Annotated in this window: 43 protein-coding genes and 1 rRNA gene; 16 read left to right on the forward strand and 28 right to left on the reverse strand. The window is 26.9% G+C overall.

Going from position 1 to position 47,339, the window contains the following annotated elements; genetic code table 11:
- The 4 genes from Q1J76_RS00280 to Q1J76_RS00295 form a co-directional block, all read right to left on the reverse strand.
- Nucleotides 1-1,348 (reverse strand): glycosyltransferase family 4 protein (locus Q1J76_RS00280; protein ID WP_300365125.1); only part of this gene is annotated, 1,348 nt, incomplete at its 3' end.
- The gene (locus Q1J76_RS00285) at nt 1,332-1,586 is read right to left on the reverse strand and encodes a hypothetical protein (protein WP_300365128.1); all 255 of its coding nucleotides are present in this window, start codon (nt 1,584-1,586) and stop codon (nt 1,332-1,334) included. The genes Q1J76_RS00285 and Q1J76_RS00280, both read right to left, overlap by 17 nt.
- 63 nt (nt 1,587-1,649) lie before the next feature.
- Complete coding sequence (locus tag Q1J76_RS00290; RefSeq protein ID WP_300365131.1) at nt 1,650-1,790, reverse strand: GDP-mannose 4,6-dehydratase; 141 nt, start codon at nt 1,788-1,790, stop codon at nt 1,650-1,652.
- Between the two features lie 62 nt (nt 1,791-1,852).
- Nucleotides 1,853-3,259 (reverse strand): glycosyltransferase family 4 protein, encoded by a 1,407-nt coding sequence (locus Q1J76_RS00295; protein WP_300365134.1) that lies wholly within the window; start codon nt 3,257-3,259, stop codon nt 1,853-1,855.
- A gap of 460 nt (nt 3,260-3,719) precedes the next feature.
- Here Q1J76_RS00295 and Q1J76_RS00300 point away from each other — a divergent pair, with 460 nt between their 5' ends.
- Complete coding sequence (locus tag Q1J76_RS00300; protein ID WP_300365137.1) at nt 3,720-7,451, forward strand: glycosyltransferase family 117 protein; 3,732 nt, start codon at nt 3,720-3,722, stop codon at nt 7,449-7,451.
- Between the two features lie 63 nt (nt 7,452-7,514).
- Here Q1J76_RS00300 and Q1J76_RS00305 read toward each other — a convergent pair whose 3' ends face one another.
- From Q1J76_RS00305 to Q1J76_RS00320, 4 genes are all read right to left on the reverse strand, one after another.
- Nucleotides 7,515-8,078 (reverse strand): class I SAM-dependent methyltransferase, encoded by a 564-nt coding sequence (locus Q1J76_RS00305; RefSeq protein ID WP_300365140.1) that lies wholly within the window; start codon nt 8,076-8,078, stop codon nt 7,515-7,517.
- A 254-nt stretch (nt 8,079-8,332) separates the two neighbouring features.
- Nucleotides 8,333-9,007, reverse strand: a complete 675-nt coding sequence (locus Q1J76_RS00310) for an SAM-dependent methyltransferase (RefSeq protein WP_300365143.1) — start codon at nt 9,005-9,007, stop codon at nt 8,333-8,335.
- Between the two features lie 9 nt (nt 9,008-9,016).
- Nucleotides 9,017-10,048: an N-acetylmuramoyl-L-alanine amidase gene (locus Q1J76_RS00315; RefSeq protein WP_300365146.1), complete on the reverse strand. Its 1,032-nt coding sequence runs from the start codon at nt 10,046-10,048 to the stop codon at nt 9,017-9,019.
- Nucleotides 10,041-11,366 (reverse strand): CHAT domain-containing protein, encoded by a 1,326-nt coding sequence (locus Q1J76_RS00320; protein WP_300365247.1) that lies wholly within the window; start codon nt 11,364-11,366, stop codon nt 10,041-10,043. The genes Q1J76_RS00315 and Q1J76_RS00320 overlap by 8 nt, the downstream gene beginning before the upstream one ends.
- A 913-nt stretch (nt 11,367-12,279) precedes the next feature.
- Here Q1J76_RS00320 and rseP point away from each other — a divergent pair.
- A complete protein-coding gene (gene rseP / locus Q1J76_RS00325; protein WP_300365149.1) occupies nt 12,280-13,644 on the forward strand; it encodes an RIP metalloprotease RseP in 1,365 nt (454 codons plus the stop codon).
- A 66-nt stretch (nt 13,645-13,710) separates the two neighbouring features.
- On the opposite strand, the gene Q1J76_RS00330 is transcribed toward rseP, so the two are convergent.
- The 7 genes from Q1J76_RS00330 to Q1J76_RS00360 form a co-directional block, all read right to left on the reverse strand.
- On the reverse strand, nt 13,711-14,724 hold the full coding sequence (locus Q1J76_RS00330) for an SIS domain-containing protein (protein WP_300365152.1): 1,014 nt from the start codon (nt 14,722-14,724) through the stop codon (nt 13,711-13,713).
- Between the two features lie 15 nt (nt 14,725-14,739).
- Nucleotides 14,740-15,804 (reverse strand): SIS domain-containing protein, encoded by a 1,065-nt coding sequence (locus tag Q1J76_RS00335; RefSeq protein WP_300365155.1) that lies wholly within the window; start codon nt 15,802-15,804, stop codon nt 14,740-14,742.
- A gap of 16 nt (nt 15,805-15,820) precedes the next feature.
- Nucleotides 15,821-16,633: a PTS system mannose/fructose/sorbose family transporter subunit IID gene (locus Q1J76_RS00340; protein ID WP_300365158.1), complete on the reverse strand. Its 813-nt coding sequence runs from the start codon at nt 16,631-16,633 to the stop codon at nt 15,821-15,823.
- Between the two features lie 10 nt (nt 16,634-16,643).
- Complete coding sequence (locus Q1J76_RS00345) at nt 16,644-17,429, reverse strand: PTS mannose/fructose/sorbose/N-acetylgalactosamine transporter subunit IIC (protein ID WP_300365161.1); 786 nt, start codon at nt 17,427-17,429, stop codon at nt 16,644-16,646.
- A gap of 13 nt (nt 17,430-17,442) precedes the next feature.
- On the reverse strand, nt 17,443-17,916 hold the full coding sequence (locus Q1J76_RS00350; protein ID WP_300365164.1) for a PTS sugar transporter subunit IIB: 474 nt from the start codon (nt 17,914-17,916) through the stop codon (nt 17,443-17,445).
- Nucleotides 17,917-17,928: 12 nt separating this feature from the next.
- On the reverse strand, nt 17,929-18,354 hold the full coding sequence (locus Q1J76_RS00355; protein ID WP_300365168.1) for a PTS sugar transporter subunit IIA: 426 nt from the start codon (nt 18,352-18,354) through the stop codon (nt 17,929-17,931).
- A 132-nt stretch (nt 18,355-18,486) separates the two neighbouring features.
- On the reverse strand, nt 18,487-19,221 hold the full coding sequence (locus Q1J76_RS00360) for a GntR family transcriptional regulator (RefSeq protein ID WP_300365171.1): 735 nt from the start codon (nt 19,219-19,221) through the stop codon (nt 18,487-18,489).
- Nucleotides 19,222-19,416: 195 nt separating this feature from the next.
- Here Q1J76_RS00360 and Q1J76_RS00365 point away from each other — a divergent pair, with 195 nt between their 5' ends.
- From Q1J76_RS00365 to Q1J76_RS00380, 4 genes are all read left to right on the forward strand, one after another.
- The gene (locus Q1J76_RS00365) at nt 19,417-21,828 is read left to right on the forward strand and encodes a TIGR03936 family radical SAM-associated protein (RefSeq protein WP_300365174.1); all 2,412 of its coding nucleotides are present in this window, start codon (nt 19,417-19,419) and stop codon (nt 21,826-21,828) included.
- A 417-nt stretch (nt 21,829-22,245) separates the two neighbouring features.
- Entirely contained in the window at nt 22,246-22,662 is a 417-nt protein-coding gene (locus Q1J76_RS00370) for a secondary thiamine-phosphate synthase enzyme YjbQ (RefSeq protein WP_300365177.1), read from the forward strand.
- A 9-nt stretch (nt 22,663-22,671) separates the two neighbouring features.
- Entirely contained in the window at nt 22,672-23,628 is a 957-nt protein-coding gene (locus Q1J76_RS00375) for a S66 peptidase family protein (protein ID WP_300365180.1), read from the forward strand.
- A 31-nt stretch (nt 23,629-23,659) separates the two neighbouring features.
- Nucleotides 23,660-24,421, forward strand: coding sequence for an HAD family hydrolase (locus Q1J76_RS00380; protein WP_300365183.1), 762 nt, complete (start codon nt 23,660-23,662; stop codon nt 24,419-24,421).
- Nucleotides 24,422-25,291: 870 nt separating this feature from the next.
- Here Q1J76_RS00380 and Q1J76_RS00385 read toward each other — a convergent pair.
- The 4 genes from Q1J76_RS00385 to Q1J76_RS00400 form a co-directional block, all read right to left on the reverse strand.
- A complete protein-coding gene (locus Q1J76_RS00385) occupies nt 25,292-25,702 on the reverse strand; it encodes an ATPase (RefSeq protein WP_300365186.1) in 411 nt (136 codons plus the stop codon).
- Between the two features lie 22 nt (nt 25,703-25,724).
- Nucleotides 25,725-26,597 (reverse strand): peptide chain release factor N(5)-glutamine methyltransferase, encoded by an 873-nt coding sequence (gene prmC, locus Q1J76_RS00390; RefSeq protein WP_300365189.1) that lies wholly within the window; start codon nt 26,595-26,597, stop codon nt 25,725-25,727.
- A 15-nt stretch (nt 26,598-26,612) separates the two neighbouring features.
- On the reverse strand, nt 26,613-26,942 hold the full coding sequence (locus tag Q1J76_RS00395; protein ID WP_300365192.1) for a cupin domain-containing protein: 330 nt from the start codon (nt 26,940-26,942) through the stop codon (nt 26,613-26,615).
- A 177-nt stretch (nt 26,943-27,119) separates the two neighbouring features.
- A 16S ribosomal RNA gene (locus Q1J76_RS00400) occupies nt 27,120-28,633 on the reverse strand.
- A gap of 588 nt (nt 28,634-29,221) precedes the next feature.
- Between Q1J76_RS00400 and Q1J76_RS00405 the strand changes: the two genes are divergently transcribed.
- From Q1J76_RS00405 to Q1J76_RS00420, 4 genes are all read left to right on the forward strand, one after another.
- Nucleotides 29,222-29,962, forward strand: coding sequence for a hypothetical protein (locus tag Q1J76_RS00405; RefSeq protein ID WP_300365195.1), 741 nt, complete (start codon nt 29,222-29,224; stop codon nt 29,960-29,962).
- Between the two features lie 4 nt (nt 29,963-29,966).
- Complete coding sequence (locus Q1J76_RS00410) at nt 29,967-32,501, forward strand: hypothetical protein (protein WP_300365198.1); 2,535 nt, start codon at nt 29,967-29,969, stop codon at nt 32,499-32,501.
- 6 nt (nt 32,502-32,507) lie between these two features.
- Nucleotides 32,508-32,882: a YkgJ family cysteine cluster protein gene (locus Q1J76_RS00415; RefSeq protein ID WP_300365201.1), complete on the forward strand. Its 375-nt coding sequence runs from the start codon at nt 32,508-32,510 to the stop codon at nt 32,880-32,882.
- 72 nt (nt 32,883-32,954) lie between these two features.
- Entirely contained in the window at nt 32,955-34,406 is a 1,452-nt protein-coding gene (locus Q1J76_RS00420; RefSeq protein WP_300365204.1) for an HD-GYP domain-containing protein, read from the forward strand.
- 4 nt (nt 34,407-34,410) lie between these two features.
- Here Q1J76_RS00420 and Q1J76_RS00425 read toward each other — a convergent pair whose 3' ends face one another.
- Complete coding sequence (locus tag Q1J76_RS00425) at nt 34,411-35,028, reverse strand: hypothetical protein (protein ID WP_300365207.1); 618 nt, start codon at nt 35,026-35,028, stop codon at nt 34,411-34,413.
- 174 nt (nt 35,029-35,202) lie between these two features.
- Between Q1J76_RS00425 and Q1J76_RS00430 the strand changes: the two genes are divergently transcribed.
- Nucleotides 35,203-35,571, forward strand: coding sequence for a heavy-metal-associated domain-containing protein (locus Q1J76_RS00430; protein ID WP_300365210.1), 369 nt, complete (start codon nt 35,203-35,205; stop codon nt 35,569-35,571).
- A gap of 210 nt (nt 35,572-35,781) precedes the next feature.
- Here Q1J76_RS00430 and Q1J76_RS00435 read toward each other — a convergent pair whose 3' ends face one another.
- Entirely contained in the window at nt 35,782-38,049 is a 2,268-nt protein-coding gene (locus Q1J76_RS00435; protein ID WP_300365213.1) for a hypothetical protein, read from the reverse strand.
- Between the two features lie 30 nt (nt 38,050-38,079).
- Nucleotides 38,080-39,012 (reverse strand): site-specific tyrosine recombinase XerD, encoded by a 933-nt coding sequence (gene xerD / locus Q1J76_RS00440; protein ID WP_300365216.1) that lies wholly within the window; start codon nt 39,010-39,012, stop codon nt 38,080-38,082.
- A gap of 216 nt (nt 39,013-39,228) precedes the next feature.
- On the opposite strand from xerD, the gene Q1J76_RS00445 reads away from it, so the two are divergent.
- The 5 genes from Q1J76_RS00445 (at nt 39,229) to Q1J76_RS00465 (ending at nt 43,256) form a co-directional block, all read left to right on the forward strand.
- Entirely contained in the window at nt 39,229-40,212 is a 984-nt protein-coding gene (locus Q1J76_RS00445; RefSeq protein ID WP_300365219.1) for an aminotransferase class I/II-fold pyridoxal phosphate-dependent enzyme, read from the forward strand.
- 466 nt (nt 40,213-40,678) lie between these two features.
- On the forward strand, nt 40,679-41,191 hold the full coding sequence (locus Q1J76_RS00450) for an adenine phosphoribosyltransferase (RefSeq protein ID WP_300365222.1): 513 nt from the start codon (nt 40,679-40,681) through the stop codon (nt 41,189-41,191).
- Nucleotides 41,192-41,287: 96 nt separating this feature from the next.
- Nucleotides 41,288-41,554 (forward strand): co-chaperone GroES, encoded by a 267-nt coding sequence (locus Q1J76_RS00455; RefSeq protein ID WP_300365224.1) that lies wholly within the window; start codon nt 41,288-41,290, stop codon nt 41,552-41,554.
- A 242-nt stretch (nt 41,555-41,796) separates the two neighbouring features.
- Nucleotides 41,797-42,972, forward strand: a complete 1,176-nt coding sequence (locus tag Q1J76_RS00460; protein WP_300365226.1) for a hypothetical protein — start codon at nt 41,797-41,799, stop codon at nt 42,970-42,972.
- A gap of 2 nt (nt 42,973-42,974) precedes the next feature.
- Nucleotides 42,975-43,256, forward strand: coding sequence for a hypothetical protein (locus Q1J76_RS00465; RefSeq protein ID WP_300365229.1), 282 nt, complete (start codon nt 42,975-42,977; stop codon nt 43,254-43,256).
- A 2-nt stretch (nt 43,257-43,258) separates the two neighbouring features.
- Here Q1J76_RS00465 and smpB read toward each other — a convergent pair whose 3' ends face one another.
- The 6 genes from smpB to Q1J76_RS00495 form a co-directional block, all read right to left on the reverse strand.
- Complete coding sequence (smpB, locus tag Q1J76_RS00470; protein WP_300365232.1) at nt 43,259-43,744, reverse strand: SsrA-binding protein SmpB; 486 nt, start codon at nt 43,742-43,744, stop codon at nt 43,259-43,261.
- A gap of 116 nt (nt 43,745-43,860) precedes the next feature.
- Nucleotides 43,861-44,529, reverse strand: coding sequence for a DUF305 domain-containing protein (locus Q1J76_RS00475; RefSeq protein WP_300365235.1), 669 nt, complete (start codon nt 44,527-44,529; stop codon nt 43,861-43,863).
- 86 nt (nt 44,530-44,615) lie between these two features.
- The gene (gene rimM / locus Q1J76_RS00480) at nt 44,616-45,122 is read right to left on the reverse strand and encodes a ribosome maturation factor RimM (protein ID WP_300365238.1); all 507 of its coding nucleotides are present in this window, start codon (nt 45,120-45,122) and stop codon (nt 44,616-44,618) included.
- Nucleotides 45,119-45,361 carry a KH domain-containing protein gene (locus Q1J76_RS00485; protein ID WP_008726607.1) on the reverse strand — a complete coding sequence of 81 codons (243 nt, stop codon included), beginning with the start codon at nt 45,359-45,361 and terminating at the stop codon, nt 45,119-45,121. The genes rimM and Q1J76_RS00485 overlap by 4 nt, the downstream gene beginning before the upstream one ends.
- Nucleotides 45,362-45,392: 31 nt before the next feature.
- Nucleotides 45,393-45,752 (reverse strand): 30S ribosomal protein S16, encoded by a 360-nt coding sequence (gene rpsP, locus Q1J76_RS00490; protein ID WP_498034115.1) that lies wholly within the window; start codon nt 45,750-45,752, stop codon nt 45,393-45,395.
- 22 nt (nt 45,753-45,774) lie between these two features.
- Nucleotides 45,775-47,130, reverse strand: coding sequence for a signal recognition particle protein (locus Q1J76_RS00495; RefSeq protein WP_300365244.1), 1,356 nt, complete (start codon nt 47,128-47,130; stop codon nt 45,775-45,777).
- Nucleotides 47,131-47,339 lie beyond the last annotated feature (209 nt).

Below are 47,339 nucleotides of genomic sequence, written 5' to 3' on the forward strand. Positions count from 1 at the left end.
ACACTTTATTTCTGTAATTATATTTATCTAGAAATTTATCATAATATTCTATTGGAATAATAGTATTATTATTTTTTTTAGTTGGAATAGAATTATTTGAACTTTTTATATCATCAACTGTATTTAATATTGTAAATATATGCGAATTTTTATAAAGAGTAAAATAAGATCTATTATTTGTAAATAAAGCATTATCTATATATATATATTCCATCAATTCATATAATTTAGATATTACTTTTTTACTTGCTATATCCCAATTACATTTTTCTTCCAATAATTTCTTACCAAATTCCAAAGATCTATTACATATTTTCTCATCAGTTAAAGCTAATATTATTGCTTTAGATATATCCTCTTCATCATATGGATCAAAAGAACACTCTTCTAAAACTAGCTCTTTAGTAGCCGATACATTAGAAGAAAAAGATGGAGTATTACAAGCATAACTTTCCAATATTGTTAAACCTAATCCTTCGTATAATGAAGGTAGTATTGTAGCTTTTGATTTAGTTATTAATTTTATTAATTTATCATCTGATATAAAACCAGTAAATATTATATTATTCTTAGTAATATTATTTTTTCTTATTTCTTCTTCAACAATTTTATCATATTCCTTACTAACTTTGCCACATAAATATAATTTGCTATCTCTTGGAATTTGATTGTTATTATATGCTATTGCAAATCCTTTAATTAATTTCAATGCATTTTTTCTAGGATCATCATAAGCTGATGTAAAAACTATATTATTCTTTCTTTTATAAAAGTTATATTTATCTAATTTCAAATTATTAAATTTAGTATCTACACCACCATATATATTTGTTATTTTATTTTCATCTATATTTAAATATTTAACAAAATCATTTTTAGTAAATTCACTATTTGAAAACATATGGTCTAAAATATAAGTAGTTTCTAGATGTAAAATATATTTATTTTTATTATAAAATACATATTTATTTTCTAATACTAATGGTATTATATCATGTATTATAGAAACTATTTTTTTTGAATTATTTAATAATTTTTTTGGAAATAATTTATCAAAAAATGTTACTGAATAATCTAATTTATTTTCATTTGTTACCAAAATATCATCAAAGAAATAAAAATCAAATTTTTCTTTAAAATTATAAGTATCTAATTTATTATAGAAATAATAATTAACATAGTTATTTCTATAATTAAATTTAGGTATTTCATTTTCATTAACTTTGAATATCGAAACATTTACTTCAGGAAAATTTTTTAATATATGATCTATTAGTGAGTAAACATATCTCCCTATACCTCTATGTAATGATGTTTCATATATTCGGCAATCAAATAGTATTCTCATATTTATTAGCCTTTATCTGTTTATTATTAGCAAATAACTTATATGATTCTAATTTATATAATTCTTTAGAAAAATAATTAGTAAATGTGTATTCTTCAATATTTGTAATTTTATCTTCTATATTATTTAATTTGTGAATTAATCTTAACTCTAATGGTTTAGTAATTATCTTTATACCAAATATAGTTCGTATTCTATATATATCTTCATCTCTTTTAGAATAAATAAACTTAAACATAAAAACCTCTATAAAAATAATTAGTAATATTTGTTATATATTCATTAAAATAAATATATATTTTCATCTTATTTTACCTAAAGTATCTGTTGCTGCTCTTCTATAAAGTCCTATTACTCTATACCCTTTTTCTAGCAAAAATTTAGCAAGATATCCACCATCTTGACCTGTTATTCCTGTAATCATTGCTGTTTTTTTATTCATGAAATAATTCCTTAATCTATAAAAATATTTATTTATTATATATAATATCAATTTTTTTACAACTATCTAATATTTATATTATTGTTTTTTAATTTATAAAGTTTATTAACAACTTTTTCAGATATGATATCCCAATTACATTGAGTCTTTAATAATTTTTTTCCAAATTCCAAAGATTTTTTACATAGCTCCTCGTCATTAAAAGCTTTTACGATTGAATTAGCTATATCATTATCATCATATGGATTAAAAGAACATTCCTCCAAAACTATCTCTTTTGTAGAAGAAACATTTGAAGCAAATGATGGAGTATTGCAAGCATAACTTTCTAATATAGGCATACCTAATCCTTCATAAAAAGAAGTCATAAAACTTGCTTTTGCTTTTGATATTATTTCTATTAACTTTTCATCAGATATAAATCCTGTTATTATTATTTGTTTTTCTGATATATTAACTTTTTCCATCTCATCTAAAAGCTCCTGTCTTGATTCTTTATTAAGTTTATAACATAAATAAAGTTTGGAATCTTTTGGTATTTTATTATTATTATATGCAATAGCAAATGCTCTAATTAAACCTTTACTATTTTTTTTGGCAGTTATATCAGAAATATATACTATATGATTCAATCTCTTACTAAATGAATATTCATGTATTTTAAGATTATTAAACTTAGTAGCAACTCCTCCATATATATTAGTTATCTTATCGCTTTCAATATTAGCGTATTTTATAAGGTCATTTTTTGTACTTTCACTATTAGCAAAAAAATGTGTAAAATACTTTAAATTATTTAATATAAAGAAATAATGATAATAATATATTGGAATTTCATCAAAAAAATTATTTAGAAACACTGTAGGTATCAAATCATGAGATATACCTACTATATTATCTACATTTTCCATCACTACATTATTATAAACATTATTAAGTATTTTATGTATATTATCCAATTTATTATGAATTAAAAGTATGTCATCTAAAAAAAGAAAATCAAATCTATATTGAAAATTATATTCAAATAATTTATTAATTTTATCATAATAATAAAATTTCACTTTATCATGATTATAATCAAAAATCGGATCATTTTTTTCACTATTCTTTATAATAGAAACATCTATTTCTGGATAATTTTTTAGTATATGATTTACCAAATTAAATATATATCTTCCTATACCTCTATCATATGTATATTCATATGTTCTAAAATCAAATAATATCCTAATATTATTGCTACATGGTAAATTAGATTTATATTTTTTGGATAAAAGATTATCTTTATAATTTTTATAAATATCTAAATTTGAAACTAAATTCAAAGAAACTAATTCTTCTAAACGTCTTATCTTTTCTTGCATTTTAAGACTATATGGTTTTGTAGTTATTCTTATACCCAATATAGTTCTTATGCAATATATTCCTTTTTCTTCCTTATTATACAATAATTTTAATAACTTCATAAACTTTACCTAATAATATATATTATCCTAATTTATTTTTTAGTATAATATTTTTTAATAAAAGCAGTAATTGCAATCACTATATTCCTAAAATGATAATCAAAATATTTTAAGAAAAAAATTGATATTCTTATATAATACTATTGTAATGCTTTTTTATCAAGTATAAAAAGTCCTTTCAAAACAATTTTTAATAATTTGAAAAATAATATTTAATATAAAAATATATTTTTTACATCCTTGAATAATAAGCGATTTTATTATATAATATTTGATTATATTTGTAATATTAAAGAATTTTAAATATTATGTAAAGTTCTTCAATATGATACAAATTTTGCACTTTTTGGTACATTTTGCGGCGGGAAAAAGTACGATTTTAAATAAATTCTATGCCGCATATAATACAAAATATAATAAATAATCTAAAACTATTTATAATAAAAGAGGAAATAAATAAATGGCAAAACTTTCGCATCTGGAAAAAGAGTACATCAAAGCTAATTATAAAAATAAAAGTATTGATGAACTTGCAAAAAAGCTTGAAAAAGACAGAGGGTTAATAGAAGAATATATTAATAATCTGCAAAACAATCAAAAAAACAATACAAAAACTAATAAGAAAGAAAAACCTAACAAAGAAAAAAGCGGAAATATGCTTTCAAAATTATTTAATAAAAAGGATAATCAGGAACCTATTTTCAAAAGATATAAGATACAACCTTATAATCTTTCAAAAATAGATGCTGTATTTGCGGCTATTACTTTTATTTTTACTTTCTTATTGTATTTGTTTACACTCACTCCTTCTCTTTCCGCTGGAGATAATGGAGAGCTTACAACTGCTGCATATTTCTTGGGCGTAGGACATGCTCCGGGATATCCTTTCTATACTTTAATGTCCAAATTATTTACTTATATACCTATAGGCAATATTGCTTGGAGAACTAATTTATTCTCTGGTACATGTGCAGCATTTGCAATGATTTTCTTCTATCTTATTATGGTTAAAGTATTAGGGCAAAATAGAGTAGAAAAAGGATTCTCACCTATAGTGCAAATACCAGCACTTTTAGCAAGCGTAGCTTTTGCTATATCTGATAATATGTGGGCACAGGCTACTATGGCAGAAGTTTACAGCTTGAATATACTTCAAATAGCTTCTATGCTTTTAATATTAGTTTATTGGTTTGAAAGTGTGTGGAAACATGCCGATGATGAAATACCTTATTACGGTAATAAATATTTAATGGCATTTGGATTTTTATATGGGGTAGCACTTGCAAATCACCATGTAACTTTACCTTTCGCTTTTGCTCCTCTTTTGTTTATAGCTATTGTGTTATTTTTGGTTCATAAAGATAGATATATCAATCATATAGAAACTTCATTTATATCAATATTTGTATTTTTAGTATTGTTATTTATAGGAGGTTTCGGATACTATAGATTTATTATGAATTATGAGGCTTATTTATATTTTCCTCCGGGAGTAGCATCAAATGATTCAATATTCTCTATAATATTCAAGCCTTTTACTGATATGAATATATTAAGCGATATATTTACAGCTCTTGCTAATGGTTCTTATTTAAGACCTGATATGATACAGAATTTAAAAGCCCCTTTCTACCCTACTTTATATAAAGGTATGTTCTTAGTGTTCTGGCCTTTATTCTTGGTAGTAGTTTGGTGCTTGGTCTATAGATATTTCTTATGCAAAATAGATAAATTCAATAATGATAATGATTTCATTACTGGAATATCAATATCATATTATAAAATGCTTTTAATGCTTGCTGTAGGCGTTATGATATATGCGTATATGCCTATAAGAGCAAGAGCATTACCTCCTCTAAACTGGGGACAGTTGAATGAACCTTCAGGCTGGGAAAATTTAAGCTATTTATTTAGTATGATACATAGAAAGCAGTACGGAGCTTCAGGAAATGATATAGCTGCTGCATTCATACTTCACCCTGAACAAGTATCAGCTTTAATTAATATATTCAAAACTCAATTAACAGTATTAGGGTTATTATTCTTAATACCTGGATTATTCCAAATATTTAAGAAAAATAAATTTATGGGAATATTCTCAGTATTCGGACTTTTGAGTTTTGCAGTATCATTAATGGCATATACTAATCCTCCCCCAAGTGTAAGAACTTTATCTTTTGTAGAAGTATTTTTCTTACCAGCAACTTTATATATGCTTGTGATAATAGGTTTTGGTATTCAATGGTATATGGAATATTTTAATACTAATATAAAAAATGTATTAAAACCTGCCTCAGAAGAAATAGCAGATACTTCATTGAAGCCCTATCATGCTATATCAATCATAGCAATACTTGCAATAATGATTCCTATATTTGTTATGAATCTAAGCAGAAATAACAACTCAAAAGATTTCAGCAATCATGACTATTCATACAATATGATGAACTCACTTCCAGACAATGCTATATTTGCAACAGAGGGAGGAGATAATCAAGTATTTGGACTTGTATATTATACTATGGTTGAAAGAAGAAGACCTGATTTAAAAATATATGACCAAAAGGGAAATGTATTTGAAAGAATATACGGCAACCTTATGAAAACTGATGGCAGATGGCTTGGAGATATAAGTGATGCTGTAGATAAAGATTTTATAGAATCAGGCAGACCTTATTATATGGCTTGGAGAAGAGAAGGACTTCATAGATTGGGCGATTATTATTTTAAGGCTTACGGACTTGTATTTAAAGTACAGCCTATAAAATATGCTTTAGTTGATGAATTAGAATTCTTTAAAGTGCTTACGGTTAATGATTATAAAAATATTGCTAAAGAGCATTTGAAAAGAGATTATGAAAATGAAAAAATAGCGTCTGATTTGAATGCCTTATTAGATGAAGGATTAATTTCAATTGATAGAAAAAATTTATACAATGGAAATGAAGAAATAACTTTTGTAAAAATGTATGAGCTTCCTTTCCCTCAATTCAAAACAGAAGATGATTATTGGAATAGCTACACTATGCAAGGTACTGCCGAAGAGATTTCTAATTATGATTTTTTAACTAGAGAAATATTTGTAAGCTCTTATTCTCTTGCTAAAATAGATATGTACAACAGACGCATAAAAACATATCAAAAATTATTGGGCTTTATGGGTAATGGAGATATTGCTAAAAACGGTATCACTAGAGTTCAAGCAAATGAAAAAATAGCAGAGTTTCAAGATTTGAAAAAGCAGGAAGAGGATAAAATGCTTACAATAGGTTTTGATATGTCAAATGTATATTTTGCTGTTGGAAATCAAGCTATTATAGATGAGAATTATGAAAGAGCTGCTAATATGTTTGAAGAACTTATAAAGTTAGAAAAACTTATTTATCCTGCATATTTTAATTTGGCTGCTTCATATGAATATTTAGCACGTTCTAAAGATACACCTTATGATAAGGAAGCATATTATTTGAATAAAGCTAAAGATGTTCTTTCAAGAGCTGAAAAAACTTTCCATAGAGGTAAAAATATTGGAGATGCTGCTAGAGAGCAAAATCAAACTTATCAGCAGGTAAAACAGTTTATGGCTAGAATAGATGCCCAATTAAGAACAACAAGACAGCAGGCGGATAATTTAAAAGCTCAGGCTATGAAAGAAGATACTTTTGAAAGCTATTCTTCTTATGCTAATTATATATATCAAAATAGACAGGATATAGAAGAAACTTTATGGGCTAAATTAGAAGCTAAAAAAAGAGCAAAAAATAAAGAGCATATAGTAGGTGTTAATAAAGATGTATCTATTCTTTATGCTAATTTGGGAGATACTGCAAGTTCTATAAGTATATTGAATGATACATTAAAAATCCCTGATTTAACTAGAGATGAAATAAAGGGATTAGAATTCGATTTAGCTAATATATATCTCAATAATAAAATGTATGATGAATCTATACAAACATATTCAAAATATACTAATGATCTTACTCAGGATGGAGCATTTGCTTTGTATGCCATAGGTCATATATATGTAGAACAGAATAAGATTGTAGAAGCTTTGAATATTTATAATGATTTTAGAAGAGTAATGTCTCCTTTAGCTGCTACTAATGATGTTATAGCGAATTTAGATAAAGATGTTGAAAGCAGAAGACTTCAGATAATGCAGTATTTAGGAACTGTAAAACAACAATAATAAGTTAGTTTAATAAATAATAAGAACTGCCTATTATAGGCAGTTCTTTTTTAATCAGGCGAATTATTTTCTTAAAATGGCAAAATTATTACATCCTAATTGAAAATATTTATGTTTTTCAACTATAAAATTTGATAATTTAGCAGAATATAATATGTCTTTCTTGTTATAGTACTTTTTATGATCTTCTATTTCCACTCTATCTATAATTTTGAGATTATAAGCCATAAATTCCAATATAGGTTTAGCTATTTTGGAAGGAACTGTTAGTATAAGTCTACCACCTGGTTTTAAAACTCTATTGATCTCTTTTAAAATATCATCAGCATAACTTAAATGTTCCAATACAGCAAGCATAGTTACAATATCGAAACTTTCATCTTCAAAAGGTAACTTATTTTCTAATGTCAATTTTATAGTTTCTAATTTATTAGTTTTTAATTCAGGTGGTTTAAAATCTATACCAATGCCAAAATCTATATATTTTTCAATACCTTTTAGTAATTTGCATTCTGTACCACAACCTACATCTAGTAATTTACAATTTTCGTATTTAATTATACTTGGCTTCACCATATTAAATCTATATTCACCAAGAAATTTATCAAAAAATTTTTTATACAACATATAATTTCCTTAATTATTTTTTCAATAAAAAAATAATTAAGGAAAATATTTATTTTTTATAAATTGTTTAATGAAAAATAAGTAATTAATTATATACAATAAATTGATATAATTTTTTGCAACAAGTATAAATTTGTTTAATGAGATTAAATATAAAAAAGTTAGAAGATTATTGTTTGTTTGTTCATAAATTTATCCAAAATATTGGGTTATTATACCATAATAAAAAAAATAGTCAATTTAATAGTATAATTTTAACTAACAATAAGTACAAATTCTCTTTTCTTATTATCCTGATACTTACTGCATATACTAGATATACTATCCAAAACTATTTCCTCATTTTCAGTAGTTAAATCCAAACATAATGCTATCTCTTTATCTTTTGAATAAATCTTTTTAACGGCATTTAAAACTTTACCCAATCTATATGGGGTATCCAATATTATAATTGGTACATTCAATTTTTTAAGATACAATAATTTTCTCTCCCTCTCCCTATCATCGCGAGGTAAAAGACCAGCATAATAAAATTCTTTAAAATTAAAAGGAAGGCACATAATAGCTGCTGTAATACTGCTTACACCTGCAATAGGCTTTACTTTTATATTATGGGAATAGCAATACTCAAGAAGAAGCTTTCCTGGATCTTCTAAAACAGGAGTACCGCAGTCGCTTATAAGAGTTACTATTTTACAATTAACAATTTTAGTAATGATCTCATCTATATCTCTAGATTTTTTTGTATGCTCGCTAAACTCTATCAAGCTTTCTTTTTCTTTTTTGATACCTAATGCTTTAAAAAGTGTAGTAGCCTCTCTGAAACTCTCTACTAAGATAATATCACTTTCAATCAAAACTTCTTTCAATCTTTCTGTATTATCTTTATAATTACCTATATCTCTTGCTGCAACATAAATCGTTAGCATAGTATTTTCCTATCTCTTTAATAAACTATTTGTATTATAATGCCAATTTGTACTTACTATATTATTACTTATAAATATATTTGTATAGAATGTATTTGTAAAAAATTTATTAAGTTTGGATCTTTCTTCCATTTCGTTAATTTTTCTTACTTTCAAATTCAAAGCCCTTATAATGGCATAACTTTCATTATCAATATTACCATCTATTTTTTCAGGTCTGAAATGACATTGAAAAGCATATAAAACTTTTCTAGAAGTAAAATCCCATACATTATTTGTAGGCATACTAGTATAACCATATTTGATAAACTCTTCTTTCATTTTCAAAACAGAAGTTTTTCTATATTCATTATCATTCAAAAAATTAGTATAATCATAATCATCATACCAAATTCCCAAATTATATTCATCATGAAGTCTTTTCCATGGGAATTTAGGACCAGGATCTTTTTTTCTATAAGGAGCTATATCAGAATGCCCCAATATATTATAAGGCTTTATATAATATTTCTCTATTAAAGACTTAAGTAAATATACAATCTTATCTATTTGACTATCATCAAACTCTAAATATTCATCATAAGGAGTAAAAAATAAATTTTCTCTCTCTATTTTAGTCATTCTATTTAATTTTTCATAAGTATTTGTAACCTTTTGCAAAAAACCTAAATTTACTATTTCTATACCTATAGAAGAATCATTCATACTATATCTATTATCAAACATAGTAATACCAGCATGCCAAGCTCTATCATTATCATCTACAAGTTTATATATTGGATCATCTTCTCTTGTAGTTATAAGATAATGTGATGATACCCCAGGATCTGTTAATACTTTCAAAGATAAATCATCATTTAAAGCTGTATAATGAAGTATAATATATTTTATTCTCAAATTATATGCAGGAGATTTGAAAACACTAGAAACTTTCGGTGCTATTTTTCTAGTTCTTATAGGTGTCATATCATTATTATTATTGCATGATATAAATGCTAATAATATCATTAATAAAAAAATTACTCTAAAAAGTTTAAACATATACAGGAACTCCGTTAAATCTATATCTTATAAAACCTTTATAAAATTCTCTAACCTCTACATAAGCAAAATAATATGCTTGAGCGGTATTTATCCTAGCATGCTTATGAAGTAAATTATTATAAAAACTATTAATAAAATCCATATACATACCATCTCCTAAAGATCCAATACCAGATATCACTGTACCAACTCCAGAAGAAAGAAGAGATTTTGTAAGTTTATTATCAATTTCTTCCATATTGCATGCATTAATAAAAATTACTTTAGGAGGATTTTCCAAAGCAGTTACAGAGTTTAATATATAATCTTCACTTAATTTTATTCCGTCTTTATATCCATGCGTTATAATATGAACTATATCATAGCTTTCTAATATTTTGATAAATTCAAAATAACTATGTTCTTTTCTATATAAATCTATTTCTATATTTTTTATATTATTTTGCAATGATAAAATAATATCTATTTCATCTTTATCATAAACTATATCATCATTTGGTATAGAGATAACAGCCATTTTTATTTTTGCATTATTGCTTCTTTTATTATGATAAAGCATATTAGAAGCATTAGTATAAGAAAAGATTATATTCTCTGATATAAACTTTCCATCATAAGATAATATATCCCAAGGAATACTATAAGTTCCATTATCAAGATGTAAATAAACTATTCTAAAACCATCAAGCAAATGCTCTCTAAAATCTTTTTCTGGTATTAGCATATTCATTAAATAGCTTCCAAGTTCTATATATCTTTCTATACTATTATTCTCACTATTGGAATATTTAAGCAAACGAATATACTCTTTATATATGCTTTCATAAGCCTTATCATCAAAACGCTTTTCATATTCTACTACATAAAGAGATGGATATGTCTCTATAGCTTGATATTTAAAAATATTATTTTCTATGGAGCATGAAAAAAATGTTTGAGATATGTTATCATTTAAAACTATTAATCTGTCTTTTAATTTTGAAAATGTTTTATTATCTATCTCATAAACAGAAAAGTCAGAATATTTATCTTCTAATTGATAATATATTCCTCTTCTTCTTTCATAATTATCACTTATACTGATATTAGTATAGTTTTCATCTAACTGTTTTTTATTATTAAAATCTATTTTATAATAACCGTACAATTTATTTTTATCATCATCATACAGAAATATATTTATTATACTATTATCTTTTTTTATATTTTTTGAAATCTTTTTCACAGAAGAATTTTTTAAAGTGATATATTCTCTGCTATGAGATAAAAAGTAATCTCTATTTTGTGATACTATATATAATTTATTTTCAACCATTGAAATAGTGTTTAAATTTATATTCATTAATTCTGATTATTATATAGTAGTTTTTGTATATAATCAAATGAAAAATTATTAAAAAATTAGTAATTATAAATAGGATATTATATTGAATAAATGAAATTATTCTCACTTCTTTTCAAAACCATAAAATGTACATTTATAAATATTATTATCAGTATATAGCCCAATAGATACTAATGCAGTATTATTATTCTTACTTTCATAATAATCTTTTAAAAGTAAAGTAAGGGAAAAATAGGTTCTATCAAAATCCTTTTCCTAAATTTAAAAATCCAAATATATCCTTTGAATGTTACTTCTGTATCTTTTTCACTATATGATAATACTAAAAAGTAATATTTATATATTGACTATTTTACCATCACAAAATAAATATATGGCAGCATATCAAGGAGATTTAAATTTATCTGTACAAACAAAAGTTTTCTTATTTTCATAATTTTCTATACTTACTTCTTTAGGGTAAATATATTCATTTTTATATTTAAATCTTTTTATTGGAAGATTTACCTGATACTTTAAACTTAAAATATATTGTCTTTTTTATAGTATTATAATTATTATTGTTGTTATTATTATCTGAACCATTAATCAGGATTCAATATTTTATAATTACATGAAACTATTAAAAATAAATAGTAAATTTACAAAAATATAATAAAAAACTTTCTCATATACAAAATATGTCAAATTTAATAATTATTGTCAATATTTTTCTATTATATTAGAATTATTTTTAATAAAAAACATTGTAAATTAAAAAAAATAATATAATATATTTCATTAGCTGTAAAAAATATGTTGAAATAAATTTATAAAAAATATATACTTATTAGTAATAATTCTTAATAAAAAATATTGTGATTATTAATTAGGAGGTAAACAATTGAGTTGGATAGGTGCTATTATACTATTAAGTGTGCTTGTATTCGTTCATGAAATGGGTCATTTACTTGCAGGCTTGGCAGTTGGAATAAAGGCTGAAGCTTTTTCAATAGGATTTGGTCCTATACTTTTAAAAAAACAAATTAAGGGAATAGATTTTAGATTCTCTGCTATACCTTTTGGAGGATACTGTAAATTTAAAGGAGAAATATCTGAAGATGGAAATGTAGAAGAAGGAGATTTTTTGAGTATGTCTCCTTTCAAAAGAATAATAGTTTATTTTGCAGGTCCTTTCTTTAATTATTTATTTGCATTTATTCTTTTGGCTGTATTAGTTTCTATGCCTTCAAAGATAGATTTATATTCTCCTACAATATCAGTATTCAAAGATGGAAAATATATGCATACAAAATCTGGAATCACATTAGCCTATGAATACGGTTTACAAAGTGGAGATACTATAACAGCGATAAATGGTAAAAAGGTAGAATCAGATAATGATATATTAAAGACAATAAATGATGAGGCTATACAAAAAGCTTCTGAAAATATCACTTTTACATTAAACAGAAACGGAGAAACTTTAAATATAACAATACCTTCTGTTGAAATGTTAAAGGCATTAAGCGGAGAAAGATCATTAGGATTATATTTTGGAAATGACCTTATAATAAAAAATGTACTTCCAGACTCTGCAGCTTCTGAAGCTGGACTTATGTCTGGTGATAAAGTCATAGCTATAAATGGAATGAATGCTAATAATATAGCTGATTTCAGACCTATAGTTATGGATAATGCCTCTCAGAAAATTAATATAACAGTACTTAGAAACGGAGAGGAGATTACAAGAGAGGCTATACCAAGACCTGTAGCTTCAAAATCATTTGGCACTTATGGAAGTTTGGGAGTGGAATTTGATAGTACTCCTATGAAAGTTGAAAAAGTTGATGGAATACATTTCCCAAAATCTATACCTGAAGCATTTAAAGAAACAGGAAATTATATTATTTCTTATCTAAACGGACTTAAACTTCTTTTCACAGGTAAATTATCATTGCGAGAAAATTTAGGAGGTCCTGTAAGAATAATACAGATTTCTTCACAGGTGATTTCTGTTGATATAGAATACAGACTTAGAACTATACTTTCATTTACTGCTACTATAAGTTTGATACTTTTTTTAATGAATCTTCTTCCTTTGCCTGTAGTAGACGGAGGTATGATAGTATTTTCATTCATAGAGCTTATTATGAGAAGACCTATAAACAGAAAAGTTCTTACAAAGATTCAAGCTATAGGTGCGGCATTTTTAATAACTCTTGCAATATTCATTACAATAAATGATATAACACAATTATTCAGATAATAAAAAAGAGGATTATTATACATAAATTATAATAATCCTCTTTTTTTAATTTATAAAATCAATAATTTAATATTCCATTTTTCTATAATATCTTCTAATATTTAAATCATGATCTTTCTCTTTTGAAAAATGATTGGCAATTCTATCTGAACATAATGAAGCCATAAAAATAGGAGATAATATAGAATAAAATTCTTTATTTATAGTATTAGAAACATAATCTTTTAAATCTAAAACAAATAATTTATCAGTAATATTTTTCAAAAATTTTTCTGCTCTTTCATCTAATACTCTCGTTTCATCCATATTTTTTATTAATCCTACAAAAGTATCTTTTTCAACTATTTCCAAAGTACCATGGAAAAATTCTTCAGAAGTTATGGATTTAGTTTTTATCCAAAGCATTTCTTCCAAAATACACATAGCAAATAAATATACTTCATCTGTAATATAACCAGTACCAATCCATAAATGATATGTTTCTTTAGAATACTGCTTAGCTAATTGTTCAGCTATAGGATCAAATTTAATTTTTGCTTTTATTAACTCATCAGGTAATTTCTTAATATCATTAATAAAATCATTAAACATAGGATATTCCTGATTATTATATGCTAATCTTAAACAAAAAGTAAGCAGCATTATATACATTAATTCAGAACCTACTTTCTGCTCATTGATAACATGTTTATATGATAATTCAGAAATTGGAGAAGGTGATTTTCCTACTATAGAAAATATTCTTATATTTTTTTCTTTCAATATTTTTGCAGCCTGTAAAGTTTCTTTAGTATCTCCTGATTTTGAAATCATTACAACACATGATTTTTCATTTAATCTTTTACTATTTACAACTCCGATAAATGAAGCACTTTCTGCATAGAAATTTATTTTTAAAGATATTTGACTCATTATATGAACAACACCTTTCATTATAGATAAAGAACCACCTACACCTAAAAAATATATATTATCATATCCTTCTTTTGAAATAGTATCAGCAACTTCTATAATTTTATTGCATTCATTTATGCCATTTTCTAAAGACTTTCTATAATTTTCTTCATTAAAGTTTAACATATATATTACTCCTTATTATTCAAAAATTTTTCTTTCTAGTACATTATCCATATCAGGAAACATTTTTTTATTTATATCTATATTTTTATATTCTGTTATTATATGAGAAGCATACTGAATAGGTATCAAATAAAGAATAGGAGAAATATATTCATCTACTTGTTTAATAGTCAAATAATTCTCATTTTCCATATATCCAATGTAAAGACTTTTTCCTGCAAATTTATCTAAATAATTCATAATATCAATCATTCTATTATTTAGCTTATCATTATACGATGCCATATATATTATCAAACAATCCTTATTAAGCTCATAACAAGGTCCATGAAGGAATTCCTCCATTTCAAATGATGCAGTAGGAACTCTTATAGTTTCTGTAAATTTAGTCTGTGCTTCAAAAGTTACTCCTATAGAACTTCCATAAGATACGAATATAAATCTTTTTGCCTTTAAGAAATAATCTTTATTTTTTTCTATCCAATTTTTTGATATATCTAATGTATTATTAATATTTAAAATAGCATCTTCAATCTTTAGTATCTCACTATTATAAGTATCAATATCTATATTTCCATTAGATAATCCAAGCTCTAAACCTGCAAGCATTAAAATCAATGCAGTAGACATCATACCTTTTGTAACAAACCCTATTTTTTCTTCGCCACAATCTATTTTAATAAAATAATTAGCAGCCTTTACCAAAGGAGAATTTTCGTTATAGGTTATTGCAAAAGATTTATCGAAACAATCTGCTTTTTTTAATGCCTCTATTGTTGATGCACTTCTTCCTGTTTGAGATATGGCAAAAAATACAGAATCTTTATCCCATATAGAAGTATAGTTAATAAATTCTGAAGGATTTATATAACTTAATTCTACAGAAGACATTTTTTCTATATATAATTTTGAGCATAAAAATGCATTTAAAGATGAACCTGTAGCCAATACAATAATCTTTTTAGTATTTTTTATATATTCATTTTCTACTATATCTTTCAATATCTGTTTTCTGTTTTTTAGAACTCTTTCGCAAACTGACTGTTCTTCTTTTATATAAGTCAACATATTTAAACACATAAATTTCACCCCTAAATTAAACTAAAATTCCGAAGAAGCAACCCAATATTCCTATTAATATTACAGCTAAAAGCATCCAATTTATAGAAATATGTTTTCCCAATAAATAATATATTAATAGTGTGATTCCTAAAGGAGCTATTTTAGGCATAATACTGTCTAATATACTTTGTATAGTTATAGGATTTGCTGCACTTCCTATATTAAAACCTATATTAATATTTACATAATCAGCTGTCATCCCACCTATTACCATTAATCCTATAATAGAAATAGCATAGTTTATTGATGACATTATTCCTGATTGATCAGCCTGTTTTAATATCTTAATCCCCATATTATATCCTATAAAAGTTCCAAAATATCTTATGATATAATGAGGTATATTAAATACTAATAAAAATATTATAGGTCCTATAATATTACCTTTAAGACAAAAACCTGCTGCTATACTTGTTGCTATAGTTCTAAGAGTTACTAAAACTATAGCATCTCCTATTCCAGCCAAAGGTCCCATCAAAGCGGTTTTTATAGATCTTATGGTTGTATAATCATCACTGTCATTCTTAACTTTCTCTTCTTCCAAAGCTACTGTAACACCCATTATAAATGTTGATACTGCCTGAGTAGTATTAAAAAATTCAAGATGTGTTCTTAAAGCTTTTGTTAATTTTTCCTTATTGTCACCATAAAGTTTTTTCAATACAGGTATCAAAGCAAAACTAAAACCCATATGCTGCTGTTTAACATAATTCCATGTCCACTCTAATGACATAGATCTAAAAAATACTCTTATTAAATCTCTTTTAGTAATTTTTTTATTTTCCATATTTCAATCCTTAAAAATCATCATCTTCTTCATAAGAAGAATTGGTAGATGTACTAGTTTTTATCTGATTTCTGTTAGAAACTATTATTATAGCAATTATTACTCCTAATATGGCTATTGCTAAAGAAGGTAATTTTAAATAAGCAGCAAGAATAAATCCTAATATATAAAATACGGCAACGCTTTTATTAAGCATCATTCTAAGTAATATAGCAAAACCTAAAGCAGGCATTATACCAGTAGATATTCTCATACCATCTTTTACAAAATTAGGTATCATATCTAATAAAGAACTTATTGCTGAACTTCCAAAATAATATGATAAACCAATTACTAATCCTATAGGCATAGCTCTGGTAAAGAATCCTGTAATAAATTGAAGCCAGCCAAGTTTATCAGCTTCCCCATTATCTGCCAGCTTATCAGCCGCCTTTATTACCAAAGGATAAATGAATACAAATATAACATTTTGAATCATTACCATAAATGTAGCTATTGGTAATCCTAATGTTACAGCATTTTCAACCCCTGTACCGTGATTTATAGAAAAAGCTGTAGCCAATACTGTACCTGTTATAAATTCAGGAGGAAGAGAAGCCCCTATTGAAACATTGCCAAGAAATACTAATTCAAGCGTACCTCCAATAATAACCCCAGTAGGTATGTCGCCCATTACGATTCCTGTAAGTGCCCCTACAATTATAGGTCTCATAAACATAGAAGTTCCTGTAAGACCTTTCTCCACTACCATTATGAAAAAACCTAATAAACCTAAAGATATAGATGTACTTAACATTATATGCTCCTTTTTAAATTTCTTTTAATATGATTTTTTGATCATTAGGCAATGCTCTTATTTCTATTTCTACATTAGGAAATTCACTCATAAATTTTCTAAGATTATCCTGATCTTCTTTTGTGACTGAAACTGTTTTTGAAAGATTTTTAGAATCTTCATAATGCTTTGTTCCGCCTAAATTTATACTTTTTATCACTTTTGTTTCTCTAGTCAAAGTTAAAGCATCATTAATATTCTCAAATATAATGAATAATTTATAGCTGTCTGTAACACCTGATTCTATAGCTTTAATAGAATCATTAATAGTCTTAAATATAAGTTTGCAGTTGCTTGGTCTTGCCAATTTTAAAGTTGTTTTTGTAATATCATTATTAACAACTTCATCATTAGCTATTAAAATACAATCCACATCTAAAGACTGCAGCCATGCAACAGCAACCTGACCATGTAAAAGTCTATGATCTACTCTAACATGTTTTATCATAATAAAAACTCCTTAAAAATCATCATTTGATAAATTAAAATCTAAATCATTGCAAAATACTATAGCTTCTTTTGCTTCAGATATAGCTTCTCTTATTATAGTATCTATAGATAAATCTTTATTACTGCTATTAGATAATATTTCTAAAATTAGTGGAACATTAACCCCTGATATTAATCTTACCCTTCTATCATTTATATACTTCATAGATTCATTATTAACACTGCCCCCGAAAATATCAGTAAAAATTATAAGTTCATCATCATCGCCTAATTTTGATAGATATTCTTCTATTTTTGAACTTATATCTGTTCTTTTACCATCCAAATATGCAGCTACTGTATCTAAATTGAAATTATTTCCAAGCAGCATACTAATTGTAGATTCTAAACCTGTACTCATATTACCATGAGACATAATTAAAAACTGCCTAAACATGACATCTCCTATAATACATTATATAACATCATATAATGCTATATAATGTATTATAGTAAAAATGGTTCATTTGTCAATAAAAAACAAATTAAAAATTTCATAAAATTTAAATAAAAAAAATTAAGACTGGAATTATTCTAGAATAAATTTAAATTTACTAGCTATAAAATACTGTTCTGTAAAATGAATCATATTATTTGTATTTTCACCAACTATAACTTTCTGAATCAATAATGGTTCGCCATATTTTACTGACAGAAGTTTACCAATATTTCCTGCGATATTAGCCTCTAAATACCATCTCACAACATAAGATGGAAATATATTATTTTTATTTAGGGTCTTATATAATGAATCAGATTCAAATTTTCCATCAAGTAAAAAAGGATATTTTTCATATGATAAATAATTTTTTTCATAAACAGGTATATTATCTATTGTTCTAATTCTATCTACTACAATTATTTTATCAGATTTATCGAGCATCAAGTATGACTGCATATCATTATCTGCATCTAACAGGGATATATTGATAATTTTTGATGTAACAGTATATCCTAGAGAAGAGAACAGTTCGCTAAAAGAAACTGGTTTATTTTTAACACTATTAATAACTATTTTTTTTTCTATTTTTTTTCTAATGACGAATGTACCTTTACCTTGTTTTTTTACAACAACTTGTTCTTTTAATAGTTCATGAACTGCTTTTCTTACTGTAATACGGCTGACATTAAAATGCTCCATAAGCTCCAATTCTGTAGGTATTTTATCGCCATGTTCTAATTTATTTAGATATTCTTCTTTTATAAAATTTTTTACTTGTATGTATAGAGGTGTCATTTTATCATCAAACACATATGATCCCATATTACGGCTCCTATTATAAATATATATTATATATAAAAAAAAATATTTAACAAATAAAAAACTATATTATGTATTATATAATACAAATTTTCATTTAATAAAAATAGAATTGTTATCTTATAATATATTTGTATTATAATAAACTTTACTATATAATACTAATTCAAAATAATAAATTGGGATAATATTTAATCAATGAAAGAAAAATTAAAAAATGAAATACTTGAACTTGTAAAAAGTGAAGATATAGTTAAGCCTACTAGATATTTAGGCGGTGAGATAAATGCAATAATAAAACCAAATATGCCTTTTAAATTTATTATGTGTTTTGCTGATATGTATGAAGTGGCAATAAGCAATTTGGGGCTTTCAATACTTTATGAGGTTATAAACTCTATTGAATATGCTTCTTGTGAGAGAGTATATGCGGTTGCTGAAGATTTTGAAAAACTTTTAAGAGAGAAAAATATACCGCTTTATACTTTAGAAACTTTCAGCAAAGTAAAAGATGCTGATGTTTTGGGTTTTACTTTGCAGTATGAGTTAATATATACGAATATACTTCAGGTATTGGAACTAAGCCAAATACCTATACATAGAGATGAAAGAGGCGAAGATGTACCTATAATAGCGGCAGGAGGTCCAAGTGTATTTAACCCTTTCCCTTTGGCTGACTTTGTAGATGTGTTTTTATTCGGGGAATTCGATTTTGAGATGAAAAACTTTGTAGATATAATTTATAATCTCAAGAAAAATGGTGCTAAAAGAGATGATATTTTAAAAGAGCTTTCAAAACTAGAATATGCTTATGTACCTAAATATCCAAGAGAGAATGTAAAAAGAATATTCGTTGAAAATATAAATGATATGCCTTATGTGAAAAAACCTTTAGTTCCTTTGGTAGAAGGCATACAAAACAGAATATCCGTTGAAATAGCAAGAGGCTGTACTCATAGCTGCAGATTCTGTTTGGCTGGAATTACTTATCGTCCTGTAAGAAACCGCAGTATAGAAAAGATTGTTGAAATAGCTATGGAGTCATTAGAAGCTACTGGAGCAAGCACTTTAAATTTATTTTCACTTTCTGCTGATGATTATCCTCATATTGCAGATTTGATAGAATATCTGCAAACACTTGGCGAGCATAAAGGTTTTTCATTATCATTGCCTTCGCTTAGAATAGATTCATTTGATAAAGACACCGCAGACAGAATAGCACAATTTAGAAAAACTGGTTTAACATTTGCATTGGAAGTGGGAAGCCATGAATTAAGAGAAAAGATAAATAAAGAAATGGACGAAGATGCAATATACAATATACTTGCCGATGTGCAGAAAATGGGCTGGAAGATAGTAAAAATTTATTTTATGATAGGATTCACTGATAATCCAGATAAAGAAGCCGATGAAATAATAGAAGCACTTGAAAGGATGATAACAGTATCAAAAAATAAAGTAAAAATAAATGCTGCTATCAATGTATTTATTCCAAAGCCTCATACTCCTTTAGAGAATAATAATCAGCTTACAGATGAAGAGGCAATTGTTTATATAGGAAAGATAAGAGATCATTTCAAAGGTACAAAGGTGGCTATCAAATATCATCCTCCTAGAATGGCAGAGATTGAAGGTATAATATCAAGAGGTGATGAGAAAATAGGAAATATTATTTATAAAGCATACAAGAAAAGGGCTAGATTTGATGCTTGGATAGAATATTTTAAATATGATATTTGGAAAGAAGTAATAGAAGAAAGTGGATACACTATAAAAGAATTATTAAGCAAAAAAATTGATATGCCTTGGAAATGTATTGATACTCTTGTAAGTCAGAAATTTTTTGATAAGGAATATGAGAGATTTCAAAATGGTAAATTTACAGATTACTGCTTTACAGGAAATTGTCAGAACTGCGGTATAGATTATCAAAAATATTGCCATAAATATAAAAAAGAAGTTTTAAATACTAACTTTACTCAAATGGTTGAAGAATTAAAAACTATAAAGAAAAGAGATATATTCGCTGTAAACTATAAAATATTAATGAAATTCAAAAAAGAAGGTATATCATCACTTTTAGGTATGCATGATTTATCTCGTGTTATGATTTGTGCTTTAAAAATAGCAGGTGCAAGTATATCATTAAGTAAAGGCTTTCATCCATTAGAAAAAGTTGTATTTACTCCACCTACTCCATTTGCATGTGAGAGTGAAGCTGAATATATGGAAGTGAGTTTAACTGAATCTATAGAAATAGACTTACTTAAAAATAAAATTAATAATCTTCTTTCTCATATAGGCATAGAAATCATTAATGCAGTTTCTACTCCTGTAAATACTAAAAATATTCAAGCACTTCCTAAAAATACAGTTTATAAAATTATTACAGATGATGATAATAATGCTTTCAATCTATTATCAAATAAAGATGATTTAAAATTAAATGAAGAGAGAAAAGGCGATTATTTAACTATAAAAAAAGATGATAAATTACTTATAACTCTTTTAGAAAGTAAAGAAAAAGCTATAAGGGTACGCGACATAAAAAACTATCTTTCAAAAAAGAATATCAATATTAAAAATATTAGAAAATTAGAGCTAGTATAATTATTGTTTTTATATTAAATGAGTTGAACAGACAGCAAATTAAAAAAAATCTTGGGTGGGCAGCTAAAATAAAATATAAAAATAAAAAAGAAAAATAATATAGAAATATCAAAACAAATTGAAAGTATAAAGGGTGGGAATTAGAATAAAGTTTAAAAATTTATTTACATACCCCGCCCTTTAAAATTTAAAGCTCTATTTTAAATTTTAATATTTATTATATTTATGGCTTAATTAGAAATTTTAACCCCGCCCAAATTTTTATTAGATTTGCTACTTACAATTAATACATTAAAATATAATACTTAATAAGTAATATAATTTAAATTATAAAAAATATTTATTTCAGCATGAGTAAAAACTTGTAATGCTTAAAATTTTATTATATTATGGTAATATATTTTTGAGGAGAATAAAATGAAATCTTATAGAAAAGTTTTGGAAATAAATTATCCTAAAAGAAGAGGATATATAAATATTACATCTGAAGTGCAGAAATGCCTAAATGAAAGTGGAATAAAAGAAGGGCTTGTATTATGCAATGCCATGAATATAACGGCAAGCGTATTTATTAATGATGATGAAAGCGGACTTCATCATGATTTTGAAGTATGGCTTGAAAAATTAGCTCCTGAAAAACCTCATAGTCAATATCATCATAACGGCTATGAAGATAATGCCGATGCTCATATGAAAAGACAATTAATGGGAAGAGAGGTTGTAGTTGCTGTTACAGATGGAAAACTTGATTTCGGAACTTGGGAGCAGATTTTCTATGGAGAATATGACGGAAAAAGAGTAAAAAGAGTATTAATAAAAATTATAGGAGAATAATACTTGTTTATGATAAAGCCTAAAAGATTAGAAAAAGGAAACACCATAGGTATAATATCTCCTTCAAGTGCATGCCCTAAGGATAAACTTTATGAAGGTATTAAATATTTAGAAAGCAAAGGCTATAAAATAAAATTATCCAAACATGTATTTGATAATTATAATGGATACGGAGGAAATGATGATGCAAGGGCACAAGATTTAAATAACTTTTTTGAAGATGATGAAGTTGATGCTATTATATGTTCAAGAGGCGGATACGGTGCTGTTAGAATACTAGATAAATTAAATTATGATATTATAAAAAATAATAATAAAATATTTGCAGGATACAGCGATATAACTTCTTTTCATTTGGCTTTATACGAAAAAGCAGAACTTATTACTTTTCATGCTCCTATGGTAAGTATAGACATGCTAAAAGAAAAATCATTCGATGAAAACTCTTTAAATAATATGTTTGATATTTTGTCAAGCAATGAGAAAATAGTTTATAAAAATCCTGATGGTTCAGATTTTGAAAGTATTTCTTTTGGAGATGATGGAAAAGCTCAAGGAATATTAATAGGCGGTAATTTCATTGTAATGATGTCCAGCTTCGGTAATGAATATTTTCCAAAATTGAATAAAGATTATATTTTATATATAGAAGAAGTAGATGAAAAACCTTATAAAATAGACAGAATAATATCAACTTTATTTAATTCAAAAGAGATAAGAAAATCAATAAAAGGCATTGTAGTAGGAGATTTTATAAACTGTGATTTGCTTGAAGGTGAAAAGGAAACTGGATTTAGAACTGCTAGAGAAACTATCATAGAGAGATTAAGCAATTTAAATATACCCGTACTTACAAATGTGAAATGTGGGCATGGAAAAACTAAACTTACAATTGCCCATGGGGCTATGGTACAAATAGATGCTTATAATAAAAGTTTTGAAACATTAGAAAATGTATTAATTTAATAATAAAAATATATAAAATAAGAGAGTTATTATGAAATTGTTTTTCAGTGATTATGATATGACTATATATATTCATGAAAAAATAGATAAAAGTGTATTTGATGCTGTAAGAAAATGGAGAGATGCTGGAAACAAATTTATTATTGCTACTGGAAGAAATAAATTTTCTATACTAGATCATATTCAAAGACATAATTTAGAATTTGATTATTTAATAGCAAATAACGGGGCTTTAATTTTTAATGATAAAAAAGAATTAATATTTGAAAATAGTTTTAATAATGATACTGCTTATAAAATTATTAATTTTCTTCATGAAAATTTTAGCGGTACTGTAGAAATATCGAATAATGATTATATTCTATCTATAAAATCTAAAGACGGCAATGATTATCTGCCATTTAAAGTTGATAAAAAAATTCATATAAATGAAATTCAAAATATAAAAAATATAATACAAATAAATAAAATTACTCCAAATCCTGAAACTACAGAAATGACTGCAAATATAATAAATGAAAAATTTGAAGAAGTAACAGCTTATGCTAATATTAGAACTGTTGATATAGTAAAAAATAATGTAAGTAAGGCAAATGGAGTGGATTTTATATATGAAATATTAAAAAAAGATAATGATATAGAAAAAATACTTACAGCTGGGGATTCTAATAATGATATAGAAATGATAAAAAGATATGATGGGTATGTGCAAATTAATGCTAATGAAAAAATAAAATCAATTACAAATAAATATTTTAATTTTATATCAGATATAATTTATAATGAATTATAATATATTGAATTTAATACCATTATAGAATATAATAAAATCGAAAAAATAAAGGAGTATATATGTGAGGAATATTTTGCGTAATCGGTCTGATTATAGCAGGTGTAGTAAGTTTATTTGATAAGTTAAAAGGAAATAAAGAATAACTCTGAATTATTATAATAAATTACATGGACTATTTTTTATTAAAAAATTAATTATGCTACTTGATAAACTAATTTTCCATCTGCAAATATTTTTAATACTTTGATTTTCCTAATATCTGTTGGAACTATCTCGAGTATATTTTATCTAATATTATCAAATCGGCTTTCTTTCCTAGTTCTGCCTTCAACATCAGGTATATCCCTGCTATCCCTATAGCTTTTGAATTAACCCATACAGTATGATCAAGGACTATTGTATATCTGATATTATGCTATTAAGTACATCTTTTGTAGTATTAGTTACGAGAGTATATCCATTACCTCTTAACACAGTGATATTTTTATTTTTTAATAAAAATCTCTAATATTATTGCATAATCATCTACAGATTTCTGAATATAATTTTAGAAGTACACATTTAGCTGTATGTGCATGAGCTTCAAAAAAACTATGTATTATCACCTATAAATTCTTTTACTCCTTATTCATATCCAACATATTGACACACCCATTTTTACAGTAATTGGATATACTATTTTTTGATTCATCTCATATGTTATATTGTTCCTATTTTACAGTATAAGCATATTTGCCACTTTTATTACAGCTAATAGCTATAAAATATAAAATTAGTAAAATGATTGTTAATAATGTTTTTTATTAACTTTTTGTAAACTCCTCTAAATTAAATTTTTTTATTTTTTTAATTTAAGGAAATGAGTAAATATTAATCTGAATATTTTTCTAATAATTCATCTATTAATTTTATTTTATCTTTATTTTTTATATGATAGAATTTACCTATTGTTGTAGGAAAATAATCTTCTTCTTTTAATTTATATATTTTAACTTTAGCAGCTATTACCCAATCTGCAATATTAACTCTCTCAATCTCATTTTTATTGAATTTAATATTAAATTTATCAAGAGAATCAGAATCAGTCAAAGCCTCGGCAACGGCAACAGTAGTTAATCCATCTGCTATCATTATTCTAGTACCTTTTAAAAATTTCTTCTCTTTTACTTTCTCAGCACCAGCTTTCACTTCAGCAAATACTATATTATGCTTATAAAATATATCCAAAAGTTTAATATCTCCATGCTCTCCTCTCCTGCTTCCGAATTTCACATACTGCATATTATTCTCCTTAAAATTATTATTAACAATTCTCTAAATTATTACAAATAAGAAATCTGTCTTTTTTACTTAAATCTTTTTTTACTTCAGCATTTTCTATATTAAGAGAATAACATATATCAATCAATGCCTCTCCTTGATTATAGCCTATTTCAAAAAAGAAAGCTCCATTATTTTTTAAATATCTATTTATAATATTTAAAAAACTTTTGTAAAAATCAAGCCCATCTTCTCCTGAATATAATGCATTAAAAGGTTCAAACTCCAAATCCTTTTGAAGTAAATCTTTATCTCTTAAAGGCACATAAGGGGCATTTGAAACTATTATATCAAATTTCTTATTCGGTGTAAAATTTAAAGCATCAGCATTTATTATATTTATTAATTTTTCATCGTCCAATATATTAAAAGTATTTTTATTTATAACTTTAAAAGCACCTTCACTAATTTCAATAGCTGTAATATCAATATTTTTATTCTGCTCTAAAAATAATTTTTTTAATGTTATAGCTATATTACCGCTTCCAGAACCTATATCGCATATTGAAATATTATCTTTATCCCTTGTATAATCTAATACCAAATCAATTAGCTCTTCAGTTTCGGGTCTTGGTATAAGCACATTATTATCAACATAAAAATCAAAACCGTAAAATTCTTTTTTATTTATTATATATGATAAAGGCTCATGATTAATGCGTCTGTTTATAATGCTTTCTATTAAAATTATTTCTTTATTTGTAAACTCTCTCAAGCCTTCTGATATTAATTTTATTTTACTGAAATTTAAAACATGCATTATAATAGTTTGTGCCTCAATATATGACACTTTATAATCATGATTAATTTCTTCCAATTTTTTAGCGTAATTAATTATAGACTGATTAATATTCATAACAAATTAATTATTTTAATTACTTAATAAATCTTCTCTTTGCGGAGTAAAAGTATCTAATAATTTACCTTTCTTAATGCATTTACATCCATGACTCATATTCTTAGCAAAATAAAGACTATCACCCGCCTTGCATAAATATTTTTCTCCATTAACTGTAAATTCAAATTCACCTTCCAAAATATAAGTAATTTGTTCATGATTATCATGCGAATGAGTGTCAGCTATAGCTTCTTCATCAAACTCCATATATACAGTCATTAAATTTTCACTATGGGCTAATATCCTTCTTTTAAGTCCATTTCCTAAATTTTTTAAATTAGTTTTATAAAAATCCTGATACATAATTAATTTCCTTATTATTTATTATAACAAATTCAAGTAATTTTAGATTATATATAAAAAACACAAAAAAACCAGCCTTTTAATAGGCTAGTTATTAACGAGGTATAAAAAATATAATATGGAAAAATTCTTTCAAATATGAATAGCAGTAAGATTTAAGTCGGACAATCTCCGAATAAAGGAGGTGATCCAGCCACACCTTCCGGTACGGCTGCCTTGTTACGACTTCACCCTCATCATCAGTCCCACCTTCGGCGCCGCCCCCCTTGCGGTTAGGCTAACGACTTCAGGTAAAACCAACTCCGATGGCGTGACGGGCGGTGTGTACAATCCCCGGGAACGTATTCACCGTAGCGTTCTGATCTACGATTACTAGTGATTCCAACTTCATGGAGTCGAGTTTCAGACTCCAATCCGAACTGAGGCAACTTTTTTGAGTTTTGCTCCACCTCGCGGTCTTGCTTCTCTTTGTACTTGCCATTGTAGCACGTGTGTAGCCCTGGACATAAGGGCCATGAGGACTTGACATCATCCCCACCTTCCTCCTACTTGAACGTAGGCAGTCCCCTAAGAGTGCCCGACATTACTCGGTAGCAACAAAGGGTGAGGGTTGCGCTCGTTGCGGGACTTAACCCAACATCTCACGACACGAGCTGACGACAGGCATGCAGCACCTATACAAAATGTCCTTGCGGACTGACTTATCTCTAAATCATTCATCTTGCAATTCAAACCCAGGTAAGGTTTTTCGCGTATCATCGAATTAAACCACATGCTCCACCACTTGTGCGGGGACCCGTCAATTTCTTTGAGTTTCACCCTTGCGGGCATACTCCTCAGGCGGTACACTTAAGACGTTAGCTACGGCACTCCTATTTAAATAGAAGCACCTAGTGTACAACGTTTACGGCTAGGACTACCAGGGTATCTAAGCCTGTTTGCTCCCCTAGCTTTCGTGATTCAGCGTCGATAAATGCCCAGATGATTGCCTTCGCTATAGGTGTTCTTCTCGATATCTGCACATTCCACCGCTACACCGAGAATTCCATCATCCCCTACAATATCCAAGACTTATAGTATCCGAGGCGTCCCCGAAGTTGAGCTTCGGTCTTTCACCTTAGACTTACAAGTCCGCCTACTCACCCTTTACGCCCAGTAAATCCGAGCAACGTTTGCCTCCTACGTATTACCGCGGCTGCTGGCACGTAGTTAGCCGAGGCTTACATTATCTACTGTCACTCATTCTTCGATAATTTCCGAGGTTTACAACCCGAAGGCCTTCATCCCTCACGCGATGTCGCTCCATCAGACTTTCGTCCATTGTGGAAGATTCTCAGCTGCTGCCTCCCGTAGGAGTCTGGGCCGTATCTCAGTCCCAATGTGGCCGGTCACCCTCTCAGGTCGGCTACCTATCGTAGCTTTGGTAGGCCGTTACCCCACCAACAGGCTAATAGGCCGCAGGCTCATCGTAAAGCGGATTGCTCCTTTCCTCTACTCTACTTATGTAGCAAGAGTATATGCAGTATTAGTCCATGTTTCCATGGGTTATCCCCCTCTTTACGGCAGATTACCTACGTGTTACTCACCAGTTCGCCGCTAACTTACCCAGTTGCCCGAATAAGCCGCTCGACTTGCATGCTTAAGACGCATCGCCAACGTTCGCTCTGAGCCAGAATCAAACTCTCCATACTCACTTTTGTGAATCTGAATGATTCTAATTATTTTTACTATTCTACTGAATAGTGATTTACTTATGCAAAGAAATGTTACAAATTGTAACCGTTGGGTCATTGAACTTTTAAGTTCATTTACACCAGTTGTGTTTTTGTTTTTCTTAAATTGCTTCTGCTATCCATATTTCAAAGAACTTCTATTTTTGTTAGCTGATGTTTTTTTTGTTTCTCATCAACTGTTTTATTATTATAGCATACAGCCTAAAAAACACAATAGTTTTTAATAATGTTTTTTGCTATTTTTTAAAGTTTTCAAACAAAATCGAATATATATTATACATATTGTACATATAAAGGGCAAAAATATTAATCAATAATTTTTTTACCAAATCAAAAGCCTAAATTTTAGAAAAATAATCGAATTTTATTGTATTTTTTGGAAATTTTGGGAAATTTTAATCACAAACATACAAAAAATATATTTAATAAAAATTAAGCCGATAAAATATTGCTAATTTTTAAAAACAAAATATATAATTTTTTTTACAGCTTGATTTTATATTCATTTAGATATATTATATAGCAGTATACAATTGGAGTAAAATTTTGGAAAACATCATAGATATAATTAATAAAGCTCAGTTAAAAACAATAGATAAAGAAACATTTCTATCAATATCATCATTGTGTTCTTTTATTCCAAAATCTATAACAGAAAATAATGTTTGGAAGAAACTGCCTTTATCAGCTAAAGAAGTATATAGAACTTTAGTTGCCAATTATGACTATGAACTTGGAATTGCAAAAACTACACATTCGCAAATATTGAATGAAGCTGGTATAGGAGGAAATGCTACTGTAGTAAAATCTATAGATCTATTAGAAGAAAAGGGATTTATTACTAGAGTAGAATCTAAAACTAAAAGCCATCATTATCTTATGCCATATCAGGAAAAATTTTATGCGGCTGTATGCAATTTTGAAGAGAGAGATTTCTCTATACTCTATAAAGTAAATAAAAAAAATAAAAAAGATAATCAAATTAAGCAAGTTACTAATAAACTTTTCTTTAAAGTTTGTTATAATTTAAGTTGTTTAGGTATAGATGAACCTCAAAAATTAATAGATAAATATTCTTCAGATGGTAATCAGCTTAGAGTGATTTTATCTATGTGTAATTATATTTATATAGCTAAAGAGAATAATTTAAATAAAGACATAAATTTAAATAAATACCTTATAGATTCATTAAAAAAAGGAAATATTACAGAAAACATATTTGATGAAAAAACAATGAATACTATAAAAAATATAATAATAAACAGAAAACAAAATATAACAGAGTAAAACTATGGCAACAAAAAAAACTAACACAACAAATAAAAAAGAAGAATCTAAAGAAACAAAGAAAACAGCTGCTACTCCTAAAAAGACCACAGCTAAAAAAACAGCTGCTACTGAAAAAGCTGAAACTCCTAAAAAGTCTACAGCTAAAAAAACAGCTGCTACTGAAAAAGCTGAAACTCCTAAAAAGTCTACAGCTAAAAAAACAGCTGCTACTGAAAAAGCTGAAACTCCTAAAAAGACCACAGCTAAAAAAACAGCTACTACTGAAAAAGCTGAAACTCCTAAAAAGACCACAGCTAAAAAAACAGCTACTACTGAAAAAGCTGAAACTCCTAAAAAGTCTACAGCTAAAAAAACAGCTGCTACTGAAAAAGCTGAAACTCCTAAAAAGTCTACGGCTAAGAAAACTACTGCTACTGAAAAAGCCATAGAAACACCAGTAATTGATGAAAAAATAGAGGAAAAAGATACAAAAATAGAAACTAAATCATTAGATTCTGTAGTGAAAAAAGAAGAGCAGCCAAAAGAAGAAAAAAAGGATTTAAAAGAACTTATAAAAGAGGCTACTGCTGATAAAAAAACTTCTGACAGAAAAAGTATATTTAAAACTTCAGCTCCTGTTAGAAAGATTGAATCAATAAAAACAGAAAATACTGAAAATAAAACTGAAAGAGAGTCTATAACTCTTCTTAAAGAGGCTATAAAAGCTAAATCTCAAAATGTATCAAGACCTGTAAGCGTAAAAAAGCGTATAGCCATAGTAGATGATGACAGCGTTGATAATATAAGCAATAAAAGTAATGAGGAGTTAAATATATCTAAACCTGTTATAAGCAGTGTATTCGCAGCTCATAATATAAGAGATGAAAAAAAAGAAATTACAGCAGATGAAAATATAAAAAATGATAATATAAATAAACCAGAAGAAGAAAATAATACATTAAACAGAGAAAATACAACATCTTCAATAGTTAATGCTGAAACTTCTTCCCCTTATTCTTTTGAAACTTTCAAAAAAGAGGATAATACTGAAGAAACTATCACAGAGGAAAAACAAGAAGATGAAATAACTGAAAAAACAGAAAATAATTATGAAACTTCTGATAATAATATAAATAATTTTGAAACAAAAGAAGAAATAAAAACAGAAGAAACTATCACAGAAGAAAAACAGTATAGCGAAGAAAAAACATCTGAAGAAACTGTCAATGAAAAAATAGAGGAAAAGGCTGAAGAGAAAATCGAAGAAGAAAAACCAGCAGAAGAAAAAGCCACATACAGTAAAAGCGATATATTTAAAAGACCTGTTGTAATACCTATTGAAGATGAACATATTCAGAAAACTAAATTCCAACAGGAAAATATTGATAAAGCTATAAAAGATGCTCCTACTATTCCTGATAATATTTCTATAGAAAATTATAAAGATTATTCTAATACAGAATTAAGCAATGAAAATGAAGAAGAAATAAATGAAAAAATACAGGAATTAAAAGATAAAGAAATAAAAATAATAGAAACAGAAGATGAATTAAAAAGTGCTTCTTTACCAGAAATAGAAAAGAAACCTGCAGAGCGGTATGTTGCTCTTGATCATTCTGTAAATGAAAATAAAAAATCTAATAAAATAGTACCTATAGTAGGAATTATAATAATAATATTAGGACTATCATTTTTAGGTATTCAATTCTTCTCAGGAAAAAATAATCAATCTGATGATGGATTCTATGAAATAGTTACAAATGAAACTGTAGAAAATAATAATTTGTTAAACACTAATGATCTTAAAACAAATAATATTATATCTCCTACAAACACAAAACCACAAACCAATAATACTGCAGTAAATACTCAAACTAATACAGTAAAACCGCAAACTAATAATACTGCAGTAAATACTCAAACTAATACAGTAAAACCACAAACTAATAATGCTACAATAAATACTCAAACTAATACAGTAAAACCGCAAACTAATAATACTGCAGTAAATACTCAAACTAATACAGTAAAACCGCAAACTAATAATACTACAGTAAAACCTCAGACTAACAATACTGTAGCAAATACAAAAACCAATACAGCAGCTACAGTACCTACTCCTCCAACGCCTCCAAAATCACCAGAAATAACACCGCCTACTCCTCCAACACCTCCACCTAATCCACCAGTTGCTAATACAAATGCCTCTATAAATAACACTCAGAAAAATACAGCATTATCATACAATACGGATACATATAAAACTAAATGGACAGATACTTTATCATCAATAGCAACCAAAGAATTAGGAGATGGTAGAAGATGGCCTTCTATAGTCGTTCTAAATGAGAATATAATAAATAATCCAGATAACATAGTATTTAATATTGATATCAAAATCCCGAAGGGAGAAAAAAAAAAAGTTGAGGATATGAACGATAGTGAAAAAAAATCATTATATAATGATTATATAAAAGTGTCTGAAATGTATTTAAAAATGGGAAAACAAAATATTGCTAATACAATGAAATCTCAAGCTAATTCTATATTAAAATAATCTAAAATGAAAAAATCTAAAAAAAATAAAAACTCTATATTAACATTCTCATGTACAGGCTGCGGAATATGCTGTAAAGAAAAAGGATATGTTTTTTTTACAGATGATGATATAAAAAGAGCATCCAAATTATTGGAAATATCCCCTTTATTTTTTATTAATCAATATTTAGAATATGAAGAAGGATATGGATATCATATAAAAGTAACTGAAGATAAGCCTTGCACATTTTTAGATGAAAATAACAGATGTACTATAAATAATTCCAAACCTAATCAATGTGCTACATTTCCATATTGGAAGGAATATACTGATAAAAATGGTAATTTAATAGCGGGTAAATTTAATAGAGCATGTCCCGGAGTAAAAATAAAAAAATAATTTTTATTATTTCATTTTTTTTAAAATATTATATAATACAAACTTAAAATAGTATATTAAGGAAATTTAATAATGAATGATTTAATATCAAAATATGAAATTCTTACCGTAAAAGAACTTAAATCCATAAAAGATCAATTAGTTGCCCATAATATACCATTATTTAGATTAGATAAAGAAAAAAAATTGATATCATTTCCAACGGAACAGTTGGGTTTGGTAATAGATAATGATAAATACAGTAATTTAAAAATATATATACCTAAAAATTTTTCTATGTTTATAGAGGAATTTAAATCAATTATTCAAACAAATACTACAAGTGGAGAAGTTTCAGAATCTACTCCTTATGTATTTAGAACTCCTAAAGAATCAGAAAAAGAGATGGGAAAAAGAATATCTGAAATCTCTAAAATGACTTATAATGAAAAAGTTAATACTATAAAAAATTATGATATAGAATTGAAGCAAATTCGTGTGAATAAAGATGTTGGTATAAATAAAAATACAGCACAGCAAATAGTTAATGTTGGAAATGATGTGGGGCTAATTGCCAAAGTTACTATGTTTGAAAGTATTCAAAAAATTAAAGGTGAAGAAATCACTCAGGAACAGGCTAAAATAGAAAATCAGGAAATTACTGAAACTACAACAAATTTGGTTACTACAATAGTTGATATGCTTTCGGCTAATACTGAAACACAAAAGGTATTTGATGAACTTAGAAACTACTCTGATGGAGGCGTAATGTCGCATTCTAATAGAGTATTTATTTCTTATGTGAATTTTATGGTATTCTATAATAATTTGATTAATAGAAGACATTTAGTACATAAAATAAGAACTTCATATATAAATAAATATCAAAAATTTTATGAACAAGTTGAAACTATATTCAATAAAGAAAATGTACATAGGAATTTGGCTACTGTGGAAGATTGTATAGATAAAGGTATTAAAACTATAGAAGAGAGAGAAATGAATCTTTATTCCGTTGGTGCTTTGCTTCATGATATAGGAAAGGTTAAGGATTTGGATTATTTTGAAGGAGCTAATGGAAGAGATTATGAGAGAATAAAAAAGCATTTATTTAATAGTTATGCTTTGGTAAGTCAAACCTCTGAATATCCATTGGAAGTAATATTAACAGTTGCTTTGCATCATGAATATTATGGATTAGGATATGGTCCTTATGATCATTTATATAAATTAAAATTGGAAAAATATCCTAATTTCCAGATACAGAAAATTATGACATATGATGCTAAAGCTATAGATGAATGCGAAGCTTTTGCATATTTCCCTGCAAAAATGCTTGAAATTATAGATGTATATGATGCATTAATAGACCCTGCAAGAAAGTATAGAGGTGGTAAAACATTCAGTCCTGAAGAGGCTCTAAATATTATGAGAGAAGATTTTATTGAAAAACATGTAAAATTAGACCCTATACTATATGATGTATTCGTGGAATTCTTAAGTAATTCTATAGAGCAGGATCTAATGGCTTGTAAATTAATATAAATATTTAATTATTATTATCATTGGATTGTATTTCATCTAATGCCTCCATACCATTTTTGAAAGCATTGAATATTTCCTGCCAATTGCTTGTAGATAATATAGAGATTCCTATATCTTCATAATCATCTTCTCCAAATTGATTAATAAAATTGAATCTTATATTGGATATAGACTTGCTGGTAAAACTATCGAATTCACTATCTTGATTGAATTTATATCTTACTTCTATATCATAATAATTGATATCACCCATTAAATATGGATTATAAATAACTTTCTGTACATTAGTTAATTGAACCGTACTTCCGTCATCAAATGTAAATATAATAGGAGTACCATTATTTACTTGCATTCTGCTAGGATATTTATATCTAAACTCTAATGTTAAAGTTCTTCCAGCTCTTTTATAAAATCTAAATCTATTATCCCGTAAATATTTATATGTATCTTTCCAATAAGTATATATATTTATCTTTGAACTTAATTTATCTCTCTCTGTAAAAAATAATCTGCTTTTTAGAGCATTAGTAGTATTATTATCATCATTATTTATTTGCGAATACAAGAAAGATGAACTAGTTGATATAATAAAAAATGAAATTAATAATATATATCTATTCATTTTAATTCCCTTATAATTAAATAATATAATATATAATAAATACGGAATTTAAAACTTAAAATTAAATGATATAAGTATTTTTTTATAAAAATATATTGACATAGATATTATATTTGTTAGAATACTAAAACAATTTATTTTCTATACAAAACTTTTAAGGAGAATTTATTATTAATGGAAAAAATTTTAATATTATCAGTAATTATCATAGTAGCTGCATTATCTATAATAAATTATATAAAAAAAATGAAATCTGGAAAATGCTGTTCTTCAGGAGGCGGATCAGAAATCATAAAAAAAGTGAAAGTAAAAGATAAAAATAAAAATAACTATCCGTATAAAAAAATAATAAAAATAGGTGGAATGACCTGTACGCATTGTGCCAAGATATTAGAAAATAATTTTAATAAAATTCAAGATGTATATGCTAAAGTAAGTTTTGATGATGAAGAGGCTGTAATATTAACTAAACAGGAATTGGACAATAAACTATTTGAAGATGCTGTAAAACAATCAGGATATAGGTATTATATAAAAGATTAAAAATAAATTTACGGCGTATTAACTTTTTTACAAAAATTATATAAAACTTTCATTCATAGCACACACTATAAAATTAAATACTTTATTTGTATTAATTTTATCAAAGCATAATAGCCGTAATTTTATTCAATAAGCATGTATACTTCTATGATTTTATAGAAAAAGGGTATACTATAAAAGCATACTCTTTTTCTATAAATAATTAATTTTTTAATTGTCTTTTACTTTTTCGTATTCTTTTTTCTTATCTTCACTTTTGGCTAAAGTAGCACCTTCTTCTTGTTTAGGTCTAGCCCTTAAAGAATTAAGTAAAGTATAGGCAACAGCCACATTCTCCTCGCCTGAAGAGGAAGCCACTCTAAAAGCCATAAGCGAAGAATATCTACTTCTGCCATAAGCATATCTGAAACCTATTTCAACAGTTTCTCCTGCCGCTATATCAACTGTTTCTTTATCAAGCACTATTGTAGATAGAGCCTGAGCCAAATCAGTTTTAATAGTTACATCATTTTGATTTTTAGAAGTTCTATTAACTATAGTAAGTACTCCTGTTCTGTTTCTCTCATCAAGCTTAACTGTAACATTGAATGGGTTTTCAGAATATTTTTCTTCTATTCTTGAAACAATAGATGCATTAATATTAGCCCATTCTCTTATATTGTTTCCAGAGCCTCTGAATTTAGACCATAACATTCTTGATACATCATGGAAGAATATTCCTCTTATCCTGCTACTTCTATTGAATTTAGCTTCAGATTCATAAACTCTTCTCATATATTCAAGTTCAGGTCTTAAACTTCCGTCCTGAAGTCTATTATCTATCATATTTCCAACTAATACATTATACTCACCTGATAAATACTGAGGCCAAGCAGCAAGCATACCTACATGCTGAGGACGGCTAGCTTCATATATCATCACTGCATCATAATCAATACCAGCATCAAAGAACATATAAGGATCCTGTCCATGCTCCTGACCATGATTCCAGCCTAAAGTAAATGCCCATAATTTTTTCTTAATACCAGAATCTTTTATAGCTTTTATTATAAGGGCTTCTTTATGTGCTCTGAACCATCTCCACTTCATTCCTATTTCTTTTCTTCCTCTGTTTACAGCAAGCCAACGCATACGAGCAGCCTTACTCATAGTAGACCAACTCGCAGGTACATAAACTCCAGTAAGATCAACCATCTCATCAACCATTTCATAACCATCAACTTCTCCTGTTCTTATGAAGTCAAGTCCTACATATGATATATTAGGATTGGAGTCATATTTTTTTAATATATCTATAATATCCTCTACCCTTTTAGGATCATCTAAAGATATATGTCTGCTTTCTACAAGACTTTGAGTAGCTGAATTATAACCTACAGATACCTCATAACCTCCCTTTCTAGCACCGCCACCTGCTGCAAAATAACTCATAACATAAGCACCTAGCTCAATATTACCTTTAGCTTTACTTGCAGCAAGATTTTCTATATTCTTTATCATAGCTTTTGCCCAAGGTTCCTCTGGAGTAATACCTCCTGTCCAACCTGTAGTCTGTCCGCCTATAGCCCAAAATATATCGCATTTCATATAACGAATCCAATCATATATAGCATCATAACTAGTAGGCTCTCCTGTTTCTACGCTTGGGATTTTTTTAGTAGTTAAATCTATTGCATACTCTAAAGTAGCTATTTTCTTTGTTTCTTTAGCAGACGGAGATTGTCTACCCTTTACTGTGAAATCTTTAGTATATCCGTAAACACCGTTTTTAGTTTGAACTAATACTATAGCCTGATATTCTCCTAAAGTTCCACCGAATGGATGAAGATAAGTTCCTTTATATTCTGAATTTTTTACTTTAAATACATTTATAGAATATCTTTCATCTCCATTCATTCTAACTATTTTATCTTTTTTATATCTTACATATATACTTATATTTTTTACTACATCTTCAGTGTATACAGAAGCATTAATTACTACAGGCTCATATCTAAATACTGATATTTTTGATAAATCTATTGCCACTCTAGGTGCTTCTCTATTTCTAGAATTTCTTATAGCAGCATCTACAGCCTCGCTAAGTTTATCAGCAGCTTTATCTGTAGTATTAGCATTGAATACCATAGCAGGAAGTATATTAGGATTAGGCATTTCGCTGCTAAACTCATCATCACTAAGAAGAAGATTCTGACTTAAATATTCTATATCCGAATCAGCACTAATTTCTTCTTCCGTATATATATCCTCCAAATCTACGGATAAATCATAATCGTATATCGGCTTTGATGTAACAAGAGAAAGAGAATCAGGATTATACATATCTATCCTATGATTTTTAGATGTTCCATCAAAAAGATAACTGGTATCATTATTATAGCTAACTATTGTCATTCTCTCGCCTATACCAAAGGTTAAAGCTACCAATGATATAGATACTAGTAATAATATTGTTGTGGCTATTATGCTTCGTTTCATATATTTATATTTCCAATTCTTTTTATTTTTTTATATATTAGTATTTTGTCTAGCATGTTTTGAATGTTTAGGATGTTTTGCTATTTGCTTTTTTAGATGTGCTGAATCTACATGCGTATAAATTTCTGTTGTTGTAATATCCGAATGTCCAAGCATTCTTTGTACGGCTCTTAAATCTGCTCCATGCTGTATAAGATGTGTTGCAAAACTATGCCTTAAAGTATGAGGATAAATATTCTTTTCGATTTTACTCTTCTTCATAGCCTCCTTAACTATTTTCCAAATACCTACCCTTGAAATCTTGTCGCCTCTGAAATTTAAAAACAATTCACTTGTTTTCTTGCCCTTAACCATTATTACTCTGCTTGTTTGAATATATCTTTGTAATATATCCAAAGCCCTATCATTAATAGGAACTATTCTCTCCCTCTTTCCCTTACCGCATATCTTTAAATATTTACCTTCAAAAAATATATCTTCAATCTTTAAAGAACAAATTTCACTTACTCTAAGTCCAGATGAATACATAAGTTCAAATATAGCTTTATCTCTTAAACCTTTATCAGTTTTTTCATTATGAACTGAAAGCAAATCATCTACCTCTGTTGTTGTCAGAGATTCAGGTAGTACCCTCTTTAAACGTATAACTTCCAAATTATCTGTAGGATTTTTAGAAATATAATTTTCCATAACTAAAAATTTATAGAGATTAACTATACTTACCTTATTTCTAGCTACAGTTCTCGATTTAGAGCCTTGTTCTTTTCTTTCGCTTAGAAATTTCTCTATATCCTTTCTTGTAGCTTTCAAAATAGATTTTTTATTCCTGCTTAAAAAATCAAGATATATTACAATATCTCTTTTATAAGATTCTAGGGTATTCGATGATAAACCCTTTTCAACTGCTTCATAATTTAAATACATTGATAATATTTCTTGATCGGAAACCTGTTTAACTGACATTGAAATCTGCCTCTTAATTTAAGATATAATATACAAAATTCAGGGTGATTTGAATAATCAACCTACACATGATTATCGACAAGATTTACTATTTATTTAAACATAATACATTGCTTGATAAAAATATTACATTAACTAAACATAAAATTTAAAAGTGTAAACTAATTTAAAAATAATAAGATAATTATAAAATATAAATTTAAATTGATAATGAATATGAGCAAAAAAATTTTTTTAGATAAAAATGAAAATCCATACAAGCCGTCAAAAAATATTATTAAAGAGCTTGAAAGATTTGATATAGCATCTCTAAAATTTTTTCCAGAGTACAGTCCTAAAAAATTAGATGAAGAGATGTCAAAATATTTCAATATAGAAACGGATAATATCATTTCTGTTAATGGAATGTATGAAGCTTTTGCATGTATTATTAATTCGTATGATAAACATAAAATATTCTTATTAGAACCATATAGAGATTTATATACAAAAATATTGCTATATTATAAAATGCATTATGATATAATAAAAGCAAATGAAGATTATAATATATCGCTAAAAAAGAATATGAAAAATAACAATTCCATTATAATAGCAAGTAATCCTAATGCTGAAACAGGTTTGTTCATAAATATCAAAGAAATTGAAGAGTTCTTGAAACATTATGAAGGAATATATATAATAGATGAATCATATATAAACTTTGCTGGTGAAAGTGCAATAAAATTAATAAATGAATATCAAAACTTAATTATAATAAGGTCTATAGCACATTCTCATTCTATATCAGGGCTTAATATTAATTTTATAATATCAAATTCTAAAAATATAGAAAACATGTCTACATTAAGACAAAAATACGGAATAAATAAAATATTTGAAACAATAGCAATAGCATCTGTAAGAGATGAAAAAACTGCATACAAAAATATATTTGATATAGTTTTGGAAAGGGAAAGATTAGACACCATTTTAAGTAAAGAAGGTTTTATAGTCGTGCCTTCAAGAGCAAATTTTATATTAATAAAACATGTAAATAAAACTTCCAATTACATATATGATGAACTTATAAAAAGAAATATAGTAGTAAAAAAATATGATAATGATAATATACTTACTGATTTCTTGAGAATCACAGTATCTACTCATAAAATAAATAATATTCTTATAAATGAATTAAGAGATATTGTTAGTAACTAATACCCCGCCCTTTTATATTTTCTACCTTAATTTGAAATTCTAATTTTATTTATATTTAAAACTTCATTAGTAAAAGCATGCCCACCCAAGTTTTGATTAGATTGTTAATCTATTCAACGCACGGTTAATGCATCATATTTTATAATTAAAATTATATTTGTACTTAAACATATATTTATAATACTGTTCAACGTGCGGTAAATTGATCTAAAAACAAAAAGAAATTTAGGGTTGGTACTTCTATCGGCAGTTGGAAATTTTATAAGTATGATTTTGAACCTGATTTATTATTATTCCAATAAAAATGGAAGAAAAACGCCAATATAGAATCTCATTCTGTTGCCAAGCATAATACTTGATTTTGAAAATTTTTATAATAAAATTTTCATTGATTTTTTTTGTAAAAACATTATAATTAGAAACAGTATTGTTTACATAATTATTTTTTATTATAATGAGGTGTTATATGGAGTTAAAAAACTATATAAGAAACATTCAAGATTATCCTAAAAAAGGAATACTTTTCAGAGATATTACAACTTTACTTCAAAATAAAGATGCCTTTAAATACGCTATAGATAAAATGGCTGAACAAGTTTCAAATGAAAAAATTGATTGTATAGTAGGAGCAGAAAGCAGAGGATTTTTAATAGGTTCAGCATTGGCATATAAAATGAATATTGGTTTTATACCTGTAAGAAAAAAAGGAAAATTACCTTACAAAACTATATCAGAAGAGTATGAATTAGAATATGGTACAGATACTTTATATATGCATGAAGATGCTATCAAAAAAGGAGATAAAGTATTAATAGTAGATGATTTGATAGCTACAGGTGGTACTGCACTTGCTATGATTAAAATGGTAGAGAAACTCGGCGGTATTGTTGTAGGCTCTTCTTTCTTAATAGAATTAAAAGAATTAAATGGAAGAAAAGAAATAGAGAAGTATCCTATCAATGTTCTTATAGAGTATTAGTTAGTTGTTGACTTTTAATGATTTTTATTATATAATAGCATGAAAATCATGTTAAAAAAATTATTGAAATAAATACATTTTAAGGAGAAAATTGATATGTCATCTATTAAACCATTAGCAGACAGAGTACTTTTAAAAGTATTAGAACAAGAAGAAAAAACTTCAAGCGGAATACTTCTTCCAGATACAGCTAAAGAAAAAACTCAGAAAGCAGAAGTTATAGAAGTAGGCGACAGCGAAGATATAAAAGTAAAAAAAGGCGATATAGTTATATATGATAAATATGCTGGTATACAAATAAAAGAAGCTGATACTGAATATTTAATAGTAAAAAATGAAGAGATAGTTGCTATTATAAAATAATTAACAGCTATAAAATAAAATATAAAATAAAAGAACACTAATCTTAAAAAAGATAGTGTTCTTTTTTACTAATTAAGGTTATTAATAGTTTTTATAATTGTTAATAAAACTTTTTCGTATCATAAAGAATTAATAAGGTTAAATAATATAAAAATTATATTATTTAATTTTATTAATTTGTTCGATAATTAAAATATATCATTAAATTGAATGCCATTTCTTTAATCAGGAGATTCTTATAAATGTTAAAATATTTTATAATATTTCTTTCTATATTAAATATAGTTTATGCTCAAGATAATACAACGAATAAAAGTCCTGAATATAAATTCACATACAAAAAAGAAAATAATTTTACTATTTCTGAAAATACAAATTCAGTAAATGAAATATCAATTATGCTAGAAAGAAGGGGATTTCCTCTTGTAAATAGATTGGTGAGATTTACTTCGCTTAATCCTGATATGTTCGATTTTGTAATAGATGATAGTAAAGAAGAAGTATTATTAAAAGAAATAGAAGATGATGATAATAAAATTAAAGCAATAGCTACAAATGTTTATATTGTACCTACAGATGAAAATGGAATTGCCAAAGCAAAATTAAATTTAAAAAAAGAAGGTAATGGTATAGTCCTTATGCATATACTATATGTAGGCTCTACGGGGAATACTAATATATCTTATGAGGAATACAGTTATATAAATATTGAAAAAGAAAATACTATACCTTCAAAACTGCTTATAGGTGATCCTAATAATGTAAATGTTAGAAGCTCCATACTGATAACATCAACCTTATTTCCTTCATTGTTATTAGTATCAATAGCTCTTATATTTATAAGCTATTTTAGAAGTATATACCATGAATATAGAAATGCTAAATCAAAGATTGTAATGTATACTTTCTTTGGATTTTCTTCTATTAAGAAAAATTTTGCACTTATGGTATTTATAATATTAACAGAATTAATAATAGTTGCCTGTTTCATTATTTTAGACAGCTATATTTTCTCTGTAATACTCATAGCTTTCTTCATAGCGGGTTTTTTAGTAAAAAGAGAAAAAATATATGCAATTGCATTTTTTATACTTGCATGTATTTCTATGATATACTTATACTTAGAAACATTTAAAAGTCATGTTGGAATAGAATGTATATTTAATAATGGTATTATGGGAAATCCTGTATTTATGCTATTCTTATTTCTAATACTTACTGCCTTATCAGGAGGTATATATATACCAATATGTATACTTGTATTATATCAAATAGTATTCACTGTAAGTAATTTATCTTTGATATTTGCTTTAATTGGAATATTTATATCTTCTTTACTCTATATTGTAAAAGTAAAAAAACATATTCCATTCTTATACAGTATAAATTTATTGAAAATAAAAGACACTAATAGGTAAATATGATTTTTGATTTAATTAAAGAATTAGAAATGCTATTATCGGATATAGCTTTCAGCGGAATTAATAATATAGATTATAATACAATAGAAAAAATAGAAACTTTATCAAATCAATTTGAAAAAATATCAATGACAAATATAAAAAGATTATTAACAGAATTTATAGATTCAATAAAAAAATATAAAACTGATGAAAATAACAAAAAAGAAAATATAAAAGAAGTATCTAATAATATCAGCAAAATAGAATTCTATATAAGAAATGCTTTATCATATGAATGAAATTATCTTTTAATATATCTCTCCATCTCTCTATCCAAAGTTTTTCTTTTTAGAGTTTCCCTTTTATCATGAAGTTTTTTACCTTTAGCCAAAGCCAATTCTACCTTTACCTTTCCCTTTGAAAAATAAAGTTTAATAGGGACTAAAGTAAGCCCCTGCTCTTTAATTTTTCCATATAAACGTTTTAATTCTCTTTTTTTCATTAAGAGTTTTCTTTCTCTCAAAGGTTCATGATTATTTCTATTTCCAAAATGATACGGAGATATATGCATATTAATTACAAAAAGCTCTCCCTTTTTAAAAGATGCATAACTGTCAGACATATTTACGCTTCTCTCTCTTAAAGACTTCACTTCTGTACCAAGCAAAACTATACCAGCCTCAAATTTCTCCACAAGCTCATAATTAAATAAAGCCTTTTTATTCCTTACTATCTCTCCAGATGAAATAGTGTTACTGCCTGATTTTTTATCTTTTTTTCCAGCCATAATATCATACCATAATTTAAATATTGTAAGATTATACTAAAATAAATAAATTTGTCAATTATCATAAAAAAGAGCTAGAATAAAAATTCTAGCTCTCATTAAATACCAATATTATTTTATAAAGAATTAAGCATATTGTTCATATCAGCTATTTCTTTTTCTTGTGCTAATATTATTCTATTAGCTATTTCTTTTATTTTCTCATCTTTAGTGTACTCTAATATCTTTTTAGAAACATCAACAGCCGCCTGATGATGAGGTATCATACCTTTTAAGAAATCTATATCATTATCTCCAGTAACTTCAATAGCAGCCATATCTTCCATCATTTTATTCATAATATCTTCCATCTCATCACCTAAAGCAACAGTATCTACATCTTCATATACAGTACCCTTCTGATTTAATTCATCAACTAATTGAGTGAACTCAGCAACTTCTTGTTCCTGACTCATTATTATATTATTAGCCAACTCTATTAATTTTTCATTTTTAGTAGTTTCTAAAAGCTTTTTAGAAGATAAAATAGCACCTTTATGATGAGGTATCATATTGAATAAGAAATCAGCATCTATATTAGCTGTTTTTTGAAAAGCCTGTTCCATCATAGGAGCATGCATCAAATCTATGATTTCTGAACCTGCAGTATGAGCAGCATGTCCTGAATGAGCAGAAGTATCATTTGTGTTTGATACAGTATCTGCTGGTGTATCTGTAGTTTTTTGTCCACATGATATAATAAAAGCAGACATTAAAGCAATAAATATTGTTATAATTTTTTTCATTCTTTCATCCTTTAATTTTATTCGATTTAATAACTGAAAATATCAGTAAAAAATAATATATGAAAATTATTATAATTTTTTATAAATTAATCTTCAAATATCGGTTTTTTAATTATTTGAATAGTTTTATCTTCCTTATTCGATTTTCCAAAGTATGCATGAACAAAAGGTATAGAAACTATATTATCATTTTCGTTTAATTTAATTTCAAATACATAATTTGAAGGAAGACTATATACATTAACTATTTTACCATATAAATTATCATCAGTATCTACGATTTTGTATCCGATTAATTCAGCCTCATAAAAAGTATCCTCATCAAGTTCAGGTAAAACAGAAGAATCTATATATATATCAAGACCTATTAAACCTTTGGCTTTTTCTATAGTATCAATATTTTTCAAAGCTAAAACAAAAGCTTTATTTTTTTTCTTAACATTTAGAACAACAAATGTTTCATCATTTATAATGACAGATATATTTTTACTTAGGATATGAAGAGAGTCAAAATAACTTTTATCAGAAAAAGCTATTTCAACCTCTCCTTTTAAACCATGTATACCTGTGATTTTGCCATAAAAAATAATCAATTGTCAATAATCTCAAGCATTACACGTTTGCCGCTTTTCATGGAAGCTGCAAAAAGAATGGTACGTAATGCATGAGCAATACGACCTCTTTTACCTATAATTTTACCTATGTCGCTTTGGTTTACTTTCAATTCCAGAATCGTACTCTTCTCACCCTCAATAACCTTTACACTAACACCCTCAGGCTCATCAACCAACTTTTTAGCCAAATACTCAATAAGCTCTTTTTCTTCCGTCATAGCACACTCCTTTATATATTATAAGACGTAATTAAGCTTCGCTTTTCTCCTCAGCAGATTCAGGCTTAGCTTCTTTACGATGTTTGCGTCTTTTTCCAGGATTTTTTACTGGTTTTCTCTTCTTTCTTTCAAGAGGAGCACCTTTATCTCTATCCATTAAACCTTCTTTTACAAGAATACTTTTCACTACATAAGTCGGTTGTGCACCATTAGAAAGCCATTTTTTCAAGCCATCTATGTTCAACTTATATAATACATCTTTAGCTTTAGGATTAAACCAACCTAGTTCTTCAATAAAACGACCATCGCGTGGGAAACGAGCATCTGCTGCTACAATACGATAATGAGGCTCATGTTTGCGACCTATACGTTTTAATCTTAATTTTACCACCTTTCTTTTCCTCCAAGTTTATTTACATTAATTTGTTTAAATCATCTATAGACATACCCATACCCTCTAGGGACTTTGCGAGCTTATCCATCTTTTTAGTACTACCCATCATGTTCTTCATCATAGTAAATTGCTTTATTAATTGATTTACATCATAAACACTTTGACCGCTTCCTTTAGATATTCTCATTTTTCTTGAATTATTTAAAGGAAATAGGGCTAGTCTTTCTTTTTTAGTCATTGATTGTATAATAGCCTTATACTTTTTAAACTTCTCTTCTTCACGGTTTATAAGTTCAGTATCAACATTAGCCATACCTGGAATCATAGAAGTCATTTTACTAAGTCCACCCATCTTTGAAGTAGCCTCTATTTGTTTGAGAAAATCATTATAATCAAAATTATTCTCTATAACTTTCTGAAGCATTTCCTGAGCTTCTTTCTCACTTATAGCGGCACGGGCTTTTTCTACCAATTTTACTATATCACCCATACCAAGTATTTGACCTGCTACTCTTTTAGCATCAAAAACATCAATATCATCTAAATGCTCACCTGTACCTATAAATCTTACAGATGATCCTGTAGCATATCTTAATGATAAGGCTGCACCACCTCTTACTCCTGAATCAAATTTAGTAAGTATAACACCATTTATACCAATATTGCTTTGAAAACTTTTAGCAACATCATATACACTTTGACCTGCTGTGGAATCAACTACCAATAACTTTTCTGTAACATTAGCAGAATTAACAACGCGTCTTAACTCAAGCATCATTTCTTCATCTATTTCCAAACGACCTGCTGTATCTACTAATATCATGTTATATTGCTCTTTTTTTGCTATGGCAAGAGCTTTTTTAAGTATTTTATAGGCTTTTTTTTCTTTGGTATCTATATGATAAGGAACGCCTACCTCTTTAGCCAAAACGGCTAACTGTTCCATAGCTGCTGGTCTATGAACATCAAGACCTACAAGCATAACGCGTCTTTTATCTTTATAATATTTAGCTAATTTAGCTGAAGTTGTAGTTTTACCAGATCCCTGAAGTCCGAAAAGAAGTGTTATTGTGGTTTTCTCCACTGGCTCTAATTTCAATCCTGTTTCGCCATCACCTATCATATTAACTAAAGTATCATGAACATCAGCTACAAATTGATTGGCTGGATCTACACCTTCTAATTTTTCCTTTCCTATGGCTCTATTAGTAGCTTCTTCTAAAAATTTATCAGCTGCTTCTAAAGATACATCTGCTGACAATAAAGCTTCTTTTATTGTTATTAGACTATCGGATATATCTTTATCTGTTAGTACTTTTTTACCTTGTATTTTAGAGAATACATTAGATATAGACTTAGTTAAATTGCCAAACACTAAAATAACCTTATAAATATATTAATTCCAAACCATATTATACATAATATATCGAAAAAGTCAATATCTATATTAATTTTACATTGTTTAAGTTCCATAGATATTGCACACTTTTAGTTTAAAAAAAATGAGATATTCCTTATAATTTAAATTGCTAAAAAAAACAAAAAGGAATATCTATGAAACAGTATAATACACAACAGAAAAAA

This window comes from Brachyspira sp., assembly GCF_029258575.1.
In the GTDB taxonomy this organism is placed as follows: Bacteria; Spirochaetota; Brachyspiria; order Brachyspirales; family Brachyspiraceae; genus Brachyspira.

Excerpts from the sequence above, each read along its gene's own strand:
- Q1J76_RS00285 (WP_300365128.1), bottom strand. The coding sequence starts at position 1,586 with ATGTTTAAGTTTATTTATTCTAAAAGAGATGAAGATATATATAGAATA.
- Q1J76_RS00290 (WP_300365131.1), bottom strand. The coding sequence starts at position 1,790 with ATGAATAAAAAAACAGCAATGATTACAGGAATAACAGGTCAAGATGGT.
- Q1J76_RS00295 (WP_300365134.1), bottom strand. The coding sequence starts at position 3,259 with ATGAAGTTATTAAAATTATTGTATAATAAGGAAGAAAAAGGAATATAT.
- Q1J76_RS00300 (WP_300365137.1), top strand. The coding sequence starts at position 3,720 with ATGGCAAAACTTTCGCATCTGGAAAAAGAGTACATCAAAGCTAATTAT.
- Q1J76_RS00305 (WP_300365140.1), bottom strand. The coding sequence starts at position 8,078 with ATGTTGTATAAAAAATTTTTTGATAAATTTCTTGGTGAATATAGATTT.
- Q1J76_RS00310 (WP_300365143.1), bottom strand. The coding sequence starts at position 9,007 with ATGCTAACGATTTATGTTGCAGCAAGAGATATAGGTAATTATAAAGAT.
- Q1J76_RS00315 (WP_300365146.1), bottom strand. The coding sequence starts at position 10,048 with ATGTTTAAACTTTTTAGAGTAATTTTTTTATTAATGATATTATTAGCA.
- Q1J76_RS00320 (WP_300365247.1), bottom strand. The coding sequence starts at position 11,366 with ATGGTTGAAAATAAATTATATATAGTATCACAAAATAGAGATTACTTT.
- Q1J76_RS00330 (WP_300365152.1), bottom strand. The coding sequence starts at position 14,724 with ATGTTAAACTTTAATGAAGAAAATTATAGAAAGTCTTTAGAAAATGGC.
- Q1J76_RS00335 (WP_300365155.1), bottom strand. The coding sequence starts at position 15,804 with ATGTGTTTAAATATGTTGACTTATATAAAAGAAGAACAGTCAGTTTGC.
- Q1J76_RS00340 (WP_300365158.1), bottom strand. The coding sequence starts at position 16,633 with ATGGAAAATAAAAAAATTACTAAAAGAGATTTAATAAGAGTATTTTTT.
- Q1J76_RS00345 (WP_300365161.1), bottom strand. The coding sequence starts at position 17,429 with ATGTTAAGTACATCTATATCTTTAGGTTTATTAGGTTTTTTCATAATG.
- Q1J76_RS00350 (WP_300365164.1), bottom strand. The coding sequence starts at position 17,916 with ATGATAAAACATGTTAGAGTAGATCATAGACTTTTACATGGTCAGGTT.
- Q1J76_RS00355 (WP_300365168.1), bottom strand. The coding sequence starts at position 18,354 with ATGTTTAGGCAGTTTTTAATTATGTCTCATGGTAATATGAGTACAGGT.
- Q1J76_RS00360 (WP_300365171.1), bottom strand. The coding sequence starts at position 19,221 with ATGGGATCATATGTGTTTGATGATAAAATGACACCTCTATACATACAA.
- Q1J76_RS00365 (WP_300365174.1), top strand. The coding sequence starts at position 19,417 with ATGAAAGAAAAATTAAAAAATGAAATACTTGAACTTGTAAAAAGTGAA.
- Q1J76_RS00370 (WP_300365177.1), top strand. The coding sequence starts at position 22,246 with ATGAAATCTTATAGAAAAGTTTTGGAAATAAATTATCCTAAAAGAAGA.
- Q1J76_RS00375 (WP_300365180.1), top strand. The coding sequence starts at position 22,672 with ATGATAAAGCCTAAAAGATTAGAAAAAGGAAACACCATAGGTATAATA.
- Q1J76_RS00380 (WP_300365183.1), top strand. The coding sequence starts at position 23,660 with ATGAAATTGTTTTTCAGTGATTATGATATGACTATATATATTCATGAA.
- Q1J76_RS00385 (WP_300365186.1), bottom strand. The coding sequence starts at position 25,702 with ATGCAGTATGTGAAATTCGGAAGCAGGAGAGGAGAGCATGGAGATATT.
- prmC (WP_300365189.1), bottom strand. The coding sequence starts at position 26,597 with ATGAATATTAATCAGTCTATAATTAATTACGCTAAAAAATTGGAAGAA.
- Q1J76_RS00395 (WP_300365192.1), bottom strand. The coding sequence starts at position 26,942 with ATGTATCAGGATTTTTATAAAACTAATTTAAAAAATTTAGGAAATGGA.
- Q1J76_RS00410 (WP_300365198.1), top strand. The coding sequence starts at position 29,967 with ATGGCAACAAAAAAAACTAACACAACAAATAAAAAAGAAGAATCTAAA.
- Q1J76_RS00415 (WP_300365201.1), top strand. The coding sequence starts at position 32,508 with ATGAAAAAATCTAAAAAAAATAAAAACTCTATATTAACATTCTCATGT.
- Q1J76_RS00420 (WP_300365204.1), top strand. The coding sequence starts at position 32,955 with ATGAATGATTTAATATCAAAATATGAAATTCTTACCGTAAAAGAACTT.
- Q1J76_RS00425 (WP_300365207.1), bottom strand. The coding sequence starts at position 35,028 with ATGAATAGATATATATTATTAATTTCATTTTTTATTATATCAACTAGT.
- Q1J76_RS00430 (WP_300365210.1), top strand. The coding sequence starts at position 35,203 with ATGGAAAAAATTTTAATATTATCAGTAATTATCATAGTAGCTGCATTA.
- Q1J76_RS00435 (WP_300365213.1), bottom strand. The coding sequence starts at position 38,049 with ATGAAACGAAGCATAATAGCCACAACAATATTATTACTAGTATCTATA.
- xerD (WP_300365216.1), bottom strand. The coding sequence starts at position 39,012 with ATGTCAGTTAAACAGGTTTCCGATCAAGAAATATTATCAATGTATTTA.
- Q1J76_RS00445 (WP_300365219.1), top strand. The coding sequence starts at position 39,229 with ATGAGCAAAAAAATTTTTTTAGATAAAAATGAAAATCCATACAAGCCG.
- Q1J76_RS00450 (WP_300365222.1), top strand. The coding sequence starts at position 40,679 with ATGGAGTTAAAAAACTATATAAGAAACATTCAAGATTATCCTAAAAAA.
- Q1J76_RS00455 (WP_300365224.1), top strand. The coding sequence starts at position 41,288 with ATGTCATCTATTAAACCATTAGCAGACAGAGTACTTTTAAAAGTATTA.
- Q1J76_RS00460 (WP_300365226.1), top strand. The coding sequence starts at position 41,797 with ATGTTAAAATATTTTATAATATTTCTTTCTATATTAAATATAGTTTAT.
- Q1J76_RS00465 (WP_300365229.1), top strand. The coding sequence starts at position 42,975 with ATGATTTTTGATTTAATTAAAGAATTAGAAATGCTATTATCGGATATA.
- smpB (WP_300365232.1), bottom strand. The coding sequence starts at position 43,744 with ATGGCTGGAAAAAAAGATAAAAAATCAGGCAGTAACACTATTTCATCT.
- Q1J76_RS00475 (WP_300365235.1), bottom strand. The coding sequence starts at position 44,529 with ATGAAAAAAATTATAACAATATTTATTGCTTTAATGTCTGCTTTTATT.
- Q1J76_RS00485 (WP_008726607.1), bottom strand. The coding sequence starts at position 45,361 with ATGACGGAAGAAAAAGAGCTTATTGAGTATTTGGCTAAAAAGTTGGTT.